This is a genomic window from Halorussus amylolyticus (assembly GCF_004143485.2).
Lineage (GTDB): Archaea > Halobacteriota > Halobacteria > Halobacteriales > Haladaptataceae > Halorussus > Halorussus amylolyticus.
In genome coordinates this window covers 281,525-336,578 of the sequence record NZ_ML974130.1, presented here as the reverse complement: position 1 = coordinate 336,578, position 55,054 = coordinate 281,525, and the positions used below count along the sequence as shown (strand labels likewise).

The following is a 55,054-nucleotide window of genomic DNA, read 5'->3' as shown; positions in this document are numbered from 1 at the left end:
GTTCGGGGAACAGAGCGGCGATAACTGCGACTCCGACCATCACGCTCGCGCCGACCTTGGTGGCAATCCACACCGCACGCTCGGCCCGGTCGGACTTTTGCGCGCCGAGGTTCTGGCCGACCATCGTGTTCGTCGCTCGGCCGAGACCCATCGCCGGGAGGAAGACGAGCGACGCGAGTCGGTTGCCCAGTCCGTACGCCGAGACGACCGGCGGCGCGAACTGGACGACCATCGCGGTCAGCGTTATCATGGCGAGCGCGCTCATCGACTGTTCGAGCGTCGAGGGGACGCCGATGCGGACGATGTCCCAGATGTAGCTGAAGTCGGGGACGAGGTAGCCGACCTGTACGTCCGGACCGGCGCGCGCGACGAACAAGATGTAGAATCCGAGCAAACTGGCGACCCCTCGCGAGAAGATGGTCGCCAGCGCCGCGCCCTCGATTCCCATCGCCGGGAACGGACCCCACCCGAAGATGAGGAACGGGTCGAGGACGACGTTGAGCGCGACGCTCACGAGCATCACGCGCATCGGCGTCCGGGTGTTGCCGTAGCCCCGCATCAGCGACGAGAACACGAAGAAGCCGAACAGGAACGGGAGTCCGAGGAAGAACACCTCCATGTAGTCGGCGGCGAGCGGAATTATCTGGGCGGTGGTCTGGCCCTGGCTCGGGAGCGCCGCGAGCATCGGCTCGGTGGCGACGTAGCCGATTGCGCTCAGGAGGAGCGCCAGAATCGTGACGAACATCAGAATCTGGCCCGCGACCTTTCCGGCGGAGCCTTCGCTCTCCGCGCCGGTGTACTGGGCGACCAGGATGCTCCCGGCGGTGGTGAACCCGCCCGCGATGGAGATGAGGAGGAAGATGAGCGGGAACGCGAGGCTAATCGCACCGACCGCGTCGGCAGACAGCCGCCCGAGCCAGAACGTGTCCGCGATGTTGTACGTGACTTGGAGGAGCTGAATGACCACGATGGGCCACGCCAACCGGAACATCGGTCGGACTAACCCGCCTTCGGTTATCGAGTCGTTCGAGGTTGCGGGGTCCATTGTATTTCGGAACGAAAGTTGCGGATTTGAAAGTTGTGGGTTGTGCGTCGGACGGTTCGAAATCGGTTGGAGGGCGAATCGTCAGCGTCAGTTCTGTATTCATGTCGTCCGTAAATCAATTTTCGAGATGCGGTATCGAGTGACACGACGGCGGAGAGACGGCGGGCGCCCGATAATTCGACCGAGATATTATCTGTATAAGTTATAGATTGGCGTGCTATACTCTATCTCAATAACTTAATATAGTTATAGGTCCTCTAAAGAAGTAGGAAGTTTTGCCAATGACGACACAACCAACTGCGACTACCACACCGAACTCGTTCGAAAGCACCATCGGCGGTTACACCGTCCGCACCCGCGCTCACAGTCTGAGCGCGTGGTTCGTCCTCGCGCTTCGCCTCATGATGGGGTGGGCCTTCGCATACTCCGGATTCACGAAAATCGTCGGTCCCGAACCGTTCAGCGCTGGGGGCTATCTCACCAACGTCGCGGCGACGAACGGCAACCCCCTCGCAGAAGTGTTCGCGTGGATGGGCCAGACCGCGTGGTTCGTGGAGTTCGCGAACGTCGCGGTCCCGTGGGGCGAATTGTTCATCGGCCTCGGCCTGCTCGTCGGCGCAGTCGTTCGCCTCGCGGCGTTCTTCGGCGCGCTCATGATGCTCATGTTCTACTTCGGCAACTGGGACATGGCCCACGGCTTCATCAACGGCGACTTCGCGTACATGCTCGTGTTCCTCGCGGTCGCGGCGTTCGGCGCGGGTCGCATCCTCGGTCTCGACCAGTACGTCGAACAGTACGAAGTTGGCGGCGTTCCGCTCGTCGAGAGATACCCCGTGTTGGACTATCTCCTCGGGTAAGCGACTGTTTTCGCTCTGAAACCGTACTCGCGACAAAAAGCGGGCGGCATGGGATTTGAACCCACGACCTTTTGGTCCGGAACCAAACGTTCTGTCCGCTGAACTAGCCGCCCTCACACGGAGGTACTCGACTCGCGGGCTTAACGATTGTGAAACACGCAAGTCCTCAGCGTGCGGCCAATCTCTTCAGTTGAATCTGTGTCGCCTCTCAACAGACGGTACCGATAGGAGCAAATTTCACGGCGAGATAGCTCTCGCTCGCGAACACCGAGCCGCTCGGATGCGGCGCGGTCGCTCGCCGGGAAGTAGTGTCCGTAAAAACGCGTTCATTCCGCCGTCAGGCGGGTTGCGCGCAGTTTAAAGTCGCGTGACGTTAGTCGCGCGGGGGCCCTTGGGGGCCTGTTCGATATCGAATTCGATTTCCGTTCCCTCTTCGAGGTCGGGGCCGCCAACGTCCTCCATGTGGAAGAATACGTCGTCGTCCGCGTCGTCCGTCGAGATGAAACCGTAGCCGCCAGTGTCGTTGAAGAAGTCAACGTTTCCTTCTGCCATTGCGAATAGACGAATGGCCGTTACACGGATAAGACTTTGGAAGTAGGTCCAGCAAATAATCGGATTTATGGACGAATATCGAGGAGAATCGAATTAGAATGGTCAAGTGAATCGGATTCGGAACCTTTCCGAAGCATTCTGTCGCCATTTCACGGCTTTCCGTCCTATCCCCTCCGTATCTCCAATTCGTAAATCGGGGCTCGGAAGACGAGCGACGCGAGAATTCGCGTCGCTCGTCGCGTTGCACCGTCAAAAGTGGGTTCGGGCGGATTCGAACCGGGGCCAGACGTGCTCACTCCGTTGCGCGCGACTGGCAGGGTTCGAATCCGCCCTCACGAGCCTCGATTACCGCTCGTGAAATGGCGAGCAGATAAACTGCTCGCCGACGTACTCGCGGAAAATTCAGTGGGTTCGGGCGGATTCGAACCACCGACTTCGGCCTTGTAAAGGCCGCGTCATAACCAACTAGACCACGAACCCGTGTCCGAACCAAGCGTCTCGCCGGAAATAACTGTTACTTTCTCATCCGCCTTTCGTAACCACTACCACACCCGCCCGCGACCGTTCTCGCATGGACGAACACGTGGAGGCGCTCGCCGAGCAGGACGGCTGGCAGGCCGAGGGGTTCGCGGCCCGCATCCACTATCAAGGCGGCGGCGACCACTACAGCATCGAGTACTACGCGCCGAGCGAGTGCGTCGTCTACTGGAAGGTGAAAGGCGACGGCGAGGTCGCGGTTCCGGTCGGTCGAAACACGGTCCCGGACCCGCTCCGCGACCGGATTCGACAGGACTTGGCGGCGGCGGAGGTGGACCCCGAAATCGAGAGTCGAACGCTGTGAGTAAATTTCGTGTTCCTTGTTAGCGAATCAACAACACTGCTAAGAGCGTCGTCTCCTTCAGTTTCGAACCCCTATGGACGGATATCGGCGAAAGTATTTCGATTCGAAGGAAAGACTTTCAAGAGCTGACCTTTTTCAGATTGATAATGGATATCACTGACGAAGACGACCCGTTCGAGGAACAACGGGAGAACGCCGAGAATCCGATGAAGCGGCTGTTCCTCGAATACGGGTCCGAGAACAAATTCGCGTTCGTCACCGGTATCGTGGCGAGCATCTTCGCGCGGGTGTTGAATCTGTTGCCGCCCATCATCCTCGGTGTCGCCATCGACGCGCTCTTCGCCGAGGGGGAGGGAGTCGCGTACGCGGTGGCGCTCGCGGGTCAGATACCGCTCCTCGGCGCAGGTACGGCGGCCCAGTTCGTCCCCGCCGGAACGACCGACCAGTTCTGGTTCTCGGTCGGGATTATCGGTGCAGCGTTCGGCTTCGGCGCGGCGTTCCACTGGGCGCGAAACTGGGGCTGGAACTCGTTCGCCCAGAACATCCAGCACTCGGTCCGGACCGACACCTACGACAAGATGCAGCGGCTGAACATGAACTTCTTCGCCGACAAGCAGACCGGCGAGATGATGTCCATCCTCTCGAACGACGTGAACCGCCTCGAACGGTTCCTCAACGACGGGATGAACTCCGGGTTCCGACTCGGCGTGATGGTGGCCGCCATCGCCGCGGTCCTCTTCTCTATCAACTGGCAGCTCGCGTTCGTCTCGTTGGTCCCGGTGCCGCTCATCGCCCTCTTCACGTACAAATTCATCCAGATTATTCAGCCGAAGTACGCCGACGTTCGCTCGACGGTCGGCAAGGTGAACTCCCGGCTGGAGAACAACCTCGGCGGGATTCAGGTCATCAAGACGAGCAACACCGAGTCCTACGAGTCCGACCGCGTCGAGGACGTGTCGAACGAGTACTTCGGCGCGAACTGGGGTGCGATTATCACGCGAATCAAGTTCTTCCCGTCGCTCCAGATACTCTCGGGTCTCGGGTTCGCGCTGACGTTCATCGTCGGCGGCCTGTGGGTGTTCAACGGCGAAGCGCCGTGGGTTTTCACCGGCGACCTCAGCCGCGGCGAGTTCGTCACGTTCATCCTGCTGACCCAGCGGTTCATCTGGCCGATGGCGCAGTTCGGGTCCATCATCAACATGTACCAGCGCGCGTACGCGTCCAGCGCCCGCATCTTCGGACTGATGGACGAACCGAGCCGAATCACCGAGGACCCCGACGCCGAGGAACTGATGGTCGATGACGGCGAAGTCGTCTACGACGACGTGACCTTCGGCTACGACGAGGAGGAGACCATCGTGGACGACATCAGTTTCGAAGTCGAAGGCGGCGACACGCTCGCACTGGTCGGTCCCACCGGCGCGGGCAAGTCCACCGTCCTCAAGCTCCTGTTGCGGATGTACGACGTGAACGAGGGCGCGATTCGCATCGACGGCACCGACCTCCGGGACGTGAGCCTGCCGAGTCTGCGTCAGTCCATCGGCTACGTCAGCCAGGACACGTTCATGTTCTACGGCACGGTCGCCGAGAACATCGCGTACGGCGCGTTCGACGCCGACCACGACGAAATCGTGGAAGCCGCGAAGGCGGCGGAGGCCCACGACTTCATCGAGAATCTGCCGGAGGGCTACGACACCGAGGTCGGTGAGCGCGGCGTGAAACTCTCGGGCGGTCAGCGCCAGCGCATCTCCATCGCGCGGGCGGTCCTCAAGGACCCCGACATCCTCGTCCTCGACGAGGCGACCAGCGACGTGGACACCGAGACCGAGATGCTCATCCAGCGGAGCCTCGACGACCTCACCGCCGACCGGACCACGTTCGCCATCGCCCACCGCCTCTCGACCATCAAGGACGCCGACCAAATTGTCGTCCTCGAAGGCGGCCAAATCGTCGAGCGAGGCACCCACGACGACCTCCTCGGCGAGGACGGTCTCTACGCCCACCTCTGGGGCGTCCAGGCCGGAGAGATAGACGAACTCCCCGAGGAGTTCATCGAGCGCGCGACTCGCCGGACGGCCAGAACCGACGCGACCGACGACTGACCGCAGTCCGTCTGCCGCCGCGGCGTCCCCCGCTGTCGCGGGCGACTCGGCGACTCGCAATTCGGTGACTCGGTGACGAGGCGACGGGGCGATTACCGACCCCGGCGGAACCCCTGACCGCTCTTGTCGCGCTGGAGGTCGCGCTGACGGTCCCACTGTCGGTCCGTCCGTCGCTCGTACTCGCGCTGGGCGCGTTCGCGCTCGCTCGCGCGCCGCCGACTCGAACTCCCTTCGAACGTCCCGCCGTACAGCGGGGGTTGCTGGTCATCGCTCGTTTCGGATTCGTCGCTCGTCTCGGGCTCGTCGCGGGGTTCCGACGGCTCCCGCATCGGCTGGGTCCGCTTCGGCGGCGAGGAGTCGGCGGTCCGCTCCTCGACGGACGGGTCGCGTCCGCCGGAACGCTTCGGTTGCCCCGGCGGTCGCTCGGACGGCCGATTCGCACTCGTTCGGGTTTCGGCCGTCCGAGTCGGCGGTTTGGAGCCGTACCGTCGCCCGGCCTGCTGTCCCCCTGCGTAGTCGTTCGACCCGTACCGACGACCGAACGACGGGCGCTCCGAGAGTCTGGCCATCGACTGCTGGGCCGTCTCACCGCGCGTCCCTCTGCGAGTGCCGTCGTCGCGGCCGCCGTTTCGGTACGTCCAGTCGGTCGGCCTTTCGGGGGTGTCCGGGTCGCTCGGTGCGGTTCGGTCCTCGCGGGTCTCGTCGTCGGAATCGTCAGTCGCCATGGTTCTCCGCAAAGATTGACCGATTCGGCGGATAAACTGAGCCGACCGTTCAGACAGTTCGCCCGTGCTCGCGGGGGTTCAACGCGGCGTTACGCGGGGGCGACCGGCGGGGCCTCACGCGATACAGACCGGCAGAGTCTCACGCGGTGCCGACCGGCACCTCGCTCGGCGGAGTCCGGAGAAACGTCAGCCCGTAGGCGTCGAGCCACGACAACACGGCCCGAACGGCCTCCGGGTCGGCGACCCGGAAGGGCGCGTCGGTCGCGGGGTCGTCGCCGACCTTGACACCGAGCCCGCCGTCGTCGAGGACGCCGAACGCCGCCTCGTCGGTGGTGTCGTCGCCGACGTAGACGGGGAGCCAGCGTTCGTCCTCGGGGACGAGTTCGTCGGCGAGCCATCGGACCGCTTCGCCCTTGTCCCACTCGACCGCGGGCCGGAGTTCGAGCACGTCCTTGCCGGTCGTCAGGCGGACCTCGTCGTGGTCCGCCGCGAGCGTCTCGACCGCACGTTCGACCGCGGGCACGTCCCCGTCGGCGACGAGTCGGTAGTGGACCGTCGCGGTGACCCCCTTGTTCTCGACGATGACGCCATCGACACCGGCCAGTCGTCGGGAGAGGCCGTCGCAGAGAATTCCGATGGTGTCCTCGACCGCCCGCGCTTTCGGGTGGACGACGTACTCGTCGTCGGTCCGAAGTTCGAGACCGTGATTGCCCGCGTAGGACGCGTCGGGCACCGCCACGCGCTCGCGCACGTCGCCGAGCGCCCGGCCGCTGACGACCGCGACTTCCGCGTCGGGGGCGGCGGCGAGCGATTCGACCACCTCGCGGGTCGCGTCGGGCAGGGTCGCCTCGTCGGGCCTGCGTTCGATGGCGGCGAGCGTCCCGTCGAAGTCGAGCGCGACCAGCAGGCCGTCGTGAGCGAGTAGCGCCTCGACCAGCACGTGGAGGTGGTCGCGTATCGGCGGCGGGGCCGCCGCGTCGGCGTTCGAACGTCGGTTCTCGGGCGATTCTCGGGGTGCGGACGGGTCTCGGGTCGCGGCCGACTCGTTCCCGTTCATCGCTCGGGTCCAGCACGGGTGACACTCTGGCCGCGCTCGATTGCGGCCGCGGTTTCGAAGGTCGATTCGAGCCACGCGTACACGTCCTCGGCGTGGACCGCGCGCTGGAGGTCGGTCATCCGTCGGTGGCGCTCGGTCGCCGACAGCGAGAGCGCCTCGGCGATGGCGTCGGCGGTCCCCGCGGTGTCGTGGGGGTGGACCAGCACCGACTCGTCGCCGAGTTGGTCGGCCGCGCCGACGAGTTCGCTCAGGACCAGCACGCCGGGGTCGCGGGTCTGAGCCGCGACGTACTCCTTGGCGACGAGGTTCATGCCGTCGCGGACCGGCGTGACCAGCGCGAGGTCGGCCTCCCGGTAGAGCGCGGCGAGACCCGGCTTGGGGAGGTGTTCGGTCAGCGACACCACCGGCGTCCAGTGGTCGGTCCCGAAGCGGTCGTTGACTCGCTCGATGGCATCGGCGACGCGTTTCTGAAGCGCCTGATACTCCGGGATGTCGCTCCGGCTCTCGATGCTCTTCTGGACGTAGGTGAACGTCCCGCGCCGTTCCGGATTGTCGGCCCAGAAGCGTTCGAGCGCGTCGAGGCGCTGCTCGATGCCCTTGGTGTAGTCGAGGCGCTCGACGCCGAGCGCGAATCTGGTGTCGGGGTCGATGTCGTACTCCACGCAGAACGCTTCCCAGAAGTCGTCGGCCGCCTCGCTATCGGCGAGTTCGGCCTGTCGGGCGGCGTCGATGCCGAGGGGGAGCACCCGGACGAACGTCCGATTGCCGCGATATTCGACGCTCCTGCTCGCGCGGTCCACGCGGGCGTCGGTCGCGGCCTCGACCGAGTCGAGGAAGTTCCGGCAGTACCCGTCGGTGTGAAAGCCGAGCAGGTCGTTCGCCAGCAGGCCGTCGAGCAGGCTCTCGTACTGCGGGCAGGCGTGAAACGCGTCCCACGACGGCCACGGGATGTGCCAGAAGTGCGCGAGGAACGCCTCCGGGCGTTCCTCGCGCACGCGCCGGGGCGCGAGCGCGAGGTGGTAATCCTGAAACCAGATTACCGGGCCGTCGGTAGTGCCGTTCCGGTCGTCCGTGTCGCGCCGGTCTGCGGGACCGCGGCCGTCGGCCGCGGTCCCGCGTCGGTCGCTCCCGGTCGCGTCGAGTATCGCGTCGGCGAAGTCGGCGTTCGTCTCGCGGTACGCCCGCCAGAACGACTCCTTCGGGCGCATCTTCGCGGTGTCGAGGTGGCATATCGGCCAGAGGACCTGATTGCTGTACCCGGCGTAGTAGCCCTCGACCTGTGAGTCTTCGAGCCACACCCGGCGGAGGTCGTAGGAGGGGTCCTCGGGCGGGACCGTCACGGTGCCGTCCGAATCGACCGCTTCGCGGTCGGCGTCGCCGTCGCCCCACGCGACCCACGTTCCCTCGACGGCCTGCATCACGGGGTCGAGCGCCGCGGTGAGACCGCCCGCCGGGCGGTCCACCACGACGTCGCCGTCCTCGCGGCGGTGGCTGTACGGTTCGCGGTTCGAGACGACGACGAGTTCGCGGCCCTCACAGACCGCGGCGACGGTCTCGGCGGCGGATTCGGCTGTCGCCCCTGTCGTGTTCGAAGTCATTTTGAGCTGGGTTTCGCCGACGACGCACGCGTCGTCGGCGAGTTCGCTATCGGACGTTTGCGGAGTCGGGCGCATAACCCAGTCGTCCGTTCAGAACCGTTCGAAAAGCCGAACGATTCGACTCAGAGAGTACGACGACCCTACGCCGCGGTAACGGCGGCTTTCCCCGGACCCGGACGTTTCGGCCGGGGTCGTGCCGACGAATTCCACCGGGTCGGGGGGGGGGGGGGGGGGGGGGGGGCGGGGGGGGGGGGGGGGGGGGGGGAGGGGGGGGGGGGGGAGGGGGGGGGGGCGTCCGTGGTTCCGCGGGGGGGCGGGCGGTGGTGGGGCGGGCCCCGACCCGGTTGGCGGGCGACTGTCCGAAAGCGAACGTGGCACTTCTGCGACGAATCCGCCGTCCAATCGGCCGACAAAGTAACGGTTAACACGCGACCCCCCCGAAAGACACCCATGCAAGTCTCTGTCGTGGGTGGCGGCATCATCGGACTCGCGAGCGCCTACTACCTCGCCGAGCGCGGGGCCGACGTGACGCTGTACGAGCGCGGGTCGCTCGGCAGCGGAAGCACCGAGCGGTCGGCGGGCGGCATCCGAGCCCAGTTCTCGACGCCGGTCAACGTCGAACTCTCGCTCGCCAGCATGGAGGTCTGGGACACGTTCGAAGAGGATTTCGACACCGACATCGCGTACCGGCGGGCGGGCTACCTGTTTCTGGCCCGCGACCACGCGACTGCCGCCCAGTTCGAGGACAACGTCGCGATGCAGAACGACCGCGGCGTGCCCAGCAGGCTTCTCGACCCCGAGGAAGCCACCGAACACTGCCCGGAACTCCACGCCGAGAAGTTCGTGGCCGCGACCTACTCGCCGACCGACGGCTTCGCCGACCCCCACCTCGCGCTACAGGGGTTCGCCACCGCGGCCCACGAGGCGGGCGTCGAGGTCCGAACCAAGACCCCCGTGACCGACATCCATCGCGAGGGCGACGGGGAGGGGCGGGTGACCGGACTGACCGCGGACGGCGAGCGCGAGGAGACCGACTACGTCGTCAACGCCGCCGGGCCGTGGGCGGGCAAGGTCGCCGAGATGGCCGGAGTGACTCTCCCGGTCGCGCCCAAGCGCAGGCAGATGCTCGTCGTGGACCCCGAGACGCCGGTTCCCGAGAACGTGCCCTTGACAATCGACCTCGACACCGGGACGCACTTCCGACCCGAACGCGAGGGCGCGGCGCTGGTCGGCGGTCACTTCGACGGTCCGGACCCCGACGCCGACCCGGACGCGTTCAGTGAGAAGCAGGACCTTGATTGGGCGGTCGAAGCCATCGAACGCGCCGCCGACTGCGCGGGCTACTTCGGCCCCGACTCGCGAATCAAGCGCGGGTGGGCCGGACTGTACGCGGTCACGCCCGACCACCACCCGATTCTGGAGGAAACGGTTCCGGGGCTCGTCAACAACATCGGCTTCTCGGGCCACGGCTTCCAGCACGCGCCCGCCACGGGCCGAATCGTCACGGAGCTGATTTTCGACGGCGAGGCGTCGCTGGTCGATATCTCGTCGCTCGGGAGCGACCGCTTCGAGGACGGCGACCTGCTGGAAGAGCGGAACGTGGCGTGAGACGACCGAACGCGCTGTCGCGCACCCGAACGTCGCCTAACGCGCTCGCACGCCGGTCGCTCGCGACCGGCGTGCGAGCGCGAAAGTCCGAAAATTGGACGCCAATCAGGCCGTCGCCTGATAGCCCGCGTCCTCGACAGCGGCCACGAGGTCGGCGTCGGGGGCGTCGCCCTCGATGGTCACGGTGTCGGTCTCGTTGTCGGCTTCGGCGTCGGTCACGCCCGGAACGTCCCGGAGCGCGTTCTCGACTGTCTCCTCACAGCCGCCACAGCTCATGCCTTCGACGGTAATCTGTCGCGTCATGTCTCCCTCTTAGGTCTCGTGCCTTTTCGTGGTTTCCCCTCGCGCGTCGAGGGTGATTTCGGGTCGTGCCTTGGAAACTGAAGTCTCGGAGACCGTTCGTCTCGGAACGCTAGCCTCAAACGACGTGAACGAGGCCGTCGTACGTCCTGTGCGATGGCGCTACAGCAACTCGACGTGAGCGACCTGATGGACGAGTGCATCGACAACTGCTTCGAAGCCACCCAGGCGTGCGAGTGGTGCGCCGACGAGTGTCTCGACGAGGACGAGGACATGGCCCGGTGCATCCGACTCTGCCGGGACGTGGCCGACATCGCCAACATGCACGCCCGGTTCATGGTCCGGAACTCGGCGTACAGCGACGACCTCGCGGCGACCTGCGCGGACGCCTGCGAGGAGTGCGCCGACGAGTGCGACCAGCACGACCACGAACACTGTCAGGTGTGTGCCGACGTGCTCCGGGAGTGCGCCGAGACGTGCCGCCAGATGGCGTCCTAGAGTCGCGACTCGATTTCGGCGGCGAGTTCGCGCGCCGCCGAAACGTGGTCGTCGGCTCGGTCGCTTCCGGTCGTCTCGACGTTCGAGAGGAGCATCCTGACCTGTTCGACGCGTTTTTCGACGACGGCTTCGGGAACGTCCGGCCCGACCGCGTCCTCACAGACCGCTTCGGCCTCGCCGAGCCACCTGCTCGCCGACGCCTCGACCGGGAGTTCGGCGGTCGCTTCGAGGTGGGCGTGGAGGTCGGCCACGAGTTCGCGGAGGTCGGTATCTGAATCGGTCATTACGCTCCTCCACTACCGCGGTACTGCAACAGAGGGAACGACGCGTCGAAAATCAGTTAGAACCGTCCTCGTCGCCGCCACTTTTGCTCAACCGTTCCCGCATCGGTCGAACTTCCCCGTCTTCGATGTACGAGCTCGCATCCCCGAGCAGGTCGCGGACTCGCTGCTCGGTGACGCTGAGGTCCGAATCGTCGTCGTCCGTCTTCCTGATTCGTTGGCTCATACTACTCCGTGGTGGCGTTTTCTTCGTCTGTACTTAAATATGCTTCGTCGCGAATATAAAGGCAGAGCGAGCCGACGACGATTGCGCCGAAGAACAACAACAGCAGTTCGACAGTGTCAGGCAACGGAATCAGATAGTAGGCGACCGAGAACATCAGTGCGAACAAGGCACCGACGAGTGCTGCGAGGGCGTAGCGAAATCGGCGGGCGTTCGTATCGATAACGGGCTTGTTCTCCCGAATCGAATCGGCGTAGGCGCGGAGGACGACGGTTCGATACGTCTGTTCTCGAACCTCGTCTTCTCTCGCTAACGCGTCCGCGATGTTCGCGTCGAGTCCGTAGTCGAACTCCGTGCTCAAGTATGCGATAGTGGCGTAGACGAGCGACAGGAGGAGACCGAACACACCGATAAGGAGGGCGATGGCACCGGCGATTGACCCGCCGTCGATGAAATCCGAGCCACCGTTGGCCATCCGTGGGACGATTCGTGCAGCAGTCGCAATCACACCCAGAAGAACGCCGACGAAGCTGATGAGGCGAGCGGCTTTGTCGTCGATTCCGTCGAGTGTGGACACCTGAATGTCCAACATTCGCTCGAAACGGTCTACAGCATCCTGTCGTGGTTCAGGGCCGCTTCGCGTCGAATCCGACCGTCGGTCAGAGCGCGGGTCGTCTCCGCGGTACGTTCTCGCTCTGGGCCCCCGTCGTCGCGCCATACGAGAGCGTGCGATTAGCGGAGTAATTAATCTTTGATATTCGATAGAACAACACGAACGGTGTCGATTTCTATCGACTCATATTCAGCGCTGAAGTCGAACAACTCGGGCGAATATGACAACAATTAAACTGTCGTGGTCGGACTCTCCCGCATGGACTCCCCGTTCGAAAATCCGTCTCTCCGGTACGGACTCGGTCTGAGTAGCGCCGCCATTCTCGTGGTGGTCGCGTTCACCTTCCTCGAGGGCACGATTCGGTGGATAGTGCTGGGACTCGCCGTTCTCGAAGTCGTGGTCACGCCCCGAATACTGAAGATGGCCGCAGAACAGGCCGACGAGTAGCGACGACCGACCGCCGCGCGCAGTCGGCGCGCGGCGGTCGGTCGTCGCATCAGTATGGACGCGCTTTTAAGCCCGCGAGAGCTACGTACGTCCATGATTTTCGAATCCCTCCCGACGACGCCCACGTCGGAGGAACTCATCGACAAGGCGTTCTCGCGGGCCGCGAGGGCGGGCCGGGCCAAGAGCGGCACGCAGGCCCAGCAGTCGATGCTCCAGACCGCCTCCAACATCCTGAGCGACAATTTGGGCAACATCGCGACTGAGTGGCCCGACTTCCGGGACGTGGACCCCTTCTACTACGAACTCGCGGATGCAATCGTAGATGTCTCCGAGCCGCGCTCGGATGGCTCGCCGGACCAAGGGTCCGGCGGTGTCGACGAACTGCGAAAGAGCCTCTCGGAGATTCAGTGGGCCAGCCGAAAGACCCACGAAATCGGCCGGGAGTATCAGGGGAAGCTCACAGGCGACCTCGATTACGACCGAAAGGTCCGCAAGCAGGGGTTCGCTCGACTCGCCGACATCGTGGAGGAGGTCGAAGACGACCTCCTGCGCGTCGGGAAGGCGCGGAACGACCTCCGAGACCTCCCGGACATCGACCCCGACGAGCCGACCATCGTGGTCGCGGGCTACCCCAACGTCGGCAAGTCGTCGTTCGTCAACGAGGTCACGAACGCCCGGAACGAAATCGCGGAGTACCCCTTCACGACCAAGGGCGTCCGTGTCGGCCACTTCGAGCGCGACCACATCCGCTACCAAATCGTGGACACTCCCGGCCTGCTCGACCGCCCGGCCGACGAGCGCAACGACATCGAGAACCAGGCGGTCTCGGCGCTCACCCACCTCGCCGACGCCATCGTGTTCGTGGTGGACGCGAGCGGCTACTGCGGCTACCCGCTCGACGCCCAACTCGAACTCCGGGACGCGCTTTCCGCGCAGTTCGAGGACGTGACCGTCCTCACGGTCTGCAACAAGTCGGACCTCTCGACCGACGTAGACGCCGACGCCTACATGAGCATCGAGAACGACGAGAACGTCGATGGGGTCCTCGACGAGGCGGTCGAAGCGACCGGCTACGAAATCGAACTCCCTTTCGACGACCGCGAGCGCGACCGAGACGCCTCGTAACCGACTTCCGACCCGATTTTCGTGGCGACGGTCGGGGGGTCGGATAGCTCCCTCGCGGTCTGCACGTCGGTGAACTGCACCCGAACCGCGGTCGATTGGCCGGTCCGGTTCACGATTTCGTCGCGGAGCGAGGTCGAAAGCTCCGGGTACTCCGACCCCGGGGGGCGACTGACTCCAATCGTGACCGCCGGCTTCGTGTCGAACACCGTCGCCGGAAGTCCGTACCCGACCCGGACGGTGCTGACGTTGAGGTCGGCGTACTCCGATTGTGAGAGCACGTCCTGCGCCGCTTGCTTGGTCTCGTACTCGTACTCGAAGTGGTAAAACGTCGCGTAGACGAGGACGCCGCTGGCGACGACGAGAAGGACGGCGACGACCACGAGTGCGCCGGTTCGAACCGTCCTTTCGACCGACGGGACGACTGCGCCGAGATTCGTCCGATAGCCGAGCGTCGTGAGCGTGAAAAACACCGCGAAGTTGATGCCGAGAACCGTGACCGCCAGCACGGTGAACGCCCCGGCCGCAATCAGAAACTCGCCCCACACGAGCGCGATTCCCGTCGCCGACGCGCCCGGAACCAGGGCGGCGGCTATCATCACGCCGATGAGCGAGGTCGGTCCCTTCGTCGTCAGGCCGAACGCCGCGGCGACTCCGGCGGTGATTCCGACCGCAATCGTGAGGAAGTTGGGCGCGGCCCGCGAGACGATGACCTCGACGGAGGTCACGTCGAGAACCGGCGGAGCGAACGCCAACGTTCGCGCGGCGAACGCGAACAGTCCGGCACCGACGACCGCCGCGAGGAGTCCCACGACCTGGAGGCGAACGCTGTCGGCGAACATTCCCTCGTCGCCCGTGATAATCCCGGCGCTCGCGGTCAGTACCGGCCCGACCAGCGGGGCGATGACCATCGCGCCGACGATGATGGCGGGCGAATCGAGCAGGAGTCCCCCCGCGGCGATGATGGCGCTCAGGACCACGAGACCCACGAACGAGAGCGGGTCGCGGCTCAAATCTCGGGACTTGGATTTGAGTTCCGCGACCGAGAGCGGGTCGTAGTTCGTGGCGTACCTGTCCATCAGGTCGTCCATCGTGCCGGTGGTGGCGGTTTCGCCCGTCGAGACCACCCGATAGGCGTCCTCGGGAACGCCAGCGTCGTGAAGCGCGTCGAACACGTCGCCGGTCGCGTCGGTCGGAATCGGGAACTCCACCAGAATCGACTCGTCGCCGTCTTCGAGAACGACGTACTCCACCTCGCGCTCGTCGAGAGCGTCGAGGGCGGAGGCGCGGTGGTCGTCGGGGATGAGAACGTGAACTACGCGCACGAACGTAGCACGTGACACCCGCCAAAAAACGTTCAGGCCGTTGTGAGGCGGTCTGTGGCGACGAAATTCCGATGGAAGAAAATCACCCGGTGAAGGGAACTCCCGTCAGTGCGACCACGTCGGGAGTCGTTGAGGGGACTCCGTCCGTCGAGTCAGTTTCGCTCGGTGTCTCGAACGGCGTTCCCGCGCTCTCGACCGGTCGATTCGCGGTGCGAGTCGAGGACTCCCTCGACACCCAGCAGGTCGTCTACCTGCCGTTCGAACTCGGATTCGGAGATATCGCCCGCGGCGTACCGGCGTTTGAGGACGGACACCGCGTCCTCGTCCGACAGCGACGCGACCGAAGCCGTCTCGGGGTACTCGCTCGCCGACTCGACGTTGCCGATGAGCGAGAGGTACACCGGCCAGAGGACGACCAGGGCGAGACCGACAGCGCCGAGACCGATTCCCGACGCGAGGGTCGCGAGTACCGGCCAGAAGGCGACGGCGCTGACCACGCTCACGACCGCGAAGAACAGCGCCGAGCCGCCGACAGACACGGCCGCCGTCGCGAGCAGGAGCCTGCCGACCGGACCGCCGGGCGTGTAGTGCTCGACTCGCGCGTGCCACGGACGAAGGCTCGACTTCGACGTTCGAGGACCGCTCATGCGACGACGTTCCGAACCGCCAGTAAAATCAGTTACGATGAATGTGCTCTGAAATGATAGTATCTGGCTGGCTATCCGGTCGCGTTGTAGGTGACCTGGACCTGCGCCGACACCGTCACCGGTCCGGATTCGATGTTCGTCGCCGCGCCGTCGGCCGCGTCAGCTTCGAACGCCTCGGCCCGAACGGACGCGAATCGCACGTCGTCGGTCGAGACAGTGTGAACCCCAGTGACGGTGAGGTTCGCGCTCTCGGCGATGACGTCGGCGTTGGCTCGGGCGTTGTCCATCGCGTCCCGAAGCGCGTCGGCCCGGACTTCCTGGCGGCGGTCCTCCGAGAGGGTGAGTTCGACGCTATCGACCCGGTCGGCGCCGTTCGACACCGCCGCGTCGATGACCGTGCCCGCTCTGTCGGCGTCCGAGAGCGTTATCTCGAACGCGTGGACGCCCTCGAATCCCTCGGGCGGGTCGCCTGTCGTCGTCCGGCGGTCGTCGCGCTGCTCGCCGATGTTGTACGCCGCGGTCCGAATCTGGTCGTCGGAGATTCCGAGGTCGGCGAGCGCGTCCTGCATTCGCGAGGCGTTCTCCGCCAAGCGTTCGCGGACCGCGTTCGCGTCGTCGTCGGTCGCGACGACCGCGACTCGAACGATAGCTTGGTCGGGTTCGGCTTCGGCCTGTCCGGACGCCGAGACGCCGATGCTCTGGCCGCCGTCGCTCGTCCGGTCGCCGTCGGCCGTCTGCTGTGCGTTCGCGCTGGCTCCGGTGTCGAGACTCCCCGCACACCCCGCCGTCACGAGCAGGAGCGCGACCCCCACGGTGGCAAGAACGTTTCTGTGCATCGACAGTCGATACGACGACCGGGGGGAAATAGCTCGCGTTGACTGAAATACCGATTTGACTCACCCTTCGGCGGTGTCGATGTCGACGTACCGGACTTCCACCTCGACCGGCCCCCGTTCGCCGTCGTTTATCCGGGCGCTGATTCGGTCGGCGAGACCGGGGTACTCCCGTCCCGACGGGCGACCGACCGTGACGACGACGCGCTCGGACTCGACGAACGGCGGGGTTCCGGCGGTTTCGAACGCGACATCGAGTAGTGTCGCCTCCGGCGTTTCGGCGAGGACGCCGCGTATCTCCTGTTGGGTGTCCTCCTGAAAGCTGGCCGACTGCATGGTGGAGACGGTGACGCCCCCGAGGAACACGGAGAGGACCGCGATGCCGACGAGGAGCGCGCCCACGCGCTTCAGCAGGACGCTCCGAGTTTCGTCCTGCTTGAACCAGTTTTTCGGCCGGTAGTCCATGTACCAGAGGACCGCCAACCCCGCGAAGTTGATGGAGAGGACGTTGACGAGAACGAGGACGGTCGAACTAATCGCGGCTATCGGGTGGCCCCACGCGAGCGAGATACCCGCCGCAGCGGCGGGCGGAACGAGCGCCGCCGCAATCATCACGCCGACCAGCGTGACCGAGACGCCGGACCCGATGCTTATCGCGCCCGCCGCGCCAGCGCCGAGTGCGACCACCAGCGAGAGCAAATCCGGCGAGAGCCGTCCGCTTATCTGAGAGATACTCGTCACGTCGACCCCCGGCGGGACCAACAGGCCGAACCGCCCCACGAGCGCGAACAGCGTGGCGACGACGATAGTGAGGACCAGACCGAACGTCTGGAGTTTGAGTCCTTCGCGGAACAGTTCGCGGTCGCCGAGCACGGTGCCGACGCTGGTCTCCATCGCGGGACCGATGAGCGGCGCGATGACCATCGACCCCACCACGACCGCCGGGGAGTCGAGCAGGAGGCCCGCAGTCGCGACGAGCGCGCTGATGACCACCATAGCCACGAAGATGGGGAACTCCGGTGCCATGTCGCGCGTGATGGTTCGAATCTCCTCGCGCGAGATGCGGTCGGTGTCGCCGTTTTCCTCGGCGTAGCGCTTTTCGAGTTTCTCGAAGCGCCGCGAGGTGTCGGTCTCGGCGTCGATGATGACGGCGTGGGCGTCGTCGCCGAGTCCGGCGTCGTCGAGTCTGTCGAGCACCGGCTGGACCGCGCCGTTCGGCAGCGGAACGTACGCGATGTCGGTGTACTCCCGGCCGCTGGTCTCGTCGGTCAGCATGTAGTCGATACCTTCGTCGTCGAGGATGCGGACGATTGTTTCGCGCTTTCCGGCGGGTATCGAGACCTGTACGAGCCGCATACACTCGGGAAAGGAACGGCCGCGATAAATATGTCCGGTTCAGTCTCGAAGCGCCATGTAGAACAACAGGCCGGGGAGCGCGAGCAGACCGAAGCCGACGCCCCACGCCAGCGGACGCGACTTGCCGCGCTTCTCGGCGTCCTGATGGACGTAAACGCCGACCGGAACCGCGAACACCGCCTCCATGAGGAGGATTCGAATCAGCGGTCCCGAAAGTTCCATGCGCGGAGAGTAGTTCGAATCGTGAAATGTCTTGTGAGATCCGAGCGCTCTCGGGGATTCGCTTGCGGGTGGTTTCGCTCGACTAAACGGCCGAGGCGGTTCGGTAGACCGAACATCTGAGGCGGTTTCGGCAAACAGTCACCCACCACGGGTGGACTGAAAGGGGCCGTCCGGTCGCGGTCACGTGAGCAAAGCGAACGTGACTTCGGAAGACGAGGGTTGTCTCCCGGCGCTCGTCTTGGTCGTCTCGGCGACCCCTATTCGGCGCGTGGTTTGCGCCGAATATGTCGGCGAGCGACCGCGACCGGGCGGGGGCTTTCGAGATATTCTCTGCTGTGGTTCTGGCGTTCGACGCCAGTAGACCGGTACTTTCCTCCCTCGCAGATTCGACCGTCATCACGATTCGAAGCGACCGGACGGGGACGTTCCGAACTCTCAGCACCGCGCGATTCGCCCGACACCTCGGAGCGACCCAGACTGCAATTCTTAAACCCCGCCGCCGCGAAAGGCGGGTATGTTCGAGAGTCGGCCGAACCGCGGGGCGGAAGTGGTCTTCGTCGGGCGGTCGAACGTCGGCAAGTCCACCCTGATGCGCGAACTCACCGGTCACAACTTCGACACCGGAGGCAAGCCGGGGGTGACCCGCTCGCCGAACCACTACGACTGGGCGAGCGAGGACTTCGTGCTGACCGACCTGCCCGGATTCGGATTCATGTCGGGCGTGCCCGAAGACCAGCGCGAGCGAATAAAGACCGACATCGTCCGGTATCTCGAAGACCACGCCGACGAGATTCTGGTGGGCGTGCTCGTCGTGGACGGCAAGAGCGCGGTGGACATCATCGACCGCCACTCGGGCGAGGACGAGATTCCGTACGACGTGGAGATGTTCTACTTCCTCCGGGACCTCGGAATTCCGGTCGTGGTCGCGGTCAACAAGATGGACAAGGTGGACGACGAGGACGAGCGCCTCGACGAACTCTGTGACAGGCTCGGTCTCCACCCGCCGTGGAAGCAGTGGCGCGACACCGTCGCGCCGATTTCGGCCAAGCGCGAGTCCATCGACGCGCTGAACGAGGCAATCAAGACCCACCTCCACGACCAGAAGCGCGACGACCTGTTCAAGTTCTTCTCGTGAAATCCTGCTCGTAACTTCGAAGTTCCCGCGCTCGCGGCCGAGGCCGCGAGCGCGGGAACAGCCTTATTATCGTCCCCGCCCATCGTTCGCACGAAATGAGCGAGGTCACAGAGAGCGTGGGCCGGTATCTCGGTACCGTCCACCTCCTCACCGCGAACGCGGGTCGCCGGGCCAAGACCGGCGAGGTCGCCGACGCGGTCGGCGTGAGCGCCGCGAGCGTCACCGAGATGCTCGCGACCCTGGAAGACCGCGGACTCGCCGACTACGAGAAGTACGAGGGCGTCTCGCTGACCGACGAGGGCGAGGCGACCGCTCGGGAGTTCCTGTGGCGGCGCTGCGTGGCCGAGAACTTCCTCGAAGACGACCTCGAACTCGACGTGACCGAGTTCGCCGACGACCCGCGGGCGTTCGGACAGGCGCTTTCGGATGACGCCATCCACCGACTCAAGGAAGTCATCAATCACCCCTGCAACGGAAAGTGTAGCGCGTCCCACGACGAGTACAGCGCGTGCAGCGACGACGTTCGCGAGACGCTCGGGGACGCTGAGCTATAACAGGTCCCGGTACACGCTTCCGAACGCCTGCCGCCGGAGCGTTCCTATCGCGGCCTCGGTCTCGGTCTCGTAGGTCGCCGCGACCACCGTCTCGCCGAGCGCGTCGTGCCACGCGACCCGAGAGACGTTCTCGTTGCCGCGCTCGATTACCTCGCGGTCGCGGTCGGCCAGCCACTCGTCGTACTCCGCTCTGCTCGCGGTCCGAACTTCGAGAAGCGATGCGAACAGCGCGTCGCGCGCGGTCTCGACCACGTCGGCGGTCACGCGCTCGTCGTACTCCTCGCGGTCGAACGCCATCGCCTTCGCGGTCTCTTTCACGACCGTCTGGGCCGCCGGGCCGACGGTCTCGTACTGGCGTCGGGCGTCGGTCTCGGTCTCGGGCGCGAGCAGTCCGTGAGTCTCCATATCTGGCGGTTCGGACGCCGGGGACTACTCGGTTTCGTCCTCGGTCCGGTCGTCGCCTTCGGTCTCGGAATCCGCTTCGCTCCCGTCCGCCCCCTCGTCCAGCATCTGCTCGGTCATCTCCTGTGCTTCTCGGAGAATCCGCTGGGCGTCAGCGTCGAGCGCGCCCACATCGCCGCCGCTCGCGCCTCCGGCCATCGACCCTCGGCCGTGCGTGTTCGCCCGTTCGAGTTCGTCCTCGAAGAGCGCCCCGCCGCGCGATTCGCCGTGGTCGTGGCTGTGGGGCGTCGTGTCGTCGAACACCTGCGGGAAGCCGACCTCCTCGGCGTACTCCTCGACGCGCTCGGCGAGTTCGCGCTCGCCCTCGTCGCTCCACCCGGGCGCGTGTTCGTCGAGCCACGCCTCGTGGTCGTCGTCGCCGAGCATCGCGGTGAACGCGAGGTGATTGGCGAGGTGTTCGGCGTCGGACTGGGGCGTCTCGCAGACCGGGCAGGCGTATCCCATGCTCGCCAATAGGTCGCAGGGACCGAAAAACGCCACGCTCGGCGTTCGGTTCGCGGGCCGCGTTTTCCGACGGGGTGCAAATTACGAGTCGTTCAAATCCACCACCAGAATCAGCGCGTCCTCGCCGTCGTCGTAGTACCGCGGGAGGGTCCGGAGGAACTCGAAGCCGAACTCCTCGTAGAGCGAAATCGCGGGGTCGTTGCTCGCCCGGACTTCGAGTTTCACGCTCCGGGCGCCGCGAGTGCCGAGGACCGCGAGCGCGCGACCGAGCAGGGTTCGGCCGACGCCCTCGCCCCGACGGTCGGGGTGGACCGCGATGTCTTTGATGTGACCGAACGCTCGGCCGTGGTTCGGAACGAGGTCGGCGACGACGTAGCCCACGACGCTCTCGGCGTCCGAATCGTCGCGACCCGAATCCTCGACCGCCACCAGAAAGCCGGGTTCGCCGAGGTAGCGCTCGAACGCCGAGAACGGCCACGGTTGGGGGAACGACGCCCGCTCGATGCGCAACACCGCCAGCAGGTCGGCCTGCACCGCCTGACGAATCCGGACTTCGTCGCCGTCCCCCACGCCAGTTGTTGTCACTGCCGGGGGTTTGCGCCCGACCCTTATGAGTGTCATGCCCGAGAAGAACCCATAATTTTTTAGTGCTCGTGTTGGATAGAAGAAAGCGCACTTTCCGGCCGGAGGTGCAAGCTCCCGAACTCTCCCCCACAACCTTTTGCTGCACTCAGGAGGTCAGAAGCCTCCAGCTTCTGACCTCCTTCGCTGGCAAAACGTTGATGAAAAACGCCGGAGGACAAACCGCGTCCTCCGAGCAGTCGGTCGCGCCACTCCCGACGACACTGCGTCACCTCCTCGGTTGCAAGAGAGGCGGCGAAGTCGCCTCTCTGCGCCCTCGGAGGTTCCTTGGTCCGCTCCTCGCTTCGTCTGCGTTCGCAAAGCGAACGCAGACTCGGAAGACTACGTCTTCCGGCGCTCGTCGCGGTAGAATACCTAGTTCATCCGTGGAAAGTGGAGATTGCGGAAGATGTTCCTCAGAAGTTCGTGTTACTCCACGAACAGTCGAATGTCGTCGGCTTCGGGTCGCTCCATGTCGGCCACTACCTCGGGGAGTTCGTCGCACCACTCGGCGTGCCAGTCACAACCGTCGGTCACGCGGTCGATATCGGCGGCGGGCGACGCGCGAAAGACGACCTGATAGCTCGTCGTGTGGGGTTCGTCGTCACCTTCGACGACGTGCTCGACGTTCCGCACGCGCGCCGGACCGTCGATTTCGACCGGCAGGTCCGTGAGATGTTCGACTCTCTGACGGCCGACTGCGGCCCAGTCGTCGCCGGATTCAACTTTGCCGTTCGGGAGCATCGCGTGGTCCATCTCCTCGTGTACGAGTACGAGAACAGCGTCGTCGTTCGTGACCCCGACCACGGCCCTCCCTTCGATGCCGACCGCACAGTGGTCCCGGTCGTCGTGGACGGTCGTCTCCTCGCGGAACTCGACCGCCTCGCGGCCGCGCAAGGTTTCGGGGTTGGAAAGCGTCGGTACGGCGTCGGCGTCCGGTGTGGTTTCGTTTGTCATGTGAGAGTGTTGTGAGTCCGTGATTCTCGTGGCGATGCTCCGGCGATTCGTCGGTCGCTCTCGCTACGCGTCGCTGGTCGTGGTGGTTCGGCGTCGTCGTGTGAACGCCCGAACTCCGGTGTTCGAACACCGGAGCAAAAGCTATGCGAAACTGTTAGAAAAAGCCATCGGTTTTATTCCATCAGTTATCCTTAGGTAATAATTCGCTCGCAGAGGTAATAAAAGTTTCGCCGAGTGAGCAAATCAGCCGTTACAAGCTCTGACACGCCGCGATTCGATTCCGAGTTTCGAGCGCGGACGTACCAGTGCTTCAGCAGTTGCTGTGGGGCGCGAAAAAGAAAGAAAACGGATTCGTAACTTCAGTCGTCCGCGGGCGCGGGCGAGTCGCCGCCGGACTCGGCCTGCTTTTTCGTGTGCGAAAGCTTGCCGCCGTCCGCCAGAATCTCGCGTTCGCGCGCGGAGGCGTCGAGGTGGGCCGTCGCCTCCCAGTCGTCGTTGACGCGCACCGTGAACTCTTCCTGACCGGAGCGGACCGCTTCGGCCACGTCGTCCACGATTTCGACGTCGTCGCCTTCGTCTATCTTCTCGTAGGTCTCCTCGTCGATTTCGAGCGGGATGAGACCGAAGTTGAAGAGGTTCGCCTTGTGGATGCGGGCGAAACTCTGTGCGAGGACGCCCTCCACACCGAGGTACATCGGGCACAGCGCGGCGTGTTCGCGCGAACTACCCTGTCCGTAGTTCTCGCCAGCGACGAGGAAGCCGCCGTCGGCGTCGAGCGCGCGCTGGGCGAACTCGTCGTCCACGCGCGAGAGCGTGAACTCCGAGAGCTTCGGGATGTTCGACCGGTACATCAGGATGTCCTGCGTGGCAGGGATGATGTGGTCGGTCGTGATGTTGTCTTCCATCTTCAGCAGGGTCGGCCCCGCGAGATGGGAGTCGAGTTCGTCCTTCAGCGGCACGTCGCCGATGTTCGGTCCCTTGATGAGACCGTCGTCGGGTGCCTCGTCGGGGCTGATGAGGTCGGCCTTGCTCCCGTCGTACTTCTCGGGCATCTCCAGACCGGGCGCTTCGAGGTCGCCGAGTTCGTCGGCGAGGTCGCGCGGGTCCACGATTTCGCCCTTGAGGGCGGCCGCGGTCGCGACTTCCGGCGAGCAGAGGTAGACAGAGTCGTCCTCGATGCCGGAGCGACCCTCGAAATTGCGGTTGAACGTCCGGAGCGAGACGGAGTCGCTGGCCGGAACGTGACCGATGCCGATGCAGGCACCGCACGTGGCCTCCGAGAAGTTGACGCCAGCCGCCATCATCTCGGCGACCCAGCCCTCGCGGGCGAGGAGTTCGGACGCCTGCTTGCTACCGGGCGCGACGATGAGGTCGGTCGTCTTGTTGATTTCGCGGCCTTCGAGCATCTTCGCGGCCGGGAGGATGTCCTCGTACGCGCCGTTGGTGCAGGAGCCGATGATGCACTGGTCGACCTCAGTGCCCGCGACTTCGCTGACCGGGACGACGTTGTCGGGCATCGACGGCTGTGCGATGAGCGGTTCGAGGTCCGAGAGGTCCACGACGATTTCGTCGGCGTACTCGGCGTCCTCGTCCGGGCCGATTTCGACGTACTCGTCCTCGCGGCCGAGCCGCGAGAGGTAGTCCTCGGTCTCCTCGTCGGTCGGGAAGATGGACGTGGTCGCGCCGAGTTCGGTCCCCATGTTGGTGATGGTCGTGCGCTCGGGCACGGTGAGCGTCTCGACGCCCGGACCGGTGTATTCGAGCACCTTGCCGACGCCGCCCTTCACCGAGAGGCGTCGGAGGAGTTCGAGGATGACGTCCTTGGCGGTCGCCCAGTCGGGGAGTTCGCCTTCGAGTCGGACGTTGACGACTTCGGGCATCTCGATGTAGTAGGGGCCGCCGCCCATGGCGACCGCCACGTCGAGACCGCCCGAGCCAATCGCGAGTTCGCCCAGTCCACCGGGGGTCGGCGTGTGGGAGTCCGAGCCGAGCATCGTCTTGCCGGGCGCGGCGAAGTTCTCCTTGTGGACGTTGTGGCAGATACCGTTGCCGGGCCGGGAGAAGTGCGCGCCGAACGTACCGGCGGCCGACCGCAGGAAGCGGTGGTCGTCGGTGTTCTTGAAGTCGAACTGGTAGGTCTGGTGGTCGCAGTACTGCGCCGCGAGTTCGGTCTGTACGTCGTCGAGGTCGAGGGCTTCGAACTGAAGCCAGACGAGCGTTCCCGTCGTGTCCTGCGTGAGGACCTGGTCGATCTCGATTCCGATTTCCTCGCCGGTTTCGAGTTCACCTTCGACGAGGTGGTCTTCGAGTATTTTCTCCGTTAGCGTTTGTCCCATAACACACGAATATCGCCCCTCCTCGGGTATAAATCCCGCGTGTTTCTGTTCATAACGACCATTGTAAATCTACGCGCCCGGTGGCAATTCTTACGCGAACCGGGGACGACTCTCACGGACCACCGGAGTTCGGCACCGATATACGTCCCGCGCCGGACGCCACCTACATGTTCAAAAGCGGCTCTTTCGTGGCCGAACACATCGGGGAAACGACCGACGAACAAATCCAGCCCAACGGCGTAGACCTCACGCTCGCGGGCGTGTACGAGCAACGCGAACCCGGACGCATCGCGTGCGACGGCAAAGAAATCGGCGAGAGACAGGAACTCGAAACCCGGCAGGTCGCCGACGACGCGCCCGAAGCCTACTACCTCACGCCCGGCGGCTACGTCGTCCAGTACGCCGAGACCGTCCGGATTCCCGAGGGACACGTCGGCTACATCTACCCGCGGTCGTCGCTCCTCCGGAACTCCTGCATGCTGAACACCGCAGTTTGGGACGCGGGCTACGAGGGGAAAGGCGAAGGCCTGCTCGAAGTTCACCACGACATCGAAATCGAGACGGGCGCGCGAATCGCCCAAATCGTGCTCGCTGAGGCCGACCACGACGGCACCTACGACGGGTCGTATCAGGGCGAGAACGTCGCGCTCGACGAGTTCTGACCGCGATTCGACTCCTTAGTGCGATTCGACCCCTCAGGAGAGGTCGAACATCTCGGCGGCCTGCGCCATGTCCTTGTCGCCCCGGCCGCTCAGATTCACGAGAATCACGTCGTCTTCGTCCATGTCGGCCGCGATTTCCTTCGCGAGCGCGACCGCGTGGCTCGATTCGAGCGCCGGAATGATGCCCTCGGTCTCCGAGAGGGTTCGGAACGCGTCGAGCGCGGCGTCGTCTTCGACCGCCCGGTAGTCGCACCGACCGACCGCTCGGAACATCGCGTGTTCCGGGCCGACCGCGGGGTAGTCCAGTCCCGCCGACACAGAGTGAACTTCGGTGTCCTCATCGAGCGTCCGGGTCTTCATGCCGTGCATCACACCCTCCTCGCCGTCCGAGAGGGGCGCGGCGTGTTTACCGGACCCCTCGCCTTCGCCGCCGCCCTCCGCGCCGTAGAATTTCACGTCGTCGTCGCGGAAGGCGTGAAACAGGCCGATGGCGTTCGACCCGCCGCCGACGCACGCGACGGCGGCGTCGGGCAGTTGCCCGGCCTGCTCGCGAATCTGGTCGCGAGCCTCCCGTCCGATGACCGACTGGAACTCCCGGACCATCCGCGGGAAGGGGTCCGGGCCGACCGCCGACCCCACGAGGTAGTGGGTGTCGTCCATATTCGCGGCGAAGTCTTCGAGTGCGGCGTCCACCGCGTCGGCGAGTCCCGACCCGCCCCGAGTGACTTCGTTGACCTCCGCGCCCATGAGTCGCATCCGGAAGACGTTCATCTGCTGGCGGTCGGCGTCCTTTTGGCCCATGTAAATCTCGGTGTCGAGGTCCAACAGCGCGCCGACCATCGCGGTGGCGACTCCGTGCTGGCCCGCGCCCGTCTCCGCGATGAGGCGGGTCTTTCCGGCCTCCTCGGCGAGCAGGGCCTGACCGAGGCAGTTGTTGATTTTGTGCGCGCCGCCGTGGAGCAGGTCCTCGCGTTTGAGGTAAATCTGCGCGCCGAACTCCGCCGAGAGTCGCTCGGCGCGGAAGACCGGCGTGGGTCGTCCCGCGAAATCCCGGAGGAGACTCCGGAATCTGCCCCGAAAGTCGTCGGTGTCGTGAATCGCGTCGAACGCCTGTGCGAGCTGTTCGAGGGGTTCTTCGAGCGGTTCGGGCACGTGACGCCCGCCGAAATCGCCGAATTGTGAGTCGTTGCCGTCCGGCATAGGTTTCGATTCCCGCGCTCGCATATAAATGTTCGAGCAATCTCGGAGCGTCGCTCTCGATTTCTCCTCGGGGTCGTCGCTCGACATTTTTCAGTCGAGAAACCGTCGGCGGAACGCCGAACGCCGTCCGGGCGCGGTCGCGTGAGCGACCGCGCCCGGACCGCGTCGAACCCGGACAACGCCACGTCGAACCCGCATCGTTTTAGTCGCGCTCGCGCCTCCGATTCGACTATGACCGCGCGACATCCTCGCCCCGGAGGTGGTCCCCGTGCCCGATTCTGACGCCGCCGTCGGCGGCATCGTCGGGGAGTTCCTCTCGCTCAAGGCCGAGACCGACGCCGACTACCTCGTGATGCAGGTCGGCGACTTCTACGAGTTCTTCGGCGACGACGCCGAGGAGGTCGCCGACATCCTCGATTTGAACGTCTCTCAGAAGTCGTCTCACGGCTCGAACTACGCGATGGCGGGCGTCCCGGTGGACAAACTCACGCCCCACCTCAAGGGACTCGTCGAGCGGGGCTACCGGGTGGCAATCGCCGACCAGCACGAGACCGCCGACGGCCACGCCCGCGAGATTACGCGAGTCGTGACGCCCGGAACCCTGCTCGAAACCACCGACGCCGACGCCCAGTATCTCTGCGCCATCGTCCGGGTCGCCGACGACGAGTACGGGCTCGCGTTCGCCGACGTGACGACCGGGCGATTCCTCGTCACGACCGCGTCGGGGGCCGACCCCGAAGACGCCGCGAACCGCGCGTTCACCGAACTCTACCGGTTCGCGCCCGCCGAGGTCCTCCCGGGTCCCGAACTCCGGAACGACGACGCCTTCCTCGACCGACTCCGCGAGCGCACCGACGCGACGCTCTCCATCCACCGCGCCGACGCGTTCGCGCCGGGCCGGGCGACCCACACGACGAAACAGCAGTTCGGGGGCGAGACCCTCGACAGCCTCGGATTGGAGGCGGACGAGAAGCCCGAAATCCGGGCGGCGGGGGCGCTTCTCTCCTACGTCGAGGAGACCGGCACCGGGGTCAAATCCTCGATGACTCGCCTCCGGCGATACCGGGGCGACGACCACGTCGAACTCGACGCCACGACCCAGCGCAACCTCGAACTCGCCGAGACGATGCAGGGCGACCGCGAGGGGTCGCTGTTCGCGACCATCGACCACACCGCGACGAGTCCCGGCAAGCGACTCCTGAAGGAGTGGCTCCAGCGCCCGCGTCGAGACCTCGAAACCCTCCGCGAGCGCGGGGACGCGGTCGCCGCGTTCGCCGACTCCGCCCTCGCTCGCGAGGGCGTCCGCGAGACGCTGAGTTCGGCCTACGACCTCGAACGACTCGCGAGCAAGGCGGCCCACGGGAGCGCGGACGCCCGCGACCTCCTCCGGGTCCGCGAGACGCTCGAACTCCTGCCGGAGGTCGCCGACGCAATCGCCGCCGACCCCGCGCTGTCGAGTTCGCCCCTCTCGGACATCGCGGGTCGGCCCGACCGCGAGCGCGCGGCCGCGCTCCTCGAGGACCTCGACGCCATCGTCGCCGACCCGCCGGGAACCGTGACCGAGGGCGGCCTGTTCCGACGGGGTCACGACGACGAACTCGACGGCCTCATCGAGAGTCACGACGAGGCCAAATCATGGCTCGAAACGCTCCCCGACCGCGAGAAGCGCGAACACGGTATCGCCCACCTCCAAGTGGACCGCAACAAGACCGACGGCTACTACATTCAGGTCGGGAAGTCCGACACCGGAAAGGTGCCCGAGAGCTACGACCGCATCAAGAGCCTGAAAAACTCCGAGCGGTACACCACCGACGAACTCGCCGAACGCGAGCGCGAAATCCTCAGACTCGAAGAGCGCCGGGGCGACCTCGAATACGAACTGTTCTCGGAGTTGCGCGAGACCGTCGCGGGCCACGCCGACCTCCTCCAGTCGGTCGGCCGCACCCTCGCGGAACTCGACGCGCTCGCCTCGCTCGCGGTCCACGCCGTCGAGAACGACTGGGTCCGTCCCGACCTCTCCGAATCGGGCGACGTGCGAATCGAGGCGGGCAGACACCCCGTGGTCGAGCGAACCACCGAGTTCGTGCCCAACGACCTCCGGATGGACGACGACCGGCAGTTTCTGGTCGTCACGGGGCCGAACATGTCCGGGAAATCGACGTACATGCGACAGGCCGCGCTCATCACCCTGCTCGCCCAAGTCGGGAGCTTCGTCCCCGCGAGCGACGCCGAAATCGGCGTCGTGGACGGCATCTACACGCGTGTCGGCGCGCTCGACGAACTCGCACAGGGGCGCTCGACGTTCATGGTCGAGATGCAGGAACTCAGCAACATTCTCCACTCCGCCACCGACGAGTCGCTCGTGATTCTCGACGAGGTGGGCCGTGGCACCGCGACCTATGACGGCATCTCCATCGCGTGGGCCGCGACCGAGTACATCGCCAACGAAATCGAGGCGAAGACCCTGTTCGCGACTCACTACCACGAACTCACGGGTCTCGCCGACAGACTTCCGGGCGTCCGAAACGTCCACGTCTCGGCGGACGAATCGGACGGCGACGTGACGTTCCTCCGAACCGTCGAGGACGGTCCCACCGACCGCTCGTACGGGGTTCACGTCGCGGACTTGGCGGGGGTTCCCCAACCGGTGGTCGAACGCTCGCGCGACGTGCTTCGAAGGCTTCGGGAGGACAAGGCCATCGACGTTCGAGGTGGCCACGGCGAACGTGGCAGTGAAGGCGGGACTCAGCAGGTCGTCTTCGACCTCGAATCGGGGCAGTTCGGACGTGCGAGCGACGGAGCCGAGGACGACGCCGAAGCCGACGACTTGGACGACGCGAATTCGCTCGACCCCGAAACCGAAGCCGTGTTGGACGAACTCAGGGACACCGACCTGACCGGCACCTCGCCCGTCGAACTCATGAATCAGGTGCAGGCGTGGCAGGAGCGATTGGACGAGTGAGCGTTCCGGCAGTAGACGACCGAGCGATTGCGGGCGACGAGTCGCCCGCAATCGCTCGCCGAGGAGGAGAGTGCGGTCCCGGTGAGGCTCGGAATCAATCCGATTCTTCGACCGCGTCGAGTCGGTACACCGCGGTCCGGTCGATTGACTCCTCGGACATCTCCTCGTAATCCTCGCCGACGGTCAGGTGAGGCGCGAACTTCGCCATGAACCGTTCGAGGACGCCGCGCTTTCGCGCGGCGTCCTCGACCAGCGCGACCGTACCGCGGGCGACGACCGACCGCGAGCGTCACTCAGAGGATGCGAATCGAAGCCCCTCACTCGGCGAACTGGCGTTCGAGGAGCGTGACGAGCAGGTACGCGCCGAGTCGCCCGGTCCCCTCGGTGGGGTCGTAGCGCGGCGCGACCTCCATCAGGTCGGCCGCGCCGACCGCGTCGTGACCGCCGAGAATTTCCATCGTTTCGAGCGCCTGGTCGGCCGAGAGACCGCCGGGTTCGGGGGTTCCGGTTCCGGGCGCGACGCTCGGGTCCACGGCGTCGATGTCGAAGGTGACGTACACCGCGTCGGCGTCTTCCGCGGCGGCATCGACGGCATCGGTAACGACCTCGGCGATACCCCGGTCGCGAACGTCGCGAGCGGTGAACAGATTCAGTCCCGACTCGTCGGCGAACTCGAAGAAGTCGGGCGACTCGTACCCCCGGATGCCGACTTGGCTGACGTGTTCGAAGTCGGTGTGGGGCGATTCGGCGATGAGGTTCGTGCTCGACCCGTGGAAGTGGTCGCCGAAAATAGCGCTCTCGGCGACGGTGTCGGTGTGGGCGTCGATTTGGACGAACCCCACGGTGTCGTGGTCGGTGGCTTCCGCGAACCCCCGAAACGCCGGGAAGGTGCAGTAGTGGTCGCCGCCGAGGACGACCGGAAACGCCTGCTCGGCGATGGTGGCGACGTGGGCCGTGATGCTCTCGGCGGTCTTCTCGCGGTCCATCGGAAACACGGGGGCGTCCCCGCAGTCGGCGAGCGCGAGATTTCCGAAATCGACCTGCCGACCCGTCTGCATGTTGGTCAGACCGCCCTTGTACCCCGAGAGGTACGCCCACCACGCGCTCGCCCGCCGAATCGCGCCGGGACCGTACCTCGCGCCCGGTCGGTTGCTCACCGCGCCGTCGTAGGGGACGCCCAGCACGCCCGCGTCGAAGTCCGCGAGGTCCTCGACCGCGCGCTTGTCGGCTTTCAGAAACGTGTCGATGCCCGCGTACGCGAGTTCGATTTCGGATTCGGGATAGCGTTCGCGGAACGCGCGCGCCGAACGCGGGCGGGTCCGGTCTGAGTGCGGACGGTCGGGGTCGGTCATCGGCGACTCACCTCGGGCGTCTCGGCGGTCGGTCTCGGCCGGTCTCGGTTCGCGAACCGGAGCGATTGGAATCCCATCACCTGCGGATGACTCGGCCACGACCATAACGATACCTTCCGCGCGAAATTATCCGTCCGAGCGAAGAACAAATTTATACGGCGTTACGAGAGTATTTTCTGATGATGGTCCCTCCACTCTCGCGTCGAACGACCCTTCGGTTCGCTGGCGTCGGCCTCACCGCGCTGCTTCCGGGATGTTCGATTCTTGCCGACGGCGGCGCGCGCTACTCGCTGTTGAGCAGTCCGGCGGGCGGCACCACGCTCACCGACCTGTTCGCGTGGGAACCGAGACGGGGAGGATTGCACGTCCGGTATCACCTCGATGCGCTGACCGCCGAACTACTCGATTCGGGAACGCTCGCGACCGAAGCACAGCCCATCGGTCCCTACGACTCCGACACCGAGCCGACACCGGCCTACGTCGAACACGACGGAGCGTACTATCGCGTCCGGGTGACCGACGTCGAGGACGTGTCGCTCGACCGGTGGGAGTTCTGGTTCGAACCGACGGACGAACCCCCGTCGGACGCCGACCCGGTCGAAAATCCGGACGAAGGACTGTCCGACCTCGACGCCGACGTCGTGGAATGGGCCGCCCAAGACGCAATCAGAGCGATAGTGAACGACGACGACCGCTCGGCCGCGTCACAGGGCGAGCGCGGCGTGGTCTACTTCGAGCCGATGGACCCGGACGACAGCGACCTCGTTCCCGACCCGCCCTTCGAGTACGTGCAGGTCGAACCCGACACCGAGTTCCTGAGCGAGAAGCAGACGTTGCGCGCACACGCCGAGAAGGGGAGCGTCGAGACGAGGCGTTACGTCCACGAAACCGAGCAGGTGGCCGAGTCCGAGTCGGAGTTACGCGAGATTCTCATCGACCACATCGACGCTACGTTCGACGACGCGAGCCCGGACGTTCGGGACATCCTCGAGGAGACCAGCGGCGGCACGTACGCCGAGCGCGACCCGATTTCCGAGTCGTTCGAGCGACTCATCGAGCGACTCGGTATCGAGGATGCGTCGCCGCCCGACGAGTCGGGGGCCTCGCGTGCGTGGCGTCGTCACTACGAGTACGGCGGAAATTACTACGCGACGACGCTTCGGGTGCGAAACGACTGATAGTGATTGCAGTGATTGTTTTCGGCGGGACCAAAAATCGGAGAGAAGTCGCTCGCCGTCGCGGATTCAGTAGAGTTGTTCGATGAGCGCGTGGGTGTAGGAGTAGCCGTAGGTCAGGGAGTTCGCGCTGGCTTCGACGATGTCGTTGTAGTCCGACGAGTCCCAACTGTCGATGTCGGTGCCGTTTTCTTTCACACGGTGGAACACCTCGTACGAGTAGCTGTTGGCCTCGTCCGCGACTTGGGAAACGCAGTCGAAGGGGTCGTTGTTGTAGGATACCATCGTGCAGTCGTCGAGGAAGTTCTCGCCCGACGTGAAGTTGTTCTTGACCCACTCTTCGTAGCCGGAGTGGAGGTCGAAGTAGGGGTCGATGACGCCGCACCCATCGGAGTCACAGTGGATGTCGAAGTTCATCTGTTCGAGACCCATACCGGCGTGAAGCGGCACCGAAACGTCTTGGACGTAATGGATTGCGCGTCCGAGGTGTTCGCGCCGGTCCGAGTAAGACTCGTCCTCGGCTTTGCCCATCTCGTAGGCGCAGAACCACGGTGCACCCCCGAGACCATCGAACTCTATCGTCGTGTTGTATCCGAGGTTGACGGTGTAGGAGTTCGGGTCGTAGTAGTGACCGAAGTAATGGGCGAACGCGTTGAGACCCTCTTTGATTTTATCTTTGACCCAGTTTGGCCAGTCCGCCGACTCCACGAGCTGTCCACAGCCGTTACACGGGTCCACGTCCGGGTCCGGCGAGTGACCGACGATGTCGTCAACCTCGTAGCTGTAGAGGTCGAAGTGGCTGTCGAGTACGTCTTCAGTCATCGCTTCGTGAGTCGAACCGTACCACTGGGCGTCGATTTCGTCCTTCCCGCCGTTCTCTTCGGCGAATCCCACGGCGACCGCCTCGCCCGCGTTCGAGAACTGGTCGGCGTCATCGCTACTGGCGAGCGCCTGCGGTCCGTCGTCGGCGAGCGTGAAGACGAAGTCCTTCCCATCGCGGACCTTCCGAACGTCGTACTTCCGCCAGAGGTCCTTGAGCGTGTCGCGGGCCTCGCGTTCGGCGGACTCGTCCATCTTCGCCTGCTCGACCAGTTCGAGCAGGCGGTCCTCGTCGAGCGTCAGCAGGTCGTACTGGGGCGTGAGCGACGTGAGCGAGTCGTCCACGAGCAGTTTGCTGTGGTCGGGATAGGGGACCTCGCCCTCGACTCTGTTCTCGCTCTGCCCGTTCGCGGCGCTGGTACCCGCGAGGCCGGACAGACCGACGCCGACGAGCGCACCGGAAGTCGCTTTCAGGACGGTTCGACGGCCGACGTTCGATGCGTCTTTGCTACGGTTTGAATGGTCTCGCACCATATTTTCTAATTTTTACAGAAAGTAATAAAATTTTATACAATCAATATATAGTGAAATGTATGTGGCGGACACCCGCGTCCCGTTCGACGACGCCGGACAGCAGTGGATTGAAACCCACCCCGTTCGTCGTAGTCGCCAGCGACGTTCGCGTGAGGATACCGATGACTGACACCACCCGAATCACCCGACTCGACGATGCCACAATTCGCAAAATCGCGGCCGGGGAGGTCGTAGAGCGCCCCGCGTCGGCGGTCAAGGAACTGGTCGAGAACAGCCTCGACGCCGACGCCAGTCGAATCGACGTGACGGTCGAGGCGGGCGGCACCGACCGAATCGTCGTGAGCGACGACGGCGTCGGGATGACCGAGTCCGCGGTCCGGGCCGCGGTCCGCCAGCACACCACGAGCAAGATTCGAGACGCCGACGACCTCGACGCGGGCGTGGACACCCTCGGCTTCCGCGGCGAGGCGCTCCACACCATCGGCGCGGTCTCTCGCGTGACCATCACCACGAAACCGCGGGCCGGCGAGACCGGCACCGAACTCCGGATGGAGGGCGGCGAGGTGGAGTCGGTCGGACCCGCGGGGTGTCCGGAGGGCACCGCGGTCGAAGTCTCGGACCTGTTCTACAACACCCCCGCGCGCCGGAAGTACCTCAAGACGACGACCACCGAGTTCTCGCACGTCAACACGGTCGTCACGCGGTACGCGCTCGCGAACCCCGACGTGGCGGTGTCGCTGACCCACGGCGACCGCGAGGTGTTCGCTACCGAGGGTCGAGGCGACCTCCCCTCGGCCGTGCTGTCGGTGTACGGCCGGGAGGTCGCAACTTCGATGATAGCGGTCGAAGGAGGGGCCGAGTCGGTCGAAGTCTCCGGTTACGTCAGCGACCCCGAGACGACCCGGAGCACCCGCGAGTACGTCTCGACGTACGTCAACGGCCGGTACGTCAGCGACGGCGCGGTCCGGGACGCGATTCTCGCGGCCTACGGCGGCCAGCTCTCGACCGAGCGCTACCCCTTCGCGGTGCTGTTCGTAGACGTTCCGCCGGGCGAAGTCGATGTCAACGTTCACCCGAGAAAAATGGAGTGTCGGTGGGAGCACGAGTCGGCAGTCCGCGACGCGGTCGAGCGCGCGGTGGAGTCGGCCCTGCTCGACCACGGCCTGATTCGGTCGTCCGCGCCGCGCGGCGCGAGCGCGCCCGACGAGGCGCGCGTCGAACCCGAGCGCGAGCGAGCGGACGCGAGCGAGGGTGAGCAGGCCGAACTGGCGGTCGGCGCGGACAGCGCCGACCGAGAGCAATCGACGCTCGACGGGAAGGGCGATTCCGACCCGCCGACCGAAACGGGCGACTCGGACGATGCGCGTGGGACGGCGAGTACGAAACCGGAAGGCTCGCGCGCTCGCTCCCGGACGGGAGCGAGCGCGCGAGCAGAGGCAGGTGGGGACGCAGGGACGAGTCCGGATGCGCACGCAGGGACGAGCACGAACGCAGGAGTGAATACGGACACGGAAACGACCGCGAACACCCAGACGACCGCCGCGAACGCCGAAGCGACCGACGACGCGCCGACCGATTCGACCCGGAAGTTCGCGGCTCCGACCGAAGCCGAGACGCTGGCTGGCGACCCGACGCACGCACCCGAGTTCGATAGCCTCCCCCGGATGCGAATTATGGGCCAACTCCACGACACCTACGTCGTCGCCGAGACGCCCGACGGACTCGTGTTGGTAGACCAGCACGCCGCCGACGAGCGAGTCAACTACGAGCGCCTCGCTCGGGAGTTCGCCGAGGATTCGACCACCCAGATGCTGGCGCAGCCGGTCGAACTCGAACTCACCGCGGGCGAGGCCGCGGTGTTCGACGAGTACCGGGAGGCGCTGGAGACGCTCGGCTTCCGCGGCGAACTGGTCGGCGACCGGGAGGTCGTCGTCCGAACCGCGCCCACCGTCCTCGACGCCACGCTCGACCCCGAACTCCTTCGGGACGCCCTGAGCGAGTTCGTCTCGACCGACGCCGACGACCGGGGCGAAACGGTCGAGGCCGTGGCCGACGACCTGCTCGCGGACCTCGCCTGTTATCCCTCGATTACGGGCAACACCTCGCTCCGCGAGGGGTCGGTCGTGGACCTGCTGGCGGCGCTCGACAATTGTGAGAACCCCTACGCCTGCCCGCACGGCCGTCCGGTGATAATCGAGTTCGCGCGCGAGGAAATCGAAGACCGGTTCGAGCGCGACTATCCGGGACACGGGGGACGGCGTTCGGAAGAATAAGTCCGAGACGGTCTCCGGACGGCGGGCTACTCCTCGACGGCGAGCGTTCCGTTCGCCGTTTGGTCGTCGTTGAGCGTCACGGAAACGTCGTACTCGCCCGATTCGGCGGGGTTGTCAACTGCGGGATACGCCACGACGACCGCGTCGCCGTCTTCGAGCATGTACCCCGTGTCGAGTCCCACGGTGAACGAGTACTCGTTGTTGTTGACGCCGCTGACGTGCGTCTCGTTGAACTCCTGCTCGACCTCGCCGTCGCCGTCCGTATCGACGCCGAGCGCGACCGCGCCGTGCTTCGCTCCGTCCACGGTGAACTCCTCGCGCAGGTAGGTCGCGGACAGCGACTCCCACTCGCTCCCGGCGGTCGATTCGTTCACCTCGACGCGGAGGGTGTGTTCGACACCCGTCGCGTCCGGCGTCGAGTTGGCCGCCGAGACGACGGAGGCACCGTCCTCGCCGGTCGCGCCGTCGTCCTCACCGGTCACGCCGCCGTCCTCGCCGGTGGTGCCATCGCTGAGCGCGCCGCCAGCGAACCCCGAGCATCCGGCGAGCGATACGAGCAGCGCCAACGCTATCGCGGCAGTGAGTCGTCGCATACGTGGGTGCTCGAAACGTGCGCGGTGAAAGCCTTGTGGCTCGCGGACGCCGAAGCGGAACCCTCGGTTCTACGCGCTCTCGCTCGCCGCTTCGATGGCTTGGTCGAGGTCCGCGACGATGTCGTCGAGGTCTTCGATGCCGACCGAGAGACGAACGAGGTCCGGGGTGGTTCCGCTGGCCAACTGCTCCTCCTCGGTGAGTTGCTGGTGGGTCGTGCTCGCCGGGTGGATGATGAGCGTCTTGGCGTCGCCGACGTTGGCGAGCAGGCTCGCCAACTCGGTCTCCTCGGTGACCGAGCGCCCGGCCTCGTAGCCGCCCTCCAGCCCGAACGTTATCATCCCGCCGTAGCCCCCGTCGAGGTACTCGCTCGCGTTGTCGTGGGTCTCGTGGCTCTCCAGTCCGGGGTAGGCGACCCACGCCACCTCGTCGTGATTTTCGAGGTACTCCGCGACCGCCAGCGCGTTCTCGCAGTGCTTCGCCATGCGCAGGGGTAGCGACTCCAGTTTCTGGAGAGTGACCCACGCGTCGAACGGCGACTGCTGATTCCCGAGGTCGCGGAGTCCGCGAGCGCGGGCGGCGTAGGCGAACGCGGCGTCGCCGAACCGCTCGCGGAAGTTCACGCCGTGGTACGCGGGGTTCTCCGCCGCGATTTCGGGGAAGTCGCCCTCCTCCCACGGGAAGGTGCCGCCGTCGATGAGCGCGCCGCCGACGGTCGAACCGCTCCCGTGAATCCACTTGGTGGTCGAGTGCCAGACGATGTCCGCGCCGTGTTCGATGGGGTTGCAGAGGTACGGCGTCGCGAAGGTGTTGTCTACCACCAGCGGCACGTCGTGGTCGTGGGCGATGTCGGCAATTCGCTCTATATCCGGGGTCACGAGCGCGGGGTTGCCCACGGTTTCGAGGTGGACGAACGCGGTGTCGTCGTCGATGGCCTCGTCGTAGGCGTCGTAGTCGAGCGTGTCCACGAACTTCGCATCGACGCCCCGCCGGGGCGCGGTGTGGGTGAAGTAGGTGTAGGTGCCGCCGTAGAGCGACGACGCCGTGACGACGTTGTCGCCCCGCTCGGCGAGCACGAACGTTGCGAGATTGAGCGCGCCCATCCCGCTCGCGGTGGCGAGTCCCGCGACGCCGCCTTCGAGGGTGGCGAGTCGCTCCTCCAACGTCGCGTTCGTCGGGTTCATGATTCGGCTGTAGATGTTGCCCGGTTCTTCGAGCGCGAACAGCGACGCGGCGTGTTCGGCGTCGTCGAAGACGTACGAGGTGGTCTGGTAGATTGGCGGCGCGCGCGACCCGGTCGCGGAGTCGGGGTCCTGTCCGGCGTGGACGCTCTCGGTGTTGAATCCGCGAGCGTCGGGTTCGGGGTCGGAGTCGGTCATGTTCGTCGGGGACAACGGGGCGCGGTCGTTTAGGTCGCCTGACAGGGGCAACTTCTGCACGCAGTCCGGAGTCCCGGCAATCGAACCCTGCTGCAGGTCAAAGAGAACGGCGCGAATCAGTTCGGGCGGTCTCGGTGCTTCTCCGAGAACGTATCGCCGACCGAGTAAATTATGGCACGCGGGGGCGATGGCCGACGTATGACCGACCTCGTCACGTTCGGAGAGACGATGCTTCGGCTCTCGCCGCCCCACGGCGAGCGCCTCGAAACCGCCACCGACCTCGAATTTCGGGCGGCGGGCGCGGAGAGCAACGTCGCGGTCGCGGCCGCGCGACTCGGCGCGGACGCGACGTGGACTTCGAAACTCCCCGACTCGCCGCTCGGGCGGCGAGTCGTCGCGGGACTCCGCCAGCACGGCGTCGAGACCGACGTGGTCTGGAGCGACGAGGGCCGACAGGGCACCTACTACCTCGAACACGGCGGCAAGCCCCGGGGCACGAACGTCATCTACGACCGCGAGGGCGCGGCGGTCACGACCGCCGAGTTCGCGGAACTCCCGGTTCCCCGGGTCCGGGACGCGGAGTACTTCTACACGAGCGGCATCACGCCCGCGCTCTCGGAGACGCTGGAAGCGACGACGGCGGACCTGCTCGCCGCCGCGTCCGACGCCGGGACGACCACCGCGTTCGACGTGAACTACCGGTCGAAGCTCTGGAGTCCCGACTCCGCCCGCGAGACGCTCGAAGGCCTGTTTCCCGACGTGGACGTGCTCGTGACCGCCGCGCGCGACGCCCGCGAGGTGCTGGCGCGCGAGGGCGACCCCAAGGAGATTGCGGACGGACTAACCGAGGAGTTCGACTTTGAGACGGTCGTCGTGACCCGCGGCGACGAGGGCGCGCTCGCGCGCCACGAGGGCGAGGTTCACGAACAGGGGGCCTTCGAGACCGACACCCTCGACCCAATCGGGACGGGCGACGCCTTCGTCGGGGCGTTCCTCGCGCGCCGACTCGCGGGCGACGACGTGCCCACCGCGCTGGAGTACGGGTCGGCGACCGCGGCGCTCAAGCGGACGATTCCGGGCGACGTGGCGGTCGTGACGCGCGACGAGGTCGAGACCGTGTTGGCGGAGAAGGGCGGCGAAATCTCGCGTTGAGAGCGGAAGCGACGTTTCGGGTCCGGAATCCGAGACGAAGACGCCGCCGGTGTCCTCTCACGCCGCTAGGAGGAGGCCAGAAAGCGTATACTCGAGTACCCGCTCAGCGACGACGTAATGGAACGCGCAGCGACCGCCCTACTGGTCCTCGTCGCGGTCGCGAGCGTCGCCCCGGTCGCGGTCGGCGGGACCGACACCACCTCGACCGCGGCGGGAGCGTCCGGCGAAGGGTACGCCGGAACCCACGTCTCGTTCGCGGCCGACGAGCGCGCCGTGACAGACTACGCGGTCGGCGGCGAGACGATGCTCGATTCCGTCCGAATCGAGTCCCAGCAGAGCGTCACCGAGGGCGGCGGCGTGGACGTCGGCGGGGCGCTCTCGGGCGTGACGGCCATCGAAGGGGCCGCACTCAGTCTCGAAGCCCGGTCCGAAACCGAGGCACACGTCGAGACCGAGAACGGAACCGCGCTGACCGCCCACGACAACGACCGCGGAATCTTCGTGGTCGAACCGAACGAGTCGTCGTACGTCGTCGCGGCCCTTCCGGACGGTGCGAACGCGACGTCCGAGACCGACTCGCGAGCGTCCGTGAGGACCGCGAACGGCACGCCGGGAACCCTGCTCGTCGTCGGCGAAGGGAGCGTCACAGTCAACGACGAGGGCGACGTGACCGCCCGACTCGGCGATGGCGGCCGACTCGTCTTCCGGGCGTACCCCGATGGCAAAACCGACATCGACCGTGAACAGGAGCGCCTCGTCGCCACGGGAGCCGCGAAGGCCGAGGTCCACATCGCGAGCGAGGACGGCGAGGTGGTCGCCGACACCGTCAGCTACGACGACGAGACGACGCTCTCGGCGAACCGAACGACGCAAGGCGCGGTCGAAATTGAGGTGAATCGAACGATTCCGGAGGGAACGGTCGTCATCGCGCACGTCTCCGAGCGCGTCCTGAACACCACCGGAAACCTCCGGGTCGCGGTGGACGGCGAGGAGGCCGTCGAGGCCGCGGCCGTGACCCAACTGGAGAGCGCACTCGGAAGCGAGCGCTCGCGGTTTCTGGTGGCCGAGGGCGGCGAGACCACCGCCGACGTGCTGGTCGCGGTGAACCGCTTCTCCGAGCGCACGATTTCGATGTCGTCGGACGCGCCGCCCGCGCCAGAGACGACGACCGAGACGGCGACGACGACCGAATCGGAAACTGCGGCCGCACCGGAAACCACGACCGAACTGGGGACGACCGACGACTCCGAGGAGACGACGCCTGACGAAGAAACGACTCCCAGAGAGAGGACGACTCCCGGCGAGAGCGACGGAGCGGTCCCCGGCTTCACGCCGGGGACCGCGGCCGTCGCGGTCGGCGCGGCCGTCGCGGGCGCGCTTCTCGCCCGACGCCGGTGAGCCGAGTCGAGCGTTCTTCGGGTTCCGAGTCGCTTCGGTCGCGGCCGCGCGTGCCGCGGGCGAACTTCTAATGTATCGGCCGTCGAGACACGACGTATGACCACTCGCGTCGTCGTCATCGGAGCCTACGGAAGCGCCGGAGTCGCGGTCGCACAGCGATTGGCCGACGAACCCGACGTTGACCTCGTCCTCGCAGACGACGGCGACCCCGGCGGCGGCCTCTGCATCCTCCGGGGGTGCATGCCTTCGAAGGAGGTGCTGTCGGCGGCCGAACACCGATTTCAGGTGCGCCACGACGACCGGACCGAAGGGACGCCCGAGGTCGATTTGGACGCGGTCGTGGAGACCAAAGAGGAACACGTCCAGAACTTCGCCAAACACCGCCGGGCCGCGGTCCACGGACTCGCCGAGCGCGAGAACGTCGAATTTATCCGCGAGACCGCTCGGTTCGTGGACGACCGCACGGTCGCGGTCGGCGACCGGGAAATCGAAGCCGACTACGTCGTCGTCGCCACGGGTTCGACCGTCAACGTCCCCGACTTGGAGGGTCTCGAAGACGTGGACTACACGACCAGCGCGGACGTGCTCGACGCGACCGAGTTCCCCGATTCGGGCGTCGTGATGGGTTTCGGCTACGTCGGTCTCGAACTGGTGCCGTATCTCACCGAGGCCGCCGGGATGGACATCACCGTCATCGAACACGACGACTACCCGCTCGACGAGGCCGACGACCCGTTCGGCGAGACTCTGCTCGACCTCTACCGCGAGGAGTTCGGCGTCGAGGTGGTGACCAACGCCTCCGAGCAGTCTGTGGAATCGACCGACGACGGCGGGGTTCGCCTCCACGTCGAGCGCGAGGATGGCGACGATGGGACGGAAGCGAGTGCGATAGAGGCCGACGAACTGTTCCTGTTCACGGGTCGCCGTCCGGCGGTGGACACTCTCGGACTGGAGAACACACCTCTCGAACCCGAATCCGGGTGGGTCGCCGACACGATGCAGGCGAGTTCAGACGACCGGGTGTTCGTGGTCGGTGACGCGAACGGCCACGAACCCATCCTCCACGTCGCCAAAGAGCAGGGGTTCCTCGCGGCGGACAACATCGTCGCGCACCGCGACGGCGGGGAGGTCGAACCGTACCGCAACGTCCACCACCACGTGGTCTTCTCGGGCGTGGGCGTCTACCCCTTCGCCCGCGTCGGCGTCTCGGAAAGCGCGGTGGCGGCCGAGAACCGCGAATACGTCGCGGTCGAGCGCGAGGCGCGGAACGACGGCGTCTTCAAGACCAAGGCGGTCCCGGAGGGACTCGCGAAGTTGGTCGTGGACGCCGACGACGGCACCGTGCTGGGGTATCAGGGACTGCACTACCACGCCGACGTGATGGCGAAGACGATGCAGATGGCGGTGGAGATGGAACTCGACGTGCGCGAGATTCCCGACCGGGCCTACCACCCTACGACGCCCGAGATTCTCGACGGCCTGATTCGGGACGCGGCCGAGCAGTTGGAGTGATTCGGACGTACTGAAGCGGTTCAGACGCACTCCTCGGGAGCGATTCAGACGTACTGCTCGGGATTTTCTTCGAACGCGGCCCGGTGTTCCTCACCGCAAAATGCGTAGAGTTCGCCCTCGTACTCGACCGTCGCCGGAGCGTAGGACTCCTCGCGGTAGTCGGTCTCCTCGGGGCTGGTCGCGTCCACGTCCATCCCGCAGACCGGGCACTCTGGCATCGTCTGGCGTAGGGTCGCCGACCCGGAATACGTTGTGGCCGACTCCGAACTCCACGACGCCGAGCGCGGTCGGAGACCGCGCTCGGCGTCGCTTTCGAAGCGGCCGCAAGGCGCTTCACTTTCGGAGAGGCCGCAATGTACATCCGTTCGAGCGACGAATTACACCCGATGGCACTCATCGAAATCAACCTCGAAAAGCCTGCACTCATCGAGGAGCGACCCGGTAGCGGCGAGTCGTCCGGCCGAACCGCCCGCGAGCGAACCGTTCGAAGCGAGGACGGCGAACGCGGCGGCCGGGGCGGTGGTGCGAAAGTCGTCGGCGTCCTCGCCGCGCTCGCCGTAATCGGCCTGCTCGGCCGCCGACTCCGGGGTCGCGGGAGCGACGAGGAGACCGTCGAGATGGAGGTCGAAGTCGAATCGGGCGAGGAGGCGTCCGAATCGAGCGGCGGCGCGAAAGGAAAGCTGGCGGGCGTCCTCGGACTGGTCCTCGCGGCCGCGAGCGTGGCGGCCGTCGCTCGAAAGCGTCGGAACTAAGCGTTCTCTATCGGTTTTTGAAGCCTTCGTGAGTCGAGATGACGGCGTTTGCTCGCGGAATGTCACACCTTCTCGACCCGACCACTGTTCAACAGTTCGGCACAAAAACTTAAATGTGATGTGCGAGTTACCCGAAACTACTCGCACACCATGCCGACCAACTCCGGAGCCCACGACCTGCGCGACCTTCGCCGCCTCGCGGACCCGAACCGGGAGACCCCCGAGGCGTTCGCCGAGGAGGGCGAGCAACTGCCCGCGCCGCCCGACGAGGTGCTCAGACACGGCCAACGCGACGAACTGGTTCGGCTCCAGAGCCAGTTTTCGGCGGTCGGCGCGCTCCCCGAGAAGCCGTACCTCGACGGACTTCCGGACCGCTACGGCGCGGAGGTCGTCGTCTTCGAGTGGCTCGATTTCCTCATCAACAAGGCCGGGTTCGAGAACACCGGCAACGCCCTCCAGTACTACGAGGACGTGGGCTGGATAACCGAGACGACCCGCGAACGCCTCCGGGAGTACATGCGCGGATTCTCGGAGGTCGAGAGCTTCGACCCCGACCGGCCGGGTCCGGCCGACCTCGACATGGACGACCACGTGCTGAGCCTGGTGTACATCGCGCGATTGGCGTCGGTGTAGGGGGTTGGCGTCGGTGGGGTGGTGGCGGGAGAGACGGCAAGTCGGGAACCGACCGCGCGTGCAACATTCACGCAAGCGTGAAGCTATTTACCCTGTAGCCGATACTGGTACGACACGACTTTCATCACTATGGGGTGTCACGACGAGCCGACTGAAGGGGAGGGTGTGACCGCGAACCCGTCCGAGAGCAGTGACTTTTTCGAGCGATTAGTGAAGTCCGCGACCGACGCGGTCGTGACGACCGACGCCGACGGGACCGTCGTCTACGCGAATCCGGCCGCCGAGGAGCTACTGGGGTACGCGCCCGAGACCCTCCGAGGCCAGCGATTCCTCGACCTCGTTCCCGAGCGCTTCGAGGAGCGATACGAGACGTGGCGCAGTCGCTGTGGGGACGGCGATGCGGGGAGTTCGTCCGACGACGCGACCGGGAACGACGCGTTCGACGCGGCGTTGGTCACCGCGACCGGCGACGAGCGGCACGTCTCGGTGTCGGGGTTCGAACACGGAGTCGAGGGGCGAACGCTGTTCACCGGCGTCTTCCGCGAAGCGCCCGAGATGGGGAACCGGGACGAGCGCCTGCGCGACGAGCAGGCGCTCGTGGGGGAGATTTTCGACACCAGCCCCATCGCGTTCGCGGTTCGGGACGCCGGCGGCGAACTGCTGCGCGCGAACGACCGGGCCACCGAACTGGTCGGGGTCGGCGACGACGGCGAACTCCCATTCGATGCGGAGAGCTGCGACGACTGGACGGTGTACGACGCCGACGGCGACCCGCTCGCCGAGGAGGAGTTCCCGGTCGCGCGCACGCTCCGGACGGGCGAGGCCGTCTTCGGCGAGGAAATCGCGGTGGACCGACGCGACGGCTCGCGGGTGTGGCTCTCGGTGGACGTCGCCCCGGTGTCCGAGGACGGCGAGATACGCCGGGTCGTCAGCACCGCCGAGGAGATTACCGAACTCAAGCGCACGCAGGTCGAACTCGAACGCCGACGCGACGAACTCGAAACCGAACTCGGGGAGGTGTTCGACCGCGTCACCGACGCGTTCTTCGCGCTCGACGACGACTGGACGTTCACCTACGTCAACGACACCGCCGAGGAACTACTTTGGCGCACCGAGGCCGAACTCGTCGGCAAGAGCGTCTGGGACGCCTTCTCGGACGCGGTCGGGACGACGTTTCAGGACGAGTACGAGCGAGCGATGGAGACCCAGGAGGCGGTGTCGTTCGTGGAGTACTTCTCGCCGCTGTCGGCGTGGTTCGAGGTGCGGGCGTACCCCTCCGAGACGGGTCTCTCGGTGTACTTTCGGGACGTGAGCGAGCGCGAGCGCCGCGAGCGCGAACTCGAACGCTACGAGACCATCGTGGAGACGACCGACGACGGCATCTACATTCTGAACGACGACATGGAGTTCTCGATGGTCAACACCGCGCTGACCGGGATGGTGGGCCGCGACCGCGAGGACCTGCTCGGGCGGTCGGGCTGGGAGTTCATCGCCAACGACGAGGAGGTCCGCGAGGTGGTCGCCGAGCAGGTCGCCGAGATGGTGGCGGGCGACCGGACCTCCGCGACCGTCGAGGTGGTGGTCGAGGCCGGGGACGGGACGACGTTCCCGGCGGAGATACTGTTCGTCTCCCGAGAGACCGACGCGGGGCTCGAACACATCGGCGTGGTGCGCGATATCACCGAGCAGAAGCGCCGAGAGACCGAGTTGGAGAGCCGAATTCAGCAACAGCGCGTGGTCTCGGAGTTCTCCCAGCGCGCGCTCGAAGACCGACCGTTCGACGACCTGATGGATGAGGCGGTCGAACTCGTCGCCGAAACCCTCGGCCACGAGTACAGCAAGGTGCTCGAACTCCGGCCCGGGCAGAGCGACCTCCTACTCAGGGCGGGGAACGGCTGGGACGACGACGTGGTCGGGTCGGCCACCGTGGACACCGAACTCGGGTCGCAAGCGGGCTACACGCTCCTGTCCAAAGAGGCGGTGGTAGTCGAGGACTTCGAGACCGAGGACCGATTCTCGTGTCCCGACCTGCTCGCGTCCCACGGGGTCACGAGCGGCATCAGCACCGTCATCGGGTCGTTCGACGAACCGTGGGGAATCCTCGAAACCCATACCTCCGAGCGCCGGTCGTACGAAGACCACGACGTGCAGTTCGTCCAGAGCATGGCCCACGTCCTCACGACCGGGCTTCGACGGCGGGAGCGCGAGACCCAACTCGAACGCTACGAGACCATCGTCGAGACCGTCGAGGACGGCGTGTACGCGCTCGACGCCGACGAGCGGTTCGTGATGGTCAACGACGCGTTCCTCGAAATGACGGGGTACGACCGCGACGAACTCCTCGGGCGACACGCATCGGTCGTCCACAGCGACGAGGTCAACGAGCGCGCCGCCGAGATGAGCAAGCAAGTCGAAGACGAACTCGGGAGCGTGACGCTCGAACTCGAACTGCGGGCGAAGAACGGCGAGACGATTCCGATCGAGAGCCGATTCGGCCCGTACCGGTCCGACGACGGTGAGTTCGCCCGGACAGGCGTGACTCGGGACATCACCGAGCGAAAGGAGCGCGAGCGCGAACTCGAAGCCCAGAACGAGCGCCTCGACGCCTTCGCGAGCATGCTGGCTCACGAGCTCCGGAACCCCCTCGAAATCGCCCAGATTTACCTCGACATGGGAATCGGGAGTACCCCGACCGACCCGGACACCGCGCGGTCGTTCCGCGAAGTCGAGCAGGCGCTCGACCGAATCGAGGAGATGATAGACACCCTCCTCGTCGTGACCCGGCGGGGTGGCGACGTGGACACCACCGAGACCGTGGACCTCGGAGACGCCGCCGAACAGTGGTGGGAATCGCTCGACGACCGCGAGGGGACGCTCCGAATCGACACCGACCGCCGGATTTGGGCCGACCCGTCGCGGTTGGGCCAACTGCTCGAAAATCTGTTCCGGAACGCCGTCGAACACGGTTCGACGAGCAGTCGCACGACGTGCGACGACGCCGTGGAGCACGGCTCCACGGACGACGGAGAGACGGTCACGGTCCGAGTCGGTAACCTTCCGAACGGCTTCTTCGTGGCGGACGACGGGCCGGGCATCCCGGCCGACGAGCGCGAGCAGGTGTTCGAACCGGGCTACTCGACCAGCAACGTCGGCATCGGGTTCGGGCTAGCGGTGGTCGGCCAATTGGTCGAGGCCCACGACTGGGAATGCGAGATTACCGAGAGCGAAAAGGGTGGCGCGCGCTTCGAGTTCAGGAACGTCGAATTGGCGGACTGACGGGCGGCCCCGACCGGCCCACGAACCTCGCTCGCGGAGTCACCGCAACGACCGCGCCGAGTTCGCGACCACGACGAGACTGCTCGTGCCCATCGCGACCGCGGCGAACAGCGGATTCAACAGGCCGAGCACCGCGAGCGGGACCGCGACGGCGTTGTAGAGGAACGCCCACCCGAGGTTGTGCCGGATACGCCGTTTCGTGCCGCGAGCGATGGCGAACACTTCGGGGACGGCGTCGAGGCGGCCGTCCACGAGCACCGCGTCGGCGGCATCACCCGCGAGGTCGGTGCCGCTCCCGAGCGCGATTCCGAGGTCGGCCGCCGCGAGCGCGGGCGCGTCGTTGCTCCCGTCGCCCACCATCGCGACCGTTCCGCGTGATTTCAATCGCTCGACCGTCTCGGCCTTGGCTTCGGGTGGAACCCCCGCGAACACCTCCGAGACGTTCGGGTCGGCTCGGAATCGGGCGGTCGCGCGCTCGTCGTCGCCCGTGAGAACTACGACCTCCCGACCCGCTCCGAGGTCTGCGAGCGCGTCCTGCCACCCCTCTCGGGGCGCGTCGCCGACCGCGATGACGCCACGAACTCGGCCGTCCCACCCGACCGCGACCGGAACCGCGCCGTCGTCGCGCGCGGTTTCGACCGCCGCGCAGAGGTCGGTCGAAATCGCGAAGCCACGCGCGTCGAGCATGTCGGGGTGGCCGACTGCGGTGTGACCGGCGTCGTCGGCGACGACGCCGGTCACGCCGCGGTCGTGGACCTCGATTGTTTCGGCTTCGGGCAGTGAGTCAGCGGTGTCAGCGGCGTCCGCGGCGTCCGCGACCGCCTCCGCGATGGGATGGGCGGCGTAGCGTTCGAGCGCGCCAGCGCGGGCCAGCACTTCGTCTGGGCTCGCCGCCCCGGAACCGTCTACGACCACGTCGCGGACCGTCATCGCGCCGTCGGTGAGCGTCCCGGTCTTGTCGAGGACCACCACGTCGGCCTCGGGAGCGGTCTCGAACACGGCGTCGGAGGCGACGACGACGCCGCGGTCGGCCGCCTCGCGGACGCCGGAGGCGACCGCCAGCGGCGTGGCGAGTCCGAGCGCGCACGGACACGAGACGATGAGCACCGTCAGCCCCGCGAGCAGGGCGTCGGCGACCGGCGCGCCGCCGAGGAGGTGCCACCCGGTCGCGACTACCGCGAGCGCGAGGACGGTCGGGACGAACAGCGTCGCGAGTTTGTCGGCGAGTCGCTGGACGCCCGACCGCGAACTCTGTATCTGCCAGAGGAGGTCCACGAGTCGGTCGAGCGTGCTGGCGGCGTCCGCGCCGACTGCGACCACGAGCGGCCCGTCGGCGACCACCGTCCCGCCGAGGACGCGGTCGCCGGGGCGTCGGGTCACGGGCACGGACTCGCCGGTCACGAGCGACTCGTCCACGGCCGCGGTTCCCTCGACCACTTCGCCGTCCACCGGAACGCGCTCGCCCGGTCGGACGACGACGCGCTCGCCGCCCGCGAGGTCCGCGACCGGAACCGCCTCGTGGTCGCCGTCGTCGGTCACCAGAGTCGCCTCGCTCACGCGCGCGCTGGTCAACTCCGAGAGACCGCTCGCGGCCTTGCGCTTGATTCGGTCCTCGTAGTAGTTGCCGAGGGTGACGACGAGGACGATGGCGACGGTCACGTCGAAGTAGACGTGGGTCCGACCGACGACGACAGCCACGGTGCTGTAGAGGTACGAACTCGCGGCCGCGAGCGACACCAGCAGGTCCATGTTCGGCTGGCCCGCCCGGAGGCTGACCACCGCACCCCGGAGGAGCGGGTAGCCCGTGTAAAACAGCACGATGGAGGTCATCAGCCAGACGTTTCCGAACAGGTAGAGACCGTCGAAGCCGCCCAGATTCACGAGGGGGTCGAAACCGAGGTAGGTCGGGTAGAGAAAGAGGACGTACCACACCATCACCATCATGCCGAACATGCCGCCGCCGAGGAGGAACCTGACGACGCTGGTGTCGCCGCGCTCGTCGTCGCCCGCGCCGCGGTCGGGGTCGCCGACCGCGTAGCCGTATCTGTCGAGTCGGCCGCCGAGCGAGTCGAGGTCCGCGCCCCCGTCGTGGACGATCCTGAGCATGTCGGTGGCGTAGCTCGCCTCCGCGCCGTACACCCCGTCGGCGTCGGCGGCGGCCGACTCGATGAACGTCTCGCAGGTCGCACAGTGCATCCCCTCGACGCCGAAGAACGTGCTGTCGGCGTCGTCGGGCGCGTCCGCGAGTCCGGATTCGCGCTCGTCCCGGACCGCCTCGGGGTCGGCCGATTCCACGTCGTCCACGGTCCGCGCGATTTCGAGACAGCCGCGACAGCAGTACCCGCCCGGAACGCCGTCGTCGGTCACGGGCGACCCCTCGGTCGGCAGGCCACAGAGCGTACACTCCTCGACGGTCGCGGTCCCATCGGCCGCCGTCACCCCAGTCGTGCCCATTCGTCACCCCCTCGGAGAGTATTCCGGCGTCGGAAGCGGGAGTTCGAGCGACGGAACGCCGATGCCGAACAGATTCAGGCCGTGGGCCACCAGCGTGTACCCCAGAACGACGAACACGACGCCGAGTACCCGATGGACCCGCCGACTCGCCGACAGCGAGCCGAACACGGTCCCGTACACCAGCAGGGTCGGAAACGTCCCGAGGCCGACGAGCGCGAGCAGGAACGCCGCGCGGGGTGGGTCGCCGAGCGCGAACGCGTAGGCGTATGCGGGGTAGGTGATAGGACACGGCAACAGCGCGTGGACAACCCCCAGCCCCGCGATGCGAGCGTCGCCGACGAACGCGTCCACCCGGCGGGTGAGGACGCCGCTGACCCGCCGAAACAGGTCGCCCAGCGGGCCGAACGACGGGTGCGCGCTCGACCCACCAGCGTAGGAGGCTCCCATCACGACGATGAATCCGCCGGTGAGCAGCGCGGTCACCGCCTGTACGCTCGTTCCGACCGCGAGGAGCCGCCCGGTCGCACCGACCGCGACGGCCCCGATTGCCGCGAGGACCGCCCCGACCGCGGCGTAGCCCGCTGTTCGCCCGAGGTTGAACACGACGTGCTGGCGGACCTGCCGGAGCGTCAGCGTCGTCTCAGCGGACCCCTCTTGGGCACGAATCCGGTCGGCGTAGACGCTCACCAGCGGCCCGCACATACCGACACAGTGCGCGCCGCCGAGCAAGCCGACCGCGAGGAACACCGCGGCGTCGAGGTTCCCGCCCGCAGGGACCGCCCCGGTTCCGTGAAGTGGAACGAATGTCATCACCGTCTCAGACGGTCGACTCCTCGTTCTGGTGCTCGCCCGCGTCTTCGCTCTCGACGGGCGAGGTGAGGAGATAGATGCTCCCGAAGATGAGCAGAACGTTCACCGTCGTCACGACTCCCGCGTACAGGCTCCGACCGGCCGCGAACAGGACGACCGGAGCGAGCGCGAGGAGCGCGAGCACACTTACACTCCGAGCCGAACGGTTCGCCAGTGCCTTTTTAAATCGAGATTGGGTCTCAGACTGGTCCATACGGGCCGTTCGAAGCGGTCGTAGTACCGGTTTTCGACGGTTTTCATCGACTGAGAATCGCGGAGACGCATTAAATACCGAGTGTTCGTACCGTCGCTTATGTCGATAGAGACCACACGGGAACACCCCGAACGGGGCGACGACCCCGACGACCGCCCCCCGGGCTACGTCGTCGGGTCGGGTCCGGACGACGTAGAGCGCGAACTGAGCCACGACGAGTTCGACCCAATCGGAACGCTCGGCATCATCCTCGTGTACTTCGTGATTCTGGCGGTGATGTGGGCGTTCATGTACTTCGTCGAGTTCCTGGGTCGGGGCATCACGGTGGTGGGCTGAGATGGAGATTCACGCCTACGAGAAGTTCTGGCTCGCCGCGGCGCTGTTGCTCATCGTCGGTCTCATCGCCACCGTCTCGTACGGCGCGGTCGGCGCGGGCATCGAGATGATAGGCGACGAGGGCGGTACGGTTGACCCGGAGGCGCTCGACGACCACCCCAAGTTCGGCGACCCCGGCGTCTACGAGTCGGGTGAGGACGAGTACGACGTGTACGTCGTCGCCGAGCAGTTCGCGTTCCGACCGGGCACGTCCGACCCCATCGAGGTGCCCGCGAACAGCACCGTGACGTTCCACGTCACCTCCGCCGACGTGATTCACGGCTTCGAGGTGGTCGGCACCAACGCCAACACGATGGCAATCCCCGGTCAGGTCGCGACCTTCACGGTCGAAGTCGATGGACCGCGCGACTACGGCATCCTCTGTAACGAGTACTGTGGGTCGGCCCACCACGCGATGGAGGGCACGATGGAAGTCGTCCCCGAGGACGAGTACGACGGACCCGAGGGGGGTGACTGAGATGGCGACGTTCGTGGACCGATACCCCGAGGAGGCCGCGGTCGTCAGAGCGACGTTCGTCGTCGCGTTCGTCTCGCTCGGAATCGGCGCGTTCTTCGGGCTGATTCAGGCGCTCCACCGGACCGGCTACGTTCGGATACTCGACTCGGTGGACTACTACACCATCCTCACGGGTCACGGCGTCCTGCTCGCGCTGGTGTTCACCATCTTCTTCCTCCTCGGACTGTTCACGTGGGCGGTCGCGCGAAGCTTAGAGCGTCCGTTGCCCGACATTCGGCTGACGTGGGCGTGGTTCGGACTCACGACCACGGGCGCGACGCTCGTGGCCGTCGCCATCCTCGCGGGACTCATCCCGAGTCTGGGCGTGAGCGCCGACGTCCTCTACACGTTCTACGCGCCGTTACAGGCCCATCCGCTGTTCTACGCCGGACTCACCATGTTCATCGTCGGAACGTGGATGGCCGGGGCGGACTGGTTCCTCGCCTACCGGGCGTGGCGCGCCGACAACCCCGACGACCGCATCCCGCTCCAGACGTTCATGGTGTTGACGACGATGCTGATGTGGTATCTCTCGACCATCGGCGTCGCGGTGTCGGCCGTGTTCTTCCTCCTGCCGTGGTCGTTCGGCATCGTCGAGACGGTCAACCCCCTGCTCACGCGGACCCTGTTCTGGTTCTTCGGCCACCCGGTCGTCTACTTCTGGCTGATGCCCGCGTACCTGCTGTGGTACACCGTTCTGCCGAAGCTCGCGGGCGGTCGGCTGTTCAGCGACCCGCTCGCGCGGGTGGTGTTCGTCCTCTTCCTCCTGCTCTCGACGCCGGTCGGCATCCACCACCAGTACCTCGACCCCGGCATCTCGGAGGGGTTCAAGTTCATCGCGATGACGAACACGATGTTCCTCCTGCTCCCGAGCCTGCTCACGGCGTTCACCGTGGTCGCGTCGATGGAACACGGCGCGCGCCAGCGCGGCGGTGAGGGCTACTTCAAGTGGCTCGGGGCGCTCCCGTGGCGCGACCCCGCGTTCACCGGCATGGCGCTCGCGGGACTCATGTTCGCGGCGGGCGGCTTCTCGGGCATGATAAACGCCGGGATGAACATCAACTATCTCATCCACAACACGCTGTGGGTCCCCGGCCACTTCCACATGACCGTCGGCACCGCGGTGGCGCTGACGATGATGGCCGGGTCGTACTGGCTCGTCCCGCAACTGACCGGCAAGCGCCTCTACAGTCGGCCCATCGGTCTGCTGCAGGTCGTTCTGTGGTTCGTCGGCATGGTGTTCATGTCGAACGCGATGCACCGGGCCGGACTCGCGGGCGTGCCCCGCCGGACCGCCGAACCCCAGTACCAGAGCTTCGACTTCTCGACCGCTCTGGGGAGCGTGGGCGAACTGCAGGCGCAAATCGCGTTCGGCGGCTTCCTGCTGTTCGTGTCGGTCGTGCTGTTCCTGTTCAACATCCTGCTGTCGTCGTTCGAAACCCCGATGGAGTCGCCGGTGGACGACAGCCTGCCCGCCCCCCTCTCGGGGGCCGAGGGGAGTCCGCTCGTCCTCGACGACCTCCGACTCTGGACCGGCATCGCAATCGTCCTCGTGATACTCGCCTACACGCTCCCGCTCGGGAGCATCGTCACCGACGCCGGACTGTTCGGCGACAGCCCCGGCTTCCCGGTGCTGATAGACGCCGTCGCCATGTTGAAGGAGGTGGTAGCGTGAAGCTCACGCGTGCTGGCGTTCTAATCCTCGTGGCGTTCAGCGTCCCGGTCGCCATCGAACTTCGGACGGTGTTCGGACTGTTCGGCATCGACCTCCCGCTCGCGGCTGTCGGCGTGTTCGAGGTGATACTCGTCGCCGCCATCCTCGTCGCGTACGCAATCACGGCCGAACCGGAGACCGCGACGGGGCCCTGACCGATGTCCGCGAACGCCGTCTCGGACTCGACCGTGCGCCTCGGTCGTCCGGCCCGAGCGGCCCGCGCGCTCGTCGTCCTCACGGTCGCGGAGGCGCTCGTCGTGGGCGCGTATCTCGCAATCGCGGACGCGACCGTGCTCTCGGTTCGGCATCTCGCGTACCCGTTCGTCTGGACGAACGCCGCGGTCCTCGCGGTGGCGTACGCGCCGATTCCGCGGCCCAGCGACCGAGTCGCCCGGGGCGCGCTCGTCGCCGCGGCGGGCTACTTCCTCGTCCTCTGCTGGGCGGGCGGTCTCGTTTCGGCGGGAACCGGGACGGGGTTCGGAACGGTGAGCGTGCTCCCGGCGATGCCGGGGTGGGGACCGATACTCACGGTGGGCGGCGGCGCAGTTCACGTCACGCTCGTCCCGTTCAAGGTCGTCGGCTACGTCGGTCTCGCGGCGCTCGTGTACGCCGCGCTCGCGCGAGCGAGTCGCGGCGTGCTCTCGGGTATCGTCGGTCTCGCGACGTGTGTGAGTTGCACCGGGTCGGTCCTCGGCACGCTCCTCGCCGGGACACTCGGTGGGTCTTCGGCCGCGGTTTCCGCGGCGATGGCCAGGTCGTACGACCTCTCGACCGCGGTGTTCCTGCTCACCGTCGCGGCGCTCTGGGTCGGACTGCGCCGGTAGGAGCGCCGATTTTTGCGGTGAACTCGAACCGCCTCAGTTCGACGCCGCGAGAACAGTACCGACTGTCAGACGAAATCCGGTCTCGAACCTCGGAGTCCGAAAAACAGTTCAGGCGGTTCGGCGGTGCGTCCGGCGCTGGAACAGCTTCGACGCGACCAGTACGAACGCGACGAGCGACCCGCCCGAGAGCAGCGCGACGGCCAGACCGGGCGACAGCGCGACGGGACTTCCGACGGTAGACAGGAGCGCGTACCCCGCGACGCCGGTCAGGACGACGCCGAGGACGACGAACACGCCGAGTGCGGTCTTGATGGGGTCGATGACGGTTGTGGTCATGGTTCGTGTGATGCTACGGGCGACTTCCTAATCAAGCCGGAATCCGATTCTCAGGTTTTGAAAAACGGCGACATGGTCTCGGAGGAGTTCGCTCACGCTCACGGTTTGTCGCAGAAAATGGGCCCGCTCGGATTCGAACCGGAGCAAGACATTCCGGGATGCTCACGGCGTTGCGCTTCCGGGCGTGCGACTCGCAGGGTTCGAATCCGCGGTTGGCTATTTGCCGACGCGGTGTGTTGCTCGCACACGCTTCGCGGTGCTCGCGGTCTGCGTCGGCAAAATGGGCCCGCTCGGATTCGAACCGGAGCGAGACGGTCCGGGCGTGCGGCCCGAGCGCGACGCGCTCGGGCCGTTCCGGGCCTGCGACTCGCAGGATTCGAATCCGGGTTCGTTCATTTTCTGCGACCGTTTTCGTTCGCGTCGCTTCGCGCCGCTCACGGTTTGTCGCAGAAAATGGGCCCGCTCGGATTCGAACCAAGGAATCACCCGGTGACCCATGACGCTGGAACACCAGTCGTCAATATGAGCCGGGGGCTTTACCAGACTTAGCTACGGGCCCGCACGTACTGTTTTCCCGTCCCTCCTTTTTAGCCTATCGCTTCGTGGGGTACGAAGCGGTAACGGTGTGAAAACGAACCGGCGAGAGAAGCGCCGTCGCCAGGACTCGAACTCGCCGAGACGGTCCGGGCATGTGGCCCTCCGGGCCATTCCGGGCGTGCGACTCGTCTGCCCGAGTCCTGTCGAGATTGGGTTCTTCGGCTCACGGACGACTCGCTTCGCTCGTCGTCGTTGTTCGCCGAGAGAAGCGCCGTCGCCAGGACTCGAACCTGGGACCACCACGTTAACAGCGTGGCGCTCTACCAGCTGAGCTACGACGGCTTCGAACGCATTCGAATGTATGCGCGAATGCTTTAATAGGACTTTCGTTTTCACCCGCGGGCGGTGAGGCGATACGTTTTCGGAGGCGGGCCGGTAATCGGCAAGCAATGACCGACAGAGACGGGGATTTCGAGGCGGTAGTCGCCGGAGTCGGCGAGCGCATCGACCCCGACGAGCGCGAGCGTGAGCGGATGCGCGAGGCGGTCGGCGCGCTCACCGAGCGCGCCGACGCGGCCATCGCCGACCTCCCGGTCGATGCCGACGTGCGACAGGTCGGAAGCACGGCCCGCGGGACGTGGATTGCGGGCGACCGCGACATCGACCTGTTCGTGCGCTTCCCGTCCGACCTCGACCGCGAGCGACTGGAGGAGTACGGACTCGCGGCGGGCCACGCCGTCCTCCCCGACGGCCGCGAGGAGTTCGCCGAACACCCCTACGTCACCGGCGAGTACGACGGCTTC

Annotated in this window: 54 protein-coding genes, 4 tRNA genes and 1 pseudogene (2 of these 59 cut by a window edge); 25 read left to right on the top strand and 34 right to left on the bottom strand. The window is 66.1% G+C overall.

The genetic code is table 11. The features are described from left to right. A protein-coding gene (locus tag EKH81_RS01720) for an MATE family efflux transporter (RefSeq protein ID WP_303646698.1) crosses the window boundary here: on the bottom strand, positions 1 to 1,045 show its 5' portion. 407 nt of this gene lie to the left of the window's left edge; the window shows 1,045 of its 1,452 coding nt (coding positions 1–1,045); it begins with the start codon at positions 1,043 to 1,045; its stop codon lies off the left edge, out of view. Between the two features lie 281 nt (positions 1,046 to 1,326). On the opposite strand from EKH81_RS01720, the gene EKH81_RS01715 reads away from it, so the two are divergent. Beyond that, a complete protein-coding gene (locus EKH81_RS01715) occupies positions 1,327 to 1,902 on the top strand; it encodes a DoxX family protein (RefSeq protein ID WP_132058059.1) in 576 nt (191 codons plus the stop codon). Between the two features lie 40 nt (positions 1,903 to 1,942). Here the strand turns inward: EKH81_RS01715 and EKH81_RS01710 are convergent. The 3 genes from EKH81_RS01710 to EKH81_RS01700 all read right to left on the bottom strand — a co-directional run bounded on the left by EKH81_RS01710 (position 1,943) and on the right by EKH81_RS01700 (position 2,934). Beyond that, positions 1,943 to 2,015, bottom strand: a tRNA-Arg gene (locus tag EKH81_RS01710). 244 nt (positions 2,016 to 2,259) lie between these two features. Beyond that, positions 2,260 to 2,454 (bottom strand): cold-shock protein, encoded by a 195-nt coding sequence (locus tag EKH81_RS01705; RefSeq protein ID WP_132058060.1) that lies wholly within the window; start codon positions 2,452 to 2,454, stop codon positions 2,260 to 2,262. Between the two features lie 406 nt (positions 2,455 to 2,860). Further along, positions 2,861 to 2,934, bottom strand: a tRNA-Val gene (locus tag EKH81_RS01700). A gap of 91 nt (positions 2,935 to 3,025) precedes the next feature. Between EKH81_RS01700 and EKH81_RS01695 the strand changes: the two genes are divergently transcribed. Then, complete coding sequence (locus tag EKH81_RS01695) at positions 3,026 to 3,295, top strand: DUF7538 family protein (RefSeq protein ID WP_132058061.1); 270 nt, start codon at positions 3,026 to 3,028, stop codon at positions 3,293 to 3,295. Between the two features lie 146 nt (positions 3,296 to 3,441). Continuing rightward, positions 3,442 to 5,397, top strand: a complete 1,956-nt coding sequence (locus tag EKH81_RS01690) for an ABC transporter ATP-binding protein (protein ID WP_162224340.1) — start codon at positions 3,442 to 3,444, stop codon at positions 5,395 to 5,397. 92 nt (positions 5,398 to 5,489) lie between these two features. Here EKH81_RS01690 and EKH81_RS01685 read toward each other — a convergent pair whose 3' ends face one another. From EKH81_RS01685 to EKH81_RS01675, 3 genes are all read right to left on the bottom strand, one after another. Then, entirely contained in the window at positions 5,490 to 6,122 is a 633-nt protein-coding gene (locus EKH81_RS01685; RefSeq protein ID WP_132058063.1) for a hypothetical protein, read from the bottom strand. Between the two features lie 139 nt (positions 6,123 to 6,261). Beyond that, positions 6,262 to 7,179 (bottom strand): trehalose-phosphatase, encoded by a 918-nt coding sequence (otsB, locus tag EKH81_RS01680; protein ID WP_132058064.1) that lies wholly within the window; start codon positions 7,177 to 7,179, stop codon positions 6,262 to 6,264. Next, positions 7,176 to 8,852: an alpha,alpha-trehalose-phosphate synthase (UDP-forming) gene (locus EKH81_RS01675; protein ID WP_238392095.1), complete on the bottom strand. Its 1,677-nt coding sequence runs from the start codon at positions 8,850 to 8,852 to the stop codon at positions 7,176 to 7,178. Before EKH81_RS01675 ends, otsB begins: the two co-directional genes overlap by 4 nt. A gap of 375 nt (positions 8,853 to 9,227) precedes the next feature. Between EKH81_RS01675 and EKH81_RS01670 the strand changes: the two genes are divergently transcribed. After that, complete coding sequence (locus tag EKH81_RS01670) at positions 9,228 to 10,385, top strand: NAD(P)/FAD-dependent oxidoreductase (RefSeq protein ID WP_132058065.1); 1,158 nt, start codon at positions 9,228 to 9,230, stop codon at positions 10,383 to 10,385. 105 nt (positions 10,386 to 10,490) lie between these two features. On the opposite strand, the gene EKH81_RS01665 is transcribed toward EKH81_RS01670, so the two are convergent. Then, complete coding sequence (locus EKH81_RS01665) at positions 10,491 to 10,688, bottom strand: heavy-metal-associated domain-containing protein (RefSeq protein ID WP_132058066.1); 198 nt, start codon at positions 10,686 to 10,688, stop codon at positions 10,491 to 10,493. A 153-nt stretch (positions 10,689 to 10,841) separates the two neighbouring features. Between EKH81_RS01665 and EKH81_RS01660 the strand changes: the two genes are divergently transcribed. Next, positions 10,842 to 11,183 (top strand): four-helix bundle copper-binding protein, encoded by a 342-nt coding sequence (locus EKH81_RS01660; RefSeq protein ID WP_132058067.1) that lies wholly within the window; start codon positions 10,842 to 10,844, stop codon positions 11,181 to 11,183. Here the strand turns inward: EKH81_RS01660 and EKH81_RS01655 are convergent. The 3 genes from EKH81_RS01655 to EKH81_RS01645 are packed head-to-tail and all read right to left on the bottom strand — an operon-like array spanning position 11,180 to position 12,264. After that, the gene (locus EKH81_RS01655; RefSeq protein WP_132058068.1) at positions 11,180 to 11,467 is read right to left on the bottom strand and encodes a DUF8152 family protein; all 288 of its coding nucleotides are present in this window, start codon (positions 11,465 to 11,467) and stop codon (positions 11,180 to 11,182) included. The two genes, EKH81_RS01660 and EKH81_RS01655, sit on opposite strands and share 4 nt — an antisense overlap. A 52-nt stretch (positions 11,468 to 11,519) precedes the next feature. Continuing rightward, the gene (locus EKH81_RS01650) at positions 11,520 to 11,690 is read right to left on the bottom strand and encodes a hypothetical protein (RefSeq protein ID WP_162224339.1); all 171 of its coding nucleotides are present in this window, start codon (positions 11,688 to 11,690) and stop codon (positions 11,520 to 11,522) included. A 1-nt stretch (position 11,691) separates the two neighbouring features. Then, complete coding sequence (locus EKH81_RS01645; protein ID WP_132058069.1) at positions 11,692 to 12,264, bottom strand: hypothetical protein; 573 nt, start codon at positions 12,262 to 12,264, stop codon at positions 11,692 to 11,694. 294 nt (positions 12,265 to 12,558) lie between these two features. On the opposite strand from EKH81_RS01645, the gene EKH81_RS01640 reads away from it, so the two are divergent. Both EKH81_RS01640 and EKH81_RS01635 read left to right on the top strand, forming a co-directional pair. After that, positions 12,559 to 12,747, top strand: a complete 189-nt coding sequence (locus tag EKH81_RS01640; protein WP_132058070.1) for a hypothetical protein — start codon at positions 12,559 to 12,561, stop codon at positions 12,745 to 12,747. A 93-nt stretch (positions 12,748 to 12,840) separates the two neighbouring features. After that, positions 12,841 to 13,872 carry an NOG1 family protein gene (locus tag EKH81_RS01635; RefSeq protein ID WP_132058071.1) on the top strand — a complete coding sequence of 344 codons (1,032 nt, stop codon included), beginning with the start codon at positions 12,841 to 12,843 and terminating at the stop codon, positions 13,870 to 13,872. Here the strand turns inward: EKH81_RS01635 and EKH81_RS01630 are convergent. The 5 genes from EKH81_RS01630 to EKH81_RS01610 form a co-directional block, all read right to left on the bottom strand. Beyond that, positions 13,818 to 15,194 (bottom strand): DUF389 domain-containing protein, encoded by a 1,377-nt coding sequence (locus EKH81_RS01630; RefSeq protein ID WP_132058072.1) that lies wholly within the window; start codon positions 15,192 to 15,194, stop codon positions 13,818 to 13,820. The two genes, EKH81_RS01635 and EKH81_RS01630, sit on opposite strands and share 55 nt — an antisense overlap. Positions 15,195 to 15,346: 152 nt before the next feature. Beyond that, positions 15,347 to 15,841: an SHOCT domain-containing protein gene (locus tag EKH81_RS01625; protein WP_132058073.1), complete on the bottom strand. Its 495-nt coding sequence runs from the start codon at positions 15,839 to 15,841 to the stop codon at positions 15,347 to 15,349. 71 nt (positions 15,842 to 15,912) lie between these two features. Beyond that, on the bottom strand, positions 15,913 to 16,677 hold the full coding sequence (locus tag EKH81_RS01620; protein ID WP_132058074.1) for an SIMPL domain-containing protein: 765 nt from the start codon (positions 16,675 to 16,677) through the stop codon (positions 15,913 to 15,915). A 60-nt stretch (positions 16,678 to 16,737) separates the two neighbouring features. Continuing rightward, positions 16,738 to 18,030: a TIGR00341 family protein gene (locus EKH81_RS01615; protein ID WP_132058075.1), complete on the bottom strand. Its 1,293-nt coding sequence runs from the start codon at positions 18,028 to 18,030 to the stop codon at positions 16,738 to 16,740. Between the two features lie 39 nt (positions 18,031 to 18,069). Next, positions 18,070 to 18,252 (bottom strand): hypothetical protein, encoded by a 183-nt coding sequence (locus EKH81_RS01610; RefSeq protein WP_132058076.1) that lies wholly within the window; start codon positions 18,250 to 18,252, stop codon positions 18,070 to 18,072. 514 nt (positions 18,253 to 18,766) lie between these two features. On the opposite strand from EKH81_RS01610, the gene engB reads away from it, so the two are divergent. Further along, entirely contained in the window at positions 18,767 to 19,387 is a 621-nt protein-coding gene (gene engB / locus EKH81_RS01605) for a GTP-binding protein EngB (RefSeq protein WP_132058077.1), read from the top strand. Between the two features lie 95 nt (positions 19,388 to 19,482). Continuing rightward, positions 19,483 to 19,941, top strand: a complete 459-nt coding sequence (locus EKH81_RS01600) for a metal-dependent transcriptional regulator (protein WP_132058078.1) — start codon at positions 19,483 to 19,485, stop codon at positions 19,939 to 19,941. Here EKH81_RS01600 and EKH81_RS01595 read toward each other — a convergent pair. From EKH81_RS01595 to EKH81_RS01575, 5 genes are all read right to left on the bottom strand, one after another. After that, the gene (locus EKH81_RS01595; protein ID WP_132058079.1) at positions 19,936 to 20,346 is read right to left on the bottom strand and encodes a DUF5809 family protein; all 411 of its coding nucleotides are present in this window, start codon (positions 20,344 to 20,346) and stop codon (positions 19,936 to 19,938) included. The two genes, EKH81_RS01600 and EKH81_RS01595, sit on opposite strands and share 6 nt — an antisense overlap. Positions 20,347 to 20,370: 24 nt before the next feature. Further along, positions 20,371 to 20,847: a DUF5810 domain-containing protein gene (locus tag EKH81_RS01590; RefSeq protein ID WP_132058080.1), complete on the bottom strand. Its 477-nt coding sequence runs from the start codon at positions 20,845 to 20,847 to the stop codon at positions 20,371 to 20,373. 81 nt (positions 20,848 to 20,928) lie between these two features. Next, positions 20,929 to 21,432 carry a ribosomal protein S18-alanine N-acetyltransferase gene (gene rimI, locus EKH81_RS01585; RefSeq protein ID WP_238392094.1) on the bottom strand — a complete coding sequence of 168 codons (504 nt, stop codon included), beginning with the start codon at positions 21,430 to 21,432 and terminating at the stop codon, positions 20,929 to 20,931. Positions 21,433 to 21,897: 465 nt separating this feature from the next. Next, positions 21,898 to 22,425, bottom strand: coding sequence for a hypothetical protein (locus tag EKH81_RS01580; protein WP_132058082.1), 528 nt, complete (start codon positions 22,423 to 22,425; stop codon positions 21,898 to 21,900). Positions 22,426 to 22,784: 359 nt separating this feature from the next. Further along, on the bottom strand, positions 22,785 to 24,761 hold the full coding sequence (locus tag EKH81_RS01575) for an aconitate hydratase (protein ID WP_132058083.1): 1,977 nt from the start codon (positions 24,759 to 24,761) through the stop codon (positions 22,785 to 22,787). Positions 24,762 to 24,928: 167 nt separating this feature from the next. Here EKH81_RS01575 and EKH81_RS01570 point away from each other — a divergent pair, with 167 nt between their 5' ends. Beyond that, positions 24,929 to 25,423, top strand: coding sequence for a deoxyuridine 5'-triphosphate nucleotidohydrolase (locus EKH81_RS01570; RefSeq protein ID WP_132058084.1), 495 nt, complete (start codon positions 24,929 to 24,931; stop codon positions 25,421 to 25,423). A gap of 33 nt (positions 25,424 to 25,456) precedes the next feature. On the opposite strand, the gene trpB is transcribed toward EKH81_RS01570, so the two are convergent. Then, positions 25,457 to 26,623, bottom strand: coding sequence for a tryptophan synthase subunit beta (trpB, locus tag EKH81_RS01565; protein WP_132058085.1), 1,167 nt, complete (start codon positions 26,621 to 26,623; stop codon positions 25,457 to 25,459). 268 nt (positions 26,624 to 26,891) lie between these two features. Here trpB and mutS point away from each other — a divergent pair, with 268 nt between their 5' ends. Then, positions 26,892 to 29,585 carry a DNA mismatch repair protein MutS gene (gene mutS, locus EKH81_RS01560; protein WP_132058086.1) on the top strand — a complete coding sequence of 898 codons (2,694 nt, stop codon included), beginning with the start codon at positions 26,892 to 26,894 and terminating at the stop codon, positions 29,583 to 29,585. Between the two features lie 94 nt (positions 29,586 to 29,679). Here the strand turns inward: mutS and EKH81_RS01555 are convergent. Together EKH81_RS01555 and EKH81_RS01550 are read right to left on the bottom strand one after the other, a co-directional pair. After that, positions 29,680 to 29,856, bottom strand: a pseudogene (locus EKH81_RS01555) (hypothetical protein); the annotation flags it as partial. 46 nt (positions 29,857 to 29,902) lie between these two features. Beyond that, positions 29,903 to 30,937, bottom strand: coding sequence for an agmatinase family protein (locus EKH81_RS01550; protein ID WP_132058238.1), 1,035 nt, complete (start codon positions 30,935 to 30,937; stop codon positions 29,903 to 29,905). A 179-nt stretch (positions 30,938 to 31,116) separates the two neighbouring features. Here EKH81_RS01550 and EKH81_RS01545 point away from each other — a divergent pair, with 179 nt between their 5' ends. Then, entirely contained in the window at positions 31,117 to 32,115 is a 999-nt protein-coding gene (locus EKH81_RS01545; protein ID WP_132058088.1) for a hypothetical protein, read from the top strand. A 66-nt stretch (positions 32,116 to 32,181) separates the two neighbouring features. Here EKH81_RS01545 and EKH81_RS01540 read toward each other — a convergent pair whose 3' ends face one another. Further along, a complete protein-coding gene (locus EKH81_RS01540) occupies positions 32,182 to 33,465 on the bottom strand; it encodes a phospholipase C/P1 nuclease family protein (protein ID WP_132058089.1) in 1,284 nt (427 codons plus the stop codon). A gap of 161 nt (positions 33,466 to 33,626) precedes the next feature. On the opposite strand from EKH81_RS01540, the gene mutL reads away from it, so the two are divergent. Next, positions 33,627 to 35,738, top strand: coding sequence for a DNA mismatch repair endonuclease MutL (mutL, locus tag EKH81_RS01535; protein ID WP_132058090.1), 2,112 nt, complete (start codon positions 33,627 to 33,629; stop codon positions 35,736 to 35,738). Between the two features lie 26 nt (positions 35,739 to 35,764). Here the strand turns inward: mutL and EKH81_RS01530 are convergent, their stop codons facing one another. After that, complete coding sequence (locus tag EKH81_RS01530; RefSeq protein WP_132058091.1) at positions 35,765 to 36,331, bottom strand: hypothetical protein; 567 nt, start codon at positions 36,329 to 36,331, stop codon at positions 35,765 to 35,767. A gap of 69 nt (positions 36,332 to 36,400) precedes the next feature. After that, entirely contained in the window at positions 36,401 to 37,708 is a 1,308-nt protein-coding gene (locus EKH81_RS01525) for an O-acetylhomoserine aminocarboxypropyltransferase/cysteine synthase family protein (RefSeq protein WP_132058092.1), read from the bottom strand. A gap of 198 nt (positions 37,709 to 37,906) precedes the next feature. On the opposite strand from EKH81_RS01525, the gene kdgK1 reads away from it, so the two are divergent. From kdgK1 to EKH81_RS01510, 3 genes are all read left to right on the top strand, one after another. Next, entirely contained in the window at positions 37,907 to 38,860 is a 954-nt protein-coding gene (gene kdgK1, locus EKH81_RS01520) for a bifunctional 2-dehydro-3-deoxygluconokinase/2-dehydro-3-deoxygalactonokinase (RefSeq protein ID WP_132058093.1), read from the top strand. A gap of 117 nt (positions 38,861 to 38,977) precedes the next feature. Beyond that, positions 38,978 to 40,258, top strand: coding sequence for a hypothetical protein (locus tag EKH81_RS01515; RefSeq protein ID WP_132058094.1), 1,281 nt, complete (start codon positions 38,978 to 38,980; stop codon positions 40,256 to 40,258). 96 nt (positions 40,259 to 40,354) lie between these two features. Next, the gene (locus tag EKH81_RS01510; RefSeq protein ID WP_132058095.1) at positions 40,355 to 41,770 is read left to right on the top strand and encodes a dihydrolipoyl dehydrogenase family protein; all 1,416 of its coding nucleotides are present in this window, start codon (positions 40,355 to 40,357) and stop codon (positions 41,768 to 41,770) included. Between the two features lie 44 nt (positions 41,771 to 41,814). On the opposite strand, the gene EKH81_RS01505 is transcribed toward EKH81_RS01510, so the two are convergent. Continuing rightward, entirely contained in the window at positions 41,815 to 41,988 is a 174-nt protein-coding gene (locus tag EKH81_RS01505) for a YHS domain-containing protein (protein ID WP_132058096.1), read from the bottom strand. Positions 41,989 to 42,156: 168 nt separating this feature from the next. On the opposite strand from EKH81_RS01505, the gene EKH81_RS01500 reads away from it, so the two are divergent. From EKH81_RS01500 to EKH81_RS01490, 3 genes are all read left to right on the top strand, one after another. Continuing rightward, positions 42,157 to 42,522 (top strand): hypothetical protein, encoded by a 366-nt coding sequence (locus EKH81_RS01500; RefSeq protein WP_132058097.1) that lies wholly within the window; start codon positions 42,157 to 42,159, stop codon positions 42,520 to 42,522. 150 nt (positions 42,523 to 42,672) lie between these two features. After that, positions 42,673 to 43,155, top strand: a complete 483-nt coding sequence (locus tag EKH81_RS01495; protein WP_132058098.1) for a FlaD/FlaE family flagellar protein — start codon at positions 42,673 to 42,675, stop codon at positions 43,153 to 43,155. Between the two features lie 129 nt (positions 43,156 to 43,284). Then, positions 43,285 to 46,431 (top strand): PAS domain S-box protein, encoded by a 3,147-nt coding sequence (locus EKH81_RS01490; RefSeq protein ID WP_132058099.1) that lies wholly within the window; start codon positions 43,285 to 43,287, stop codon positions 46,429 to 46,431. A 39-nt stretch (positions 46,432 to 46,470) separates the two neighbouring features. Here the strand turns inward: EKH81_RS01490 and EKH81_RS01485 are convergent, their stop codons facing one another. The 3 genes from EKH81_RS01485 to EKH81_RS01475 are packed head-to-tail and all read right to left on the bottom strand — an operon-like array spanning position 46,471 to position 49,879. Then, positions 46,471 to 48,885 (bottom strand): heavy metal translocating P-type ATPase, encoded by a 2,415-nt coding sequence (locus EKH81_RS01485; RefSeq protein WP_132058100.1) that lies wholly within the window; start codon positions 48,883 to 48,885, stop codon positions 46,471 to 46,473. A gap of 3 nt (positions 48,886 to 48,888) precedes the next feature. After that, on the bottom strand, positions 48,889 to 49,695 hold the full coding sequence (locus tag EKH81_RS01480; protein ID WP_132058101.1) for a sulfite exporter TauE/SafE family protein: 807 nt from the start codon (positions 49,693 to 49,695) through the stop codon (positions 48,889 to 48,891). A gap of 7 nt (positions 49,696 to 49,702) precedes the next feature. Beyond that, positions 49,703 to 49,879 (bottom strand): DUF8131 family protein, encoded by a 177-nt coding sequence (locus tag EKH81_RS01475; protein WP_238392093.1) that lies wholly within the window; start codon positions 49,877 to 49,879, stop codon positions 49,703 to 49,705. A gap of 168 nt (positions 49,880 to 50,047) precedes the next feature. Between EKH81_RS01475 and EKH81_RS01470 the strand changes: the two genes are divergently transcribed. From EKH81_RS01470 to EKH81_RS01450, 5 genes are read left to right on the top strand one after another with little or no spacing between them, the layout of a single operon-like run. After that, on the top strand, positions 50,048 to 50,284 hold the full coding sequence (locus EKH81_RS01470) for a hypothetical protein (RefSeq protein WP_132058103.1): 237 nt from the start codon (positions 50,048 to 50,050) through the stop codon (positions 50,282 to 50,284). 1 nt (position 50,285) lies between these two features. Further along, on the top strand, positions 50,286 to 50,801 hold the full coding sequence (locus EKH81_RS01465) for a cytochrome c oxidase subunit II (protein ID WP_132058104.1): 516 nt from the start codon (positions 50,286 to 50,288) through the stop codon (positions 50,799 to 50,801). Position 50,802: 1 nt separating this feature from the next. Beyond that, a complete protein-coding gene (locus tag EKH81_RS01460; RefSeq protein ID WP_132058105.1) occupies positions 50,803 to 52,515 on the top strand; it encodes a b(o/a)3-type cytochrome-c oxidase subunit 1 in 1,713 nt (570 codons plus the stop codon). Further along, on the top strand, positions 52,512 to 52,709 hold the full coding sequence (locus EKH81_RS01455) for a CbaC protein (RefSeq protein ID WP_132058106.1): 198 nt from the start codon (positions 52,512 to 52,514) through the stop codon (positions 52,707 to 52,709). Before EKH81_RS01460 ends, EKH81_RS01455 begins: the two co-directional genes overlap by 4 nt. A gap of 3 nt (positions 52,710 to 52,712) precedes the next feature. Next, complete coding sequence (locus tag EKH81_RS01450; RefSeq protein WP_132058107.1) at positions 52,713 to 53,378, top strand: DUF7546 family protein; 666 nt, start codon at positions 52,713 to 52,715, stop codon at positions 53,376 to 53,378. Between the two features lie 108 nt (positions 53,379 to 53,486). Here the strand turns inward: EKH81_RS01450 and EKH81_RS01445 are convergent, their stop codons facing one another. The 3 genes from EKH81_RS01445 to EKH81_RS01435 all read right to left on the bottom strand — a co-directional run bounded on the left by EKH81_RS01445 (position 53,487) and on the right by EKH81_RS01435 (position 54,593). After that, positions 53,487 to 53,714, bottom strand: a complete 228-nt coding sequence (locus EKH81_RS01445; protein ID WP_132058108.1) for a hypothetical protein — start codon at positions 53,712 to 53,714, stop codon at positions 53,487 to 53,489. A gap of 454 nt (positions 53,715 to 54,168) precedes the next feature. Then, positions 54,169 to 54,273: transfer RNA gene (locus EKH81_RS01440), tRNA-Ile, on the bottom strand. A 247-nt stretch (positions 54,274 to 54,520) separates the two neighbouring features. Beyond that, positions 54,521 to 54,593, bottom strand: a tRNA-Asn gene (locus EKH81_RS01435). A gap of 107 nt (positions 54,594 to 54,700) precedes the next feature. Here EKH81_RS01435 and cca point away from each other — a divergent pair. Further along, positions 54,701 to 55,054, top strand: partial view of a CCA tRNA nucleotidyltransferase gene (gene cca / locus EKH81_RS01430; RefSeq protein ID WP_132058109.1) — the beginning only. The gene runs 1,050 nt beyond the window's last position; the window shows 354 of its 1,404 coding nt (coding positions 1–354); the start codon lies at positions 54,701 to 54,703; its stop codon lies beyond the right edge, outside the window.

Coding starts and splice junctions, on each gene's coding strand:
- EKH81_RS01465 (WP_132058104.1), top strand. CDS start 50,286: ATGGAGATTCACGCCTACGAGAAGTTCTGGCTCGCCGCGGCGCTGTTG.
- EKH81_RS01460 (WP_132058105.1), top strand. CDS start 50,803: ATGGCGACGTTCGTGGACCGATACCCCGAGGAGGCCGCGGTCGTCAGA.
- EKH81_RS01690 (WP_162224340.1), top strand. CDS start 3,442: ATGGATATCACTGACGAAGACGACCCGTTCGAGGAACAACGGGAGAAC.
- EKH81_RS01625 (WP_132058073.1), bottom strand. CDS start 15,841: ATGAGCGGTCCTCGAACGTCGAAGTCGAGCCTTCGTCCGTGGCACGCG.
- EKH81_RS01610 (WP_132058076.1), bottom strand. CDS start 18,252: ATGGAACTTTCGGGACCGCTGATTCGAATCCTCCTCATGGAGGCGGTG.
- EKH81_RS01510 (WP_132058095.1), top strand. CDS start 40,355: ATGACCACTCGCGTCGTCGTCATCGGAGCCTACGGAAGCGCCGGAGTC.
- EKH81_RS01505 (WP_132058096.1), bottom strand. CDS start 41,988: ATGCCAGAGTGCCCGGTCTGCGGGATGGACGTGGACGCGACCAGCCCC.
- EKH81_RS01715 (WP_132058059.1), top strand. CDS start 1,327: ATGACGACACAACCAACTGCGACTACCACACCGAACTCGTTCGAAAGC.
- EKH81_RS01685 (WP_132058063.1), bottom strand. CDS start 6,122: ATGGCGACTGACGATTCCGACGACGAGACCCGCGAGGACCGAACCGCA.
- kdgK1 (WP_132058093.1), top strand. CDS start 37,907: ATGACCGACCTCGTCACGTTCGGAGAGACGATGCTTCGGCTCTCGCCG.
- EKH81_RS01525 (WP_132058092.1), bottom strand. CDS start 37,708: ATGACCGACTCCGACCCCGAACCCGACGCTCGCGGATTCAACACCGAG.
- EKH81_RS01485 (WP_132058100.1), bottom strand. CDS start 48,885: ATGGGCACGACTGGGGTGACGGCGGCCGATGGGACCGCGACCGTCGAG.
- mutL (WP_132058090.1), top strand. CDS start 33,627: ATGACTGACACCACCCGAATCACCCGACTCGACGATGCCACAATTCGC.
- EKH81_RS01500 (WP_132058097.1), top strand. CDS start 42,157: ATGGCACTCATCGAAATCAACCTCGAAAAGCCTGCACTCATCGAGGAG.
- EKH81_RS01545 (WP_132058088.1), top strand. CDS start 31,117: ATGATGGTCCCTCCACTCTCGCGTCGAACGACCCTTCGGTTCGCTGGC.
- EKH81_RS01575 (WP_132058083.1), bottom strand. CDS start 24,761: ATGGGACAAACGCTAACGGAGAAAATACTCGAAGACCACCTCGTCGAA.
- EKH81_RS01695 (WP_132058061.1), top strand. CDS start 3,026: ATGGACGAACACGTGGAGGCGCTCGCCGAGCAGGACGGCTGGCAGGCC.
- EKH81_RS01665 (WP_132058066.1), bottom strand. CDS start 10,688: ATGACGCGACAGATTACCGTCGAAGGCATGAGCTGTGGCGGCTGTGAG.
- trpB (WP_132058085.1), bottom strand. CDS start 26,623: ATGCCGGACGGCAACGACTCACAATTCGGCGATTTCGGCGGGCGTCAC.
- EKH81_RS01515 (WP_132058094.1), top strand. CDS start 38,978: ATGGAACGCGCAGCGACCGCCCTACTGGTCCTCGTCGCGGTCGCGAGC.
- EKH81_RS01670 (WP_132058065.1), top strand. CDS start 9,228: ATGCAAGTCTCTGTCGTGGGTGGCGGCATCATCGGACTCGCGAGCGCC.
- EKH81_RS01490 (WP_132058099.1), top strand. CDS start 43,285: ATGGGGTGTCACGACGAGCCGACTGAAGGGGAGGGTGTGACCGCGAAC.
- EKH81_RS01590 (WP_132058080.1), bottom strand. CDS start 20,847: ATGGGATACGCCTGCCCGGTCTGCGAGACGCCCCAGTCCGACGCCGAA.
- EKH81_RS01640 (WP_132058070.1), top strand. CDS start 12,559: ATGGACTCCCCGTTCGAAAATCCGTCTCTCCGGTACGGACTCGGTCTG.
- EKH81_RS01470 (WP_132058103.1), top strand. CDS start 50,048: ATGTCGATAGAGACCACACGGGAACACCCCGAACGGGGCGACGACCCC.
- EKH81_RS01675 (WP_238392095.1), bottom strand. CDS start 8,852: ATGCGCCCGACTCCGCAAACGTCCGATAGCGAACTCGCCGACGACGCG.
- EKH81_RS01660 (WP_132058067.1), top strand. CDS start 10,842: ATGGCGCTACAGCAACTCGACGTGAGCGACCTGATGGACGAGTGCATC.
- EKH81_RS01595 (WP_132058079.1), bottom strand. CDS start 20,346: ATGGAGACTCACGGACTGCTCGCGCCCGAGACCGAGACCGACGCCCGA.
- EKH81_RS01550 (WP_132058238.1), bottom strand. CDS start 30,937: ATGACCGACCCCGACCGTCCGCACTCAGACCGGACCCGCCCGCGTTCG.
- EKH81_RS01620 (WP_132058074.1), bottom strand. CDS start 16,677: ATGCACAGAAACGTTCTTGCCACCGTGGGGGTCGCGCTCCTGCTCGTG.
- EKH81_RS01580 (WP_132058082.1), bottom strand. CDS start 22,425: ATGACAAACGAAACCACACCGGACGCCGACGCCGTACCGACGCTTTCC.
- EKH81_RS01655 (WP_132058068.1), bottom strand. CDS start 11,467: ATGACCGATTCAGATACCGACCTCCGCGAACTCGTGGCCGACCTCCAC.
- EKH81_RS01635 (WP_132058071.1), top strand. CDS start 12,841: ATGATTTTCGAATCCCTCCCGACGACGCCCACGTCGGAGGAACTCATC.
- EKH81_RS01530 (WP_132058091.1), bottom strand. CDS start 36,331: ATGCGACGACTCACTGCCGCGATAGCGTTGGCGCTGCTCGTATCGCTC.
- otsB (WP_132058064.1), bottom strand. CDS start 7,179: ATGAACGGGAACGAGTCGGCCGCGACCCGAGACCCGTCCGCACCCCGA.
- EKH81_RS01495 (WP_132058098.1), top strand. CDS start 42,673: ATGCCGACCAACTCCGGAGCCCACGACCTGCGCGACCTTCGCCGCCTC.
- engB (WP_132058077.1), top strand. CDS start 18,767: ATGTTCGAGAGTCGGCCGAACCGCGGGGCGGAAGTGGTCTTCGTCGGG.
- EKH81_RS01450 (WP_132058107.1), top strand. CDS start 52,713: ATGTCCGCGAACGCCGTCTCGGACTCGACCGTGCGCCTCGGTCGTCCG.
- EKH81_RS01650 (WP_162224339.1), bottom strand. CDS start 11,690: ATGAGCCAACGAATCAGGAAGACGGACGACGACGATTCGGACCTCAGC.
- EKH81_RS01705 (WP_132058060.1), bottom strand. CDS start 2,454: ATGGCAGAAGGAAACGTTGACTTCTTCAACGACACTGGCGGCTACGGT.
- EKH81_RS01570 (WP_132058084.1), top strand. CDS start 24,929: ATGTTCAAAAGCGGCTCTTTCGTGGCCGAACACATCGGGGAAACGACC.
- EKH81_RS01480 (WP_132058101.1), bottom strand. CDS start 49,695: ATGACATTCGTTCCACTTCACGGAACCGGGGCGGTCCCTGCGGGCGGG.
- EKH81_RS01615 (WP_132058075.1), bottom strand. CDS start 18,030: ATGCGGCTCGTACAGGTCTCGATACCCGCCGGAAAGCGCGAAACAATC.
- EKH81_RS01445 (WP_132058108.1), bottom strand. CDS start 53,714: ATGACCACAACCGTCATCGACCCCATCAAGACCGCACTCGGCGTGTTC.
- EKH81_RS01600 (WP_132058078.1), top strand. CDS start 19,483: ATGAGCGAGGTCACAGAGAGCGTGGGCCGGTATCTCGGTACCGTCCAC.
- EKH81_RS01540 (WP_132058089.1), bottom strand. CDS start 33,465: ATGGTGCGAGACCATTCAAACCGTAGCAAAGACGCATCGAACGTCGGC.